The sequence below is a fragment of the Campylobacter concisus genome (assembly GCF_003048535.1).
Lineage (GTDB): Bacteria > Campylobacterota > Campylobacteria > Campylobacterales > Campylobacteraceae > Campylobacter_A > Campylobacter_A concisus_S.
In genome coordinates this window covers 1-56275 of the sequence record NZ_PIRQ01000009.1, presented here as the reverse complement: position 1 = coordinate 56275, position 56275 = coordinate 1, and the positions used below count along the sequence as shown (strand labels likewise).

The window sequence follows — 56275 nt, the reverse complement described above, 5'->3', positions numbered from 1 at the left end:
GCTAAATTTAGCCCATAAAATGCGAGTATGTAATAATGCATTACTGAAGTGATTTGCAAATTTCATTTTCATCGCTGCAACCAAAATCGCCAGTATTTTTGTCGTATTTGAAATTTGCTACTTTGCCATCTAACCTAAATGTATATTTGTCATCGCTTATTCTGTGCCAGCCATTTTTGCTGCCGCTATCTTTTATCGGTATATTTATAACATTTTTAAAGAGTCTGCTTGGATCGCCATCGTCTAGTTTTTGTGGAAATTCTGGCTTTGCTTGCAAGATATTGTCATTGTATTTTAGTGAAATTCCACTTCTTATAGCAGCAAGTTGAGTTTTGGCATTTGAGATGGTAGCATCACTTCTAGAAAAAAATAGCCTAGGTATAGCGACTGTGCTTAAAATACCTAGTATAACTACTATAAATATTAGCTCAAGTAAGGTGTAAGCTCGTCTTTTCATCTCTCTTCTCGCTTTAATATCTCATCAACGTTGCCAGTTAAATTTTTTACTGCCTTTATCACAGCATAATTTTCATAACATTTTTCTATAAAGGCATTTAAAAGCTCTTTTGGCTCGATAAATTGGCGCCCGCCCATTAAATTTTGCCAGTCATCTTCAAAGAATTTAGCAAAATCATCATCAAGCGTGATCGTGTAGTCGCGAGATGATATCGTGAGCGTAATTTTTTTCATATTTTAACCAAGCTTATCTGCCAAGGACAGCTTCGATTTTTCTCATTACATCGTCAGCTTCGGTATTTTTCTTGTCAAGATCCTCTTCTAAACGCATGATTTGATTGCTTTTTGCCTCATTTTGTGCTTTTAAAGTTACGATCTCATTACGCAACTCTTCGTTCGTTTTGCAAAGTTCGTCATATTTTGTGATCAGGTCATTTACTTTATCGCTTAGTGTGGTTAAGATCGCATTATCTTCAAACATAAAAGTTCCTTTAAAATAATAATTAGGCTCGTATTCTAACACGCAGAGGCTAAATTCTTATTAAAATTCTCATTTGACAAAGCACTATCTTTGCTATAAAATTCGCCCAAATTTAAAGGCAATCAATGAGTAAATTTGAAATTTCATCTAAATTTAGCCCAAGCAGTGACCAAGCAAGAGCGATAAAAGAGATAGTAAAAAGCATAAATTCAGGCAATAAATACCAAACTCTTCTAGGTGTTACAGGATCTGGCAAGACCTTTACCATGGCAAACGTTATACGTGAGCTAAACATGCCAACGCTTATAATGACGCATAACAAATCCTTAGCTGCGCAGCTTTACAGCGAATTTAAGGGCTTTTTCCCAAAAAACCATGTCGAGTACTTCATAAGCTACTACGACTACTACCAGCCAGAGGCCTACATCCCAAGAAGCGACCTATATATAGAAAAGGATAGCTCGGTAAATGAGGAGCTTGAGCGCCTGCGCCTCTCTGCGACGGCTAGTTTGCTAAGCTTTGACGACGTCATCTGTGTCGCCTCAGTCTCTGCAAACTACGGCCTTGGCAATCCAAGCGAGTATAAGGGGATGGTGGCATATCTTAGCGTGGGCGAGAAGATAAGCCAAAGAAAGCTTTTAGAGCAGCTCGTGGATATGGGCTACAAGCGTAATGACAACTACTTTGACAGGGGGGATTTTCGTGTAAATGGCGATGTGGTGGATATTTACCCAGCTTACTACAACGACGAAGCTCTAAGGGTCGAGTTTTTTGGCGATGAGATCGATGCGATGTATCATTTTGACGTGCTTGATAACAAAAGGCTAAAGGACATCTCTAAATTTACGCTTTATGCGACCAGCCAGTTCATCGTGGGTGCCGATAGGCTAAAGATCGCTATGAAAGAGATCGAAGAGGAGCTTGATGCGCGCTTAAAAGAGTTTAACGAGCAGGGCAAGCTAGTCGAGGCACAGAGGCTAAAGCAAAGGGTGGAGTTTGACCTTGAGATGATGGCAAGCACTGGTATGTGCAAGGGCATCGAAAACTACGCGCGCCACCTAACCGGACAAAAGCCCGGAGAGACGCCGTACTCGATGTTTGACTACTTTGAGATAAGCGGCAAAGACTATCTGGTCATCGTCGATGAGAGCCACGTGAGTTTGCCACAGTTTAGGGGTATGTATGCGGGTGACAGGAGCCGTAAAGAGGTGCTTGTAGAGTATGGATTTCGCTTGCCTTCAGCGCTTGATAACAGGCCGCTTAAATTTGATGAGTTCATAAGCAAAAAGGCGAAATTTCTCTTTGTCTCAGCCACACCAAACGAATATGAGCTTGGTATCAGCCAAGGACACGTCTATGAGCAGATTTTGCGACCTACTGGCTTGCTTGATCCTCTCATCGAGATAAAAGATAGTGACAACCAAGTTGAAGCGCTATTTGACGAGGCAAAGGCGGTGATCGCTAGAGGTGAGCGCGTGCTAGTTACGGTGCTAACTAAAAAGATGGCCGAGGAGCTGAGCCGCTACTACATCGAGCTTGGCATAAAGGTCAAGTATATGCACTCAGACATCGACGCGATCGAGCGAAATGAGATCATTAGAGGGCTTAGAAGCGGCGAATTTGACATGCTAATAGGTATAAATTTGCTTCGTGAGGGGCTGGACCTGCCTGAAGTGAGCCTGATAGCGATCATGGACGCTGATAAAGAGGGCTTTTTACGCTCTACCACGAGCCTTATACAGACGATGGGGCGTGCGGCTAGAAACATAAATGGCAAGGTGTTAATGTTTGCCAAAAAGATCACACACTCGATGAAAGAGGCGATCGATACAACGACAGCTAGGCGTAAATTTCAAGATGAATACAACAAAGCTCACGGCATAACGCCGCACTCTGCAAGCAGGAATATCGAAGAGAGCCTGCATGTCGAAGATGATGGTGAAATTTATAAGCGTGGTAAAAATTTAGAAAAGATGCCAGCTAGCGAGCGAGCCGCGATCGTAAAAGAGCTAAGAAAGCAGATGCTTGAAGCGGCGGCACAGCTGGAGTTTGAGAAGGCGGCGGCGTTACGTGACGAAATAGCAAAGATGAGAAAATTATAAAAAGACAAGTTCTTTTTGTTTTATACTGCGTTGGATATCGCTTCAAACTTCGGTTACGTATCATATATACGCTCCCTTGTTTTTGCTCATCCGCCTTGTCTAAAACAAAAAATTTCTTGTCTTTGGCGATTTGTCTTTTTCTGTTATACGTCGTTAAAATTTCACTCTACTTCAGTCACATACTATATATATGCTCCTTTGTATTGTAAAATTTTGCCTCGTCTAGCAAAAAAATACTGTATCTTAGGGTTTAAAAATCACTAATAAAACAAAAATTTCTTGTCTTGGTGGCTTAAATTTTACGAGCCGAACTTATATGTTCTATCTTTAGTCAAAAATTTCTTCATTTCTGCTTGCGGTTGCAAGCTCGCGAAGCAAAACATTTAAAATCATCACAATATACTTTGTCTTGATGATTCAGTAGTCAAAATTTAAATTTTTATGTGTCTAGTCTGTGCGAATTTTAACTGCGCAACATTTAAATCTATCGCAAAATACTACCACTTTTGAGCCCATTCGTATCGCGAAATTTTGCCTCATCTCCTCATAGCGAAGCTAAAGACAAAAAACCATCTTGTCTTTAGCTGTTTAAACTATAAATTTATCGCCAAATGCCGTTTTATGATCTATCCTGCTCTTTTGTGTCTTTTTTCACGCTATACCAAGCAATTAGTAAAAAGAAAAACTCTGCCATATTAAAAAGGTCTATGTTTTTGGTTAAAAGGCCTATAAAGTCTGGTTTATCTGGAAATAGTAGTGCTAAAAGTATGACCGAACTTACCACAAACAATATAAAATTTATCCAAAATAGCCTACTTTTAGTTGCACTTACTAATCTTGTTGTAAATAAAAATAAAAATACTGTAGCTAACAAATGAGCAAATACTCCAATGTATAAGATTGTATTGGCACTAGAAACTAAAGATTTAATTGAGGCATTGTGCGTACCAAAGATATTTAAAAAATTATAATCGTAAGCATATATATACATGTAGTCAGTTGTTGCTTTTGCTATTGTAAATATCACAAAAAGGATAGAGAAAAATAAGAAATTTGTATGTAGTCTTATCTCGTTTAACGTATGTGCTATCTGCTTAACGGCAGAGTAAATAGCCACTAATACTACCGCGTAAGCAAGAGGCTTTATAAATATTATTGGTCGAAGCGACATTCTTTCTTGATGTGCTAACAAATATTCAAAAAATATATAGTAAAAAAATGTTGCGACAAGGCCAAATAAACAAGCTGTCACAGCTAATTGGCTTGAAGATTTGATAGTAGCTACGTTTAAAATCCCATCTTCGCTAGTTGCTTGTATTTCGTCACTATTTGCTTGCGTCTTTAGTCGCCACCATGCAATTAAAGCAAGAAAGAAAACTCCAGTATCAATATAATTATAATAATCATAATAATCATAATAATCATAATTTTTGTGATTAATTTCAATAAAGTAGGTTGTTATATCAAGTGCACAAAATAATGCATAAGCCCAAAACATTTTTTCTTTTGTTATTTTTATTAATTTTGCGATAGATATAAATAAAAATAGCGATGCTGTTATGAGTAATACTCCCAATAAATAGTTGCGATAAATGAATAGTTGCTTAAGCAGGTCATTATTATACATGATCTCTTCGTTGCTATAAAAATAATTCAATATCGTAAAGATAAAATCATCATAGTTAAAATTTCTTTCTCCCAGATACATGACAATTTTAAAAGTCAAAAAATTTAAAATCGCATATATCAAAATGAAAATAGTAAAAATTTTAAAATATGTTCTTAGTTTTGAGGAATTATAAACAGAGCATATCAATGAAATGGCAAAAAATAAAAGTATCCAACTGATAGAGTCGCAGCATATTTTGAAGATAAAATTAAAACTAAGATCAAAGGTTTCATAAAGTCCTGAAATATAAACTAGATGCTTAAATATCATCACAATACAAGATACAATCCCCAACTCTCTGGCACTTTTTAACATATATTGTTTTTCTTGTTGTAACGGTTCCAAATTTACTCCTTAAATTAAATTAGTTATTTTATTGTAATTAATTTAAAAAATGTTTAAATATTTTTAAATCAGGTTAATTTATATTAATTTAGTATTTATTTATCTCGTGACTGGCTTTAAAAAGTAGCTAGAAACCGCGCATATAAGCGATACTGCTGCGACAAAGTAAAATGAGTGTATAAGGCTAAAGATGTCAGCGATCTTGCCGATGACCGTTGCGAATATGCCGCCGATTGTGATACTAAGCCCAAGCGTTACGCCTGAGGCTAGGCCGATTTGATTTGGTAAATAAAGCTGCGCAAGGGCGATTGAGGGGCTAAAAGATAGGCTGATGCAGGCACTCACACACGTGGAGGCCGCGAGAAATAGCGCGTAGCTGTCGATAAAGAGCATCAGCACGACTAGCGGCGCGGCGATGCTTAGACTTATTTTGATGAGTCTAACTAGGCCGTATCTATCAGCTAGCGCTCCGCCAAATAACGTAGAGATAGCACCTGCAGCAAAAAACATGCCTAAATTTACATTTGCAGCCTCTTTGCTAAGGCCAAAAATTTTGATGAGGTAGATGCTAAAAAATGCTGAAAAGCCAAATGTGACGATCGAGCGTGAAAATATACATAGACAAAGCCTCAAAAATGCGCCCAAATCGTCTTTTAGAACGCTTGTTTTTTGTGAAATTTGCTTTTTGTGATTGCCTTCTAGCGCTTTTATAAATTTGCCTTTTTGAGGTATAAAAGTGTTAAAAAATTTGAGGGATTATAAAGACTAGCGTCCCTTTTAGGCCAAAATTTCCCACAAAAACGGCGACTAAAATGGGCCCAACTGCAAAGCCCACGTTGCCTCCAAAAGAGAACATACTTATACTTTTGGCTCTATTTTTGGCGTTTGAGACGTAGTTTACGATCCTTGCGGCACTTGGGTGAAAGAGCGCGGCGCCGATACCGCTTATCATCACGCAAACTAGGATGATGTAGTAGTTTGTCACAAAGCCAGTGAGGCTCATGCCCCCCGCCAGCAAGCAGTAGCCCAAGCGGGATGACATATGGCAGCTCTTTTTTGTCGCTTAGGTGACCGATGAGCGGTTGGATGAGCGAGTTTGCTAAATTCGTGGCGGTCACGAGCGAGGCGGCTGTTGCGTAGTCGTAGTGGTAGCTCGCGATGAAAAGGGCAGCATCGCACCAAGCGCGCTTTGGTTTATGTCGCTACAAAAGTGCCCAAGCCCCATTAAATACTTTAAATTTTCCGCCTTTTTCATCTAAAATAGCCCCTTTAAAAGCCCTTTTAATTTTGCTTTTCGCTGCTTGCGTCATCATCTTTGCCGAGCTTCTTATCTAAAAATCTACCTATCTCTTTTTTGACCTTATTTTCGAGGTATTGCGATCTGACGTCGTATTTTAACTTGTCTGTAGTGCCTGAAATTTTCACGTTTAGATCGGTCTTTTCGAGCCTGCAAACAAGCGGTGCGTTAAGCATTTTTGTGGTGGTATTATAAGTGCCGCCTGCAGCCTTTATGTCGCTCTTTGGCGAGCTTAAATTTACGTTAAAAACGACGTTATCGCCCTTTATGTCGCCATAAATTTTGCCGTCTTTGTAAATCTCTTTTGTGATGTCCTTGCCGGTGAAGGTTTTTATATTGTTTGTGAGATTTGTGCTGGCTAGGTGACCCTCTTTTAGCAAGATGTCAAATTTGCCCGCCCTTTGCTTTGTCTCGTAGTCAAATTTAACATCGCCGTTGCCGTCATATAGATGATCCAGCCCCAAAGTCTGTGTTAGCCCTTTAACCTCAAAGTTTTTTAGCACCGCATCAAGCGTGCTGCCTTTGTAGGTTGCCTCTAGCTTGCCCCTAAATAGATCATCTGAAGTGGCTTTTACGCTTAGATCATCCACTTTGCCCTCTGCCGTTACGTGGGCTGCAAATTTACCGTGAAGCTCGCGACCAGCTAAAAATGCAAGCTTATTTAGCTCCGAAACTACCGCTTGAAGCTTTAAACTTAGCGTGCTTTTACCCACGTCAAAACTGCCATCTATGCCCTTTATATCAGCTAATGAGCTAAGAAAGTCACCACTAAATTTTGCCATGTCGCCTTTATAGTCTAGGCTCAAATTTGAGCTAAATTTCTCATTTTCTGGGAATTTTTTATCAAGCATTTTGCTAAGCGCTGTGGCGTTAAATTTGCCATCATTTAAAGCGATCGTTGCGGCAATGCTTGAGCTTTTACTAAAGATATTTTGCCCCTTTGCCTGCACATTTACCTTAGCGTTTGCCAGTCTGTCGTTGCCACTAAGCGCCAAGATCTCTCCTAGCTGCGCCTCTTTTAGGCTAAGATCAAGATTTTCATTTTTTATGGCGGCGTTTAGCTTGCCAGCAAAGGCGTCACCGCCTAAATTTAGCTCATCTATCTTTCTCTCTTTTACCTTCACATCGCCCGCAAGCGCCATCTTTGAGCCAACCTCAAAGCCACTAACCGCTTTAAATTTCTCAGGGTCGCTAATGAGCAGGGCAAATTTGCTAAAAATTTGGCTGTTTTTTAGGTCATAAACGCCCTTTATATCCTTTAGCTCGCCAAGGTCACTAAGCACGCTTGCGTCAAAATTTATAAGCTCACCTTTTGCGGTAGCACCGCCTTTTAGCTCAAATTTAGCTGCATTTTTAAGCTTTGCAAGACCATTATTTATAAGGCCGTTTTTTATCTCAAATTTAGCTTCGCCTGCAAGCTTTTTTAGCTCGTCAAAGCCGCTAAAATTTGCGTTTAAATTTATCTCTCCGTCTGCGTAGCTAGGCTGCAAGGCAAGCGCTAGAAGCTCTTTTAGCTTTATGCTGGTCGCATTTAGAGCTAAGTTTTTACTATCAAAATTTGCATTTATCTTGCCACCAAGGCCGTTTATCTCAGCCTTTAGGTTTTTAAGGGCGTTTTCTTGCATTGTAATTTCGCCGTTTGCGTTCACGGCGCCACTTAGCTGTTGATTTAAAAGCTTGCCAAAAAGAGCAAGATCGGGTACGTTTAGCAAAAAGTCGCTCTTTAAATTTTTGCTAGCTAGATCATAGGTCGTCTCATTTGCTTTTAAAGTAGCTTCAGGTGCGATGATAAGGGTTTTTGCGCTCACTTTTTCATTTGCAAATTTAGCATTTACGCCGCCTTTAAAACTTATATCTTTTGCTAAATTTAGCCCAAATTCATTTTTTAGAATTTCTTTGTTTATCGTTGCACCGCTTGCTAAAATTTGAGCGTTAATGATCGGCTCATTTTTCTCATCAACCCCTTGCATGTTGCTCGTTAGATCAAGCTTGCCGCTAGCTAAATTTGGCTTTTTAGCAAGAGCTGATATCTCAGAAAGCTCGATGTCTTTAGCATTAAGATTTAGAGCTTTTGGTAGGTAGTCTTTTAAATTTGCGTTTAAATTTATGTTTGAACCAAGCGCCGTGCCAGTTGCTGTTAGCTTGAAGTTGCTAAACTTACCGATCGCGTTTGCCTTAAGCGCGATATCTTTTTTTAGTCCAAGCTCGCTAGCCTTTGCCTTGTCGGCGTCTATATCTATGTTTAAGTTCATGCTTTGAGCAAATAATGAGAGATCGCCATTTGCCTTTAAATTTATGGCATTCATCACAATCGCTTCTAAATTTAGCGTGCTAAGACCAAGGTTAAAGTTTTTAAATTTGACATCGATACCGCGAGCAAGTGCCTCTTTTTCTATTTTGTTGGCTATAAATTTATTACCAAAAGAGCTAAAGGTGAAGCCAAAAATGCAAAGGATTATCAGCGCCAAAGCCACTACTAAATAGGCTATTTTTTTCATAAATTTCCTTTATATTAGTTTTACATATCATAAAACTTTAGTGCAAGTGACTAAAATTTTAATAAAATTTAACTATAAATTATTGACTTTTTTAGAAAAAAGTGCTAGGATCTCATCACTCAAAAATAAAGAGTGCTAAAAAAGACAATTAAACCAAAAGGATGAACAATGAACTTTCAACCATTAGGCAAGCGTGTTCTAGTCGAACGCGTAGAGGAGACAAAGACCACAGCTTCGGGCATTATTATACCTGATAACGCAAAAGAAAAACCTTTAAGCGGTGAGGTAAAAGCAGTCGGTGCTGAAGTAGAGGGCGTAAAAGTTGGTGATAAAGTTGTATTTGCAAAATACGGTGGCACTGAGATAAATTTAGATGATAAAACATATCTTGTTTTAAACATTGATGATGTTTTAGGCGTGATTAAATAATTAAAAAAGGAAAAACAATGGCAAAAGAAATTTTTTACTCTGATGATGCAAGAAATCGCCTATACGAGGGCGTAAAAAAACTAAATGACGCTGTAAAAGTGACAATGGGACCAAGAGGCAGAAATGTCCTTATCCAAAAGAGCTTTGGCGCTCCAAACATCACAAAAGACGGCGTTAGCGTGGCTAAAGAGGTTGAACTAAAAGATACTATCGAAAACATGGGTGCAAGCCTAGTTAGAGAAGTAGCAAGCAAGACAAACGACCAAGCAGGTGACGGCACTACAACAGCGACTGTGCTAGCTCACGCGATATTTAAAGAGGGTCTTAGAAACGTAACTGCTGGCGCAAATCCTATCGAAGTAAAACGCGGTATGGATAAAGAAGTAGCAGCTCTTATAGATGCACTAAAAAATATCTCTAAAAAAGTTTCTGGCTCAAAAGAGATCGCTCAGATCGCTACTATCTCTGCAAACTCAGACGAGAGCATCGGTAAGCTTATCGCTGATGCGATGGAGAAAGTCGGCAAAGATGGCGTCATAACAGTAGAAGAGGCAAAGTCTATCCAAGACGAGCTAAGCGTTGTTGAGGGTATGCAGTTTGACCGCGGATATCTAAGCCCATACTTCATCACAAACCCTGAAAAGATGCAAGTTGAGCTAAGCAATCCATTTATATTACTATTTGACAAGAAAATCACAAATTTAAAAGACCTGCTTCCAGTGCTTGAGCAAGTACAAAAGAGTGGCAAACCACTTCTAATAATCGCTGAAGATATCGAGGGCGAGGCACTTGCAACGCTTGTTGTAAACAAACTTCGCGGTGTGCTAAATATCTCGGCTGTTAAAGCTCCTGGCTTTGGCGATAGAAGAAAAGCAATGCTTGAAGATATCGCTATTTTAACAGGTGGCGAAGTTATCAGCGAAGAGCTAGGTAGAACACTTGAGAGCGCTACTATAAATGACCTTGGACAAGCTTCAAGCGTAGTTATTGACAAAGACAACACAACTATCGTAAATGGCGCAGGCGAGAAGTCAGCAATAGATGCTAGAATAACTCAGATAAAAGCGCAAATCGCCGAGACTACAAGCGACTATGACAAAGAAAAACTTCAAGAGCGCCTTGCAAAACTAAGCGGTGGCGTGGCAGTTATCAAAGTAGGTGCTGCGACTGAAACTGAGATGAAAGAGAAAAAAGACCGTGTAGATGACGCTCTAAGCGCTACTCGTGCAGCTGTTGAAGAGGGTATCGTAGTAGGTGGCGGTTCAGCTCTTATCCTTGCTTCAAAGAGTGTAACTCTAAATTTACAAGGTGATGAGGCAATCGGCGCTGAGATCGTTAGAAGAGCGCTTCGTGCTCCACTTCGCCAAATCGCTGAGAACGCTGGCTTTGACGCAGGCGTAGTAGCAAATGCAGTTGAGACAAGCAAAGATGCAAATTTTGGCTTTAATGCTGCAACTGGCGAATATGTAAATATGTTTGAAGCCGGTATCATCGATCCAGTTAAAGTTGAGAGAGTCGCGCTTCAAAACGCTGTTAGTGTGGCTAGCTTGCTACTAACAACTGAGGCAACTATCAGCGAGATAAAAGAAGAAAAAGCAATGCCTGCAATGCCTGACATGGGCGGAATGGGTGGCATGGGCGGCATGATGTAGCAGCCCTTTTCGAGCTAGAGCTTTCTAGCTCGAATTTATATTTAAACTTTAACCTCACTAAATTTATAAAATTATTTACTCCTTTTTAAATTTATTCTTGTATCATTTTGCTTTCTTTTAGGGAGAATTTACAATGAAATATGATGAAATTTTTAGAGAATACGACATCCGTGGCATCTTTGAAAAAGACTTGACAGAGGACAGCGTCAAGGCTATAGGGCTTGCTTTAGGTAAGAAATTTAATGAATTTGGCGTAAAAACTTTAAGCGTTGGTTTTGATGCAAGACTAAGTGCCAGCACGCTTTTTAAGTATCTGCTAAGCGGTTTAAATAAGGCTGGTGGCTTTAAAATTTACAACATCGGCTTGCTTCCAACTCCTGTTGGCTACTTTAGCGTTTATGCTGATTATTTCGACGCAAACATTATGATCACGGGCTCTCACAACCCAAAAGAGTATAATGGCTTTAAGATCACTATCAAAAAAGATAGTTTTTTTGGCAAAGATCTGCAAATTTTAAAAGATAAAGTTAATGAAATAATCGCCTCTGGTGAGCAGATCGTAGACGATGAAAGCTGTGAGAAATTTAACATCTTAGAAAAATATGTCGAGTTTTTTGTAAAAGAATTTAGTGATCTTAAAAATTTCAAAAAGCCTTTTGTCATCGACTGTGCAAATGGCGCTGTTGGCGTGAGTTTGGTGCCTATCGTCAAGGCACTTGGACTAAATGCAAAAATTTTATATGAAGATCCAGACGGAAATTTTCCAAATCACCATCCAGACCCAAGTGAAAAAGAGAATTTAAAAGAGCTATTTTCTCTTATCGAAAAGAAAGAATTTGACCTTGGATTTGGCTTTGACGGAGATGGCGACAGGATTGCAGTTATAACGCCAAAAAGAGATATAAAAGGCGATGAGCTAGCCTATCTTTATGCGCTAAATATGAAGCATCCAAAGGTACTTGGCGAGGTAAAATGCTCACAAAATATGTACGATGAGATCGCAAAGATCGGTGAAGTTTTTATGGGGAAAACTGGGCATAGCAACATCAAAAAAATGATGAAAGAGCTAAACGTAGATCTAGCGGCCGAAGTTAGCGGACATATCTTCTTTAAAGAGCGGTATTTTGGCTTTGATGATGCGCTTTATGCGATGATGAGGGTGCTTGAGCTAGTGCATAAAGGATTTGACCTTGACAGTGAGCTTGATAAGATGCCACTTGTCTTTAGTACCGATGAGATCAAGGTAAAAACGACTGACGAGGCTAAATTTAAGATAGTTGCCAAGCTAAAAGAGTGCGTGAAAAACGAGAGTTGCGACCTGCCAAAGATAAAAAATATTATTGACATTGATGGTATTAGAATTCAGTTTGAAAATGGCTGGGCGCTGGTGCGTGCATCAAATACAACGCCAGTTATCGTCACTAGATTTGAGGCAAAGAGTAAGGAATTTCTAGAAGAGATCGAGCAAAAAGTAACAAATCTACTAAAGAGCTTAATGTAGCTTGCAAAGGCATTTTGGGCTAAATTTACTCCAAAATGCCTTTTAGAATTTTATTTAAATATTTAAAAACTAAGTTGTATCTTTCTCGCCTAGCTTTCGTGGGTTTCTTTTTTTGTGGGCTCTATATAATACATATTATCTAGAATTTAAATTTATAAAATACATGCGCCTTAGCCTTTTTGAATGTTCATGCGGATAATGCAATTTAAATCCACAAGTAACCTATCTATTGTCGGCATTCTTTTTTAAAAATAGCTCATTATTGCAAGGAGCTCGCCTACTAGCTTACTGCTCAGTCAGATATGCAAGTTTATGTATTTTATGACAATATCACCTACTGAGAAGGCCTACGAACATATTAGTTAAATTTAAAAGATAGAGAGATGGCGTAAAAATTTACGCCATTAAATTTTAGAGTTTGCCGCCTTCAACGACTAGAGATTCTGGATTGACGCTGTCGCCATATATCGGTTTTAGTGTTGCGTCATAGTCTTTGTGGAAGAAATTTTCTTTACCTAACTCAATGATCTCATTGTTTAGCCAGTCAAGTAAAACTTTGTTACCTTTTTTAACAGCTGGTGCTATCACGTCCACGTCGCCAAGTGCTTCAACACCTACGACAAAGCCTGGAGTTTCTTTTGCCCAGGCAAAAAGTAGGGCGTTATCATGTGCTAGTGCGGCACCTCTTTTATCAACCAAAGCTGCAAATGTTTCAGTATTTTGGTCGTATTTTGCAAGCTTAATGTCAGGATAATTTTTTGTAAAAAACGCGTCTGCGGTTGTGCCCTTATTTACGATTAGGGTTTTGTCTTTTAGCTCATCGATGCTCTTTATTACCGCACCTTCAGGGCTTACGATGCCAAGCGAAACCTTCATGTATGGAAGCGCAAAATCAACAACTTGTGCACGCTCAGGTGTTTTTGTAAAATTTGCAAGCGTGATATCTACTTTATCAGCTACTAAAACTTCAACTCTACCAGCAGCCTCGACTAGCTCAAATTTTACCTTGCTCTCATCACCTAGTAGGTCTTTTGCGATACGTTTTGCAAAGTAAATATCATAGCCTTGGTTTTTGCCGTCTTTATCGACATAGCCAAATGGTGGTTTGTCGCTGAAAACGCCAATTCTTACATATCCGCGCTCTTTGATCTTTGCGATCGCATCAGCTTCGTTTGAAGCAGCTTTTGCCGTATCGGCACCTTTGTCATTACCACAACCCGTTAGAAAGACGGTAGCGATTAATGCTAATAAGAAAAATTTAAATTTTCTCACTCTTTCTCCTTGTAAAAAAGTTAAATAAATAAGAGCGTTAAATTTTCGCTCTAAACGCATTTTGAAAAAACGGCAAATTATCTCTTATTTTTTCTAAAACGAGAATAAATTTAGAAATTTCTTCGCGCGGTCGCTCTTTGGGTTGGTAAAAAATTCCTCTGGTTCGCTGATTTCCACGATCGCTCCAGCGTCCATAAATACGATCTTGTTTGCAACCGCCCTTGCAAAGCTCATCTCGTGGGTGACTATTAGCATTGTCATGCCATCTTTGGCTAAATTTAGTATCACGTCAAGCACTTCTCTAACGATCTCTGGATCAAGCGCAGCCGTAACCTCGTCAAATAGCATAATTTCAGGGTTTAAACAAAGGCTTCTTACTATAGCTATGCGTTGCTTTTGACCGCCGCTTAGCTCCTTTGGATAGGCAAATTTCTTACCAAGCAGCCCAACCTTGCTTAGCCACATATCAGCGGTCTTTTCGGCCTCGGCCCTATTTCTTTTTTGCACCTTTAAAGGCCCAAGAAGGACGTTGTCAATGACATTCATATGATCAAAGAGCTCGTAGCTTTGAAAGACCATGCCGACCTTTTGACGGATTCTTTGCCACTCTTTAAATTTAGCGTCTATTACTTCGCCGTCTATGATGATCTCGCCGCTTGCGATACTCTCAAGGCCATTTATACATCTAAGAGTTGTACTCTTGCCACAGCCCGATGGTCCAAGAAGCACGACCACTTCGCCGCTTTTAACCTCTAAATTTATATCCTTTAAGGCGTGAAGCTCTCCATAAAATTTGTTTATTTTTTTAAGTTCCAAGATGTTTTCGCACATTTTAGCTCCATTTTTCTTCTAGTTTTTTTGATAATTTTGAGACTGGATAGCAGATCGCAAAATATAAAAAGAATATGAGCGTGTATATCCAAAATGGCGCCATAGGATTTGTAAATACATTTCGCTCGATGATCTGCTGGCCGACTTTGACTACCTCTACAACGCCAATTAGCACGACGATAGAGGTCGTTTTTATCATACGGCTTAGTAAATTTACAGCTCCAGGCACTAGCCTTCTCGTGGCTAGTGGGATGATGACGTGAGAGTAAATTTGAAATTTACTAAGCCCAAGTGAGGCGGCTGATTCAAATTGATGTTTTGGTATTGATGTTATTGCACCACGCACGATGTCCATCATTTCAAAAATTCCCCACAAGCTAAAGACGATGAGTGAGGCTGTAAATGCTGAAATGTGGATATCAAACGCCTTACTGACACCAAAATAAAATAAAAATAACCAAACGATCTGAGGCATTATACGAACGATTTCTAGGCAAATTTTTAAAATAAAATAGATAAATTTATTTTTCATGCTCATAAGTACGCCAAGCACTAAGCCACCGATTATAGAGATAAATATAGAGATAAATGAAATTTCTGTGCTAACGACTAGACCTTCAAAGAGTCTTAGTAAATTTTGCGTGTCAAATAATATACTAACTCCTTGCATTTCTCACCCTTTTTTCGACGTAGCTAAGCGCCAGCGAGACTGGCAAGATGATTACAAGATAGCTAATAACCAGCATAAAAAGTGCCTCGTCTGTCTTGTAATAAAGCCCGATAAGATCCTTTGCGACGTAAACTAGATCGGCGAGTGCCACGATGCTAACGATGCTTGTTTCTTTTAGTAAAAAGATAATATTTGCACTAATGCTTGGCACTGCTACGCTAAATGCTTGAGGCAAGATAACATATCTTAAGAGCTGATTTTTACTAAGTGCGATGCTAAGTCCTGCTTCTATCTGCGACTTTCTAACCGCCTCAAAACCAAGTCTAAAGCTCTCACTCATATAGCTACCACCAAGAAAGCTAAGCCCAGCAACCGCACAGGCAAAGCCGCTCATCGACACTCCAAGCTTTGGCAAGCCATAATATAAAAAGAAAAGCTGTATAAGAAGTGGCGTATTTCTTGAGAGCTCAACGTAGCAGTCAATCACTTTTGATAGAAATTTTAGCTTGTAAAATTTCACGGCCATACAAAAAATACCGATCAAAATAGAAAAAACGATCCCTAAAAAGGCGATCTCACAGGTAAGCACTCCGGCCTTAACATAAAGCGGATAAAATTTCTCAATAAACTCAAAATCCATAAAACTTTAATCCAATCTGAAAAATGGAGTTATTTTATCTTATAATCATAAATTTAAAACTAATTAGATATGATCTTGTTTTAAATTTAAGCTTACAAAAAGGATAAAATTTGATCGATCTTTTTCAGATCATCGGCTTTTTGGGGATGATTTGCATCGTGATGGGCTACTTTTTACTTCAGATCGGCCGCCTAAATAGCCGCGATCTAGCCTATCAGATAATAAATTTAGCAGGTGCGGTGCTACTCATCATCTCGCTTTTTGTGCACTTTAACCTCGGTTCATTTTTGATAGAGGTCTTTTGGATAATCATTACGATTTATGGAATTTATAAAATTTACAAGGAGAGAGCGTGAGAGCGTACGCAGAGTGGGAAGAGCAGGGGCTTTTGTTTTTATCGCTGCCACATAGCAATAGCGACTGGGAGCCTTATTTAGAGGAGATTTTGGCGAGCTATGAGGAGCTTGTGGCTGCTGTTACGCCCTATCAGAAGGTGGTGCTCATCTGCCCCGATGAGGCAAATTTTGCTAGGTTTAAGAAATTTAAAAATGTTGAGTTTGTTAAGCTTGAGACTGACGATACTTGGATCAGAGACTACGGTATGATCGACGTTTGTGCTGAAGACGGCGTAAAGAGCTACGACTTTAAATTTAACGCTTGGGGCGGTAAATTTAAGAGCTCAAAAGATGATGCGATAAATTTAGAGCTAGCTAAAATTTACAAAACCAAGCTTGAGTCAGTTGATATGATACTAGAGGGCGGAAGCATCGAGTTTAACGGAGATGGCGTGCTTTTAACCACCTCAAAATGCCTGCTAAATGAAAATAGAAATTCCTCTCTTAGCAAAGAGCAGATCGAGGAGAAGCTTAAAAATTTATTTGGCCTAAAGCGTATCATCTGGCTTGAAAATGGCTTTATAAAAGGCGATGACACAGATAGTCACATCGACACTTTAGCACGCTTTATCACGCCTGATACGATAGCTTACGCAGCTTGCGAAGATGGGAGCGATGAGCACTTTGATGAGCTAAAAAGGATGGAAGATGAGCTTAAAAAAACTGGCTTTAAGCTACTTGCTCTGCCGCTACCAAAACCTAAATTTTATGATGGCAAAAGGCTTGGCTGCACCTATGCAAACTTCATCTTTGTAAATGGCGCACTGATCGTGCCAACATATAACGACGAAAACGACGAAAAGGTACTAAATTTACTAGCCAAGGCACTTCCAGATAGAAAGATCATCGGTGTAAATTCGCTAGTTTTTGTCCGTCAAAATGGCTCGCTTCACTGCTCAAGCCAAAATAGATACAAAAGGTCTTAGCCTTGTCAAGTCCGTTTGATTATGAGTTTAACCGCATAAATAAGCAGGAGTGCACGCAGGGCGAAAATAAGGCAGTTATCGCAGCCGGAGCTTGCGCCTTTTTGCTCGCACTTGTGAAATTTGCAGCGGGACTTCTTAGCGGTTCGGTCGCTGTGCTTGGCTCGGCGATTGATTCAATGCTTGATTTTATCGTTTCGCTTTTAAATTTATTTGCGCTTAGAAAGTCAAGAAAGCAAGCTGATGAGAGATTTAACTTTGGCTACACAAAGCTAGAGGCGTTAGCAGCGCTATTTGAGTGCGTTATCATCGTTGTGGCTGCTGGATATATATTTTATGAGAGCGTTAAGAAATTTAGCGAGCCAAATTTAGAGATAGACCTTGGCTTAAGCCTTGGTGTGATGGTATTTTCGGTCATAGTGACGTTATGTTTGGTGCTATTTTTAAACCAAATTTCTAAAAAAAGTGGCAACCTTATCATAAAAGCAGACGCACTGCACTATAAGATCGACCTTTTTAGCAACCTAGCAGTCATCATCTCGCTACTTATCATTAAATTTAGCGGATTTGTGATGATAGATGCGATCTTTGGTATCGTGATAAGTGGCTACATCGCTCAAAGCGCGATAAGCCTTGGCAAAGACGCACTTGGTGTCTTGCTAGATCACGCAGCAAGCCCTGAAGTCACAAAGGGGATCATCAATATGATAAAGGCAAAGAAGAGGATTTCAGACTTTCACTACCTAAACACAAGACAGAGCGCAAATACCATATTTTTAACGTTGCATTTAGTTTTTGACAAAGATATCTCGCTTTACGACGCGCACGAGGTGGCCGACTCGCTTGAAGCTGAGATAAGAGAGAAATTTAGGGATTATTCGTGGCAGATAACCACGCATTTAGACCCATACAACGACAAAGAAGGAAAAAGAGATGAAAGTAGCACTACTTCAACAAGAATTTAAAGGGACAAAAGAGGCGACCATCGCAAAGACGCTTGAGCTAATCGCGGAGGCAAAAAATGGAGGTGCTGATCTCGTGGTCTGTCAAGAGCTGCACCAGACGCAGTACTTTTGCCAAAGTGAGGATACAAATTTCTTTAATCATGCAAACGATTGGCAAGAGGACGTCGCTTTTTGGGGCAGGGTGGCTAAGGATAACGGCGTAGTTTTAGTCACTTCGCTATTTGAAAAGAGGGCTGACGGACTTTATCACAACACCGCCTTTGTCTTTGAGCGTGACGGAAGTGTCGCTGGCAAATACCGAAAAATGCACATCCCTGATGACCCTGGATTTTACGAGAAATTTTACTTCACGCCTGGTGATATCGGCTTTGAGCCAATTGAAACAAGCCTTGGCAAGCTTGGCGTTTTGGTTTGCTGGGATCAGTGGTATCCAGAAGCAGCAAGGCTAATGGCGCTAAAAGGGGCGAAAATTCTCATCTATCCAACGGCTATTGGCTGGTTTGAGGGCGATAGTGACGATGAAAAATCAAGACAGCTTGAAGCGTGGGTGGCGGTGCAAAGAGGCCATAGTGTGGCAAATGGTCTGCCAGTGGTCGCAGTAAATCGCGTGGGTTTTGAAAAAGATGATAGTGGTGTGATGGATGGGATAAAATTTTGGGGAAATAGCTTTGTTTTTGGGCCACAAGGCGAGCAGCTTTTCCGCGCAAATAGCACAGATGAGCTATGCAAGATCGTTGAAATAGACATGAAAAGAAGTGAAGAAGTGCGCAGAATTTGGCCATTTTTAAGAGACCGCAGGATCGATGCCTATGCAAATATCACAAAGAGGTTTATCGACTAAATTTAGAGCTAGAAATTCTAGCTCTTTTAAAATGTAAATTTCTTATCTACGATGCGAACTATTCTGCCGCCAAGCCTTTTTGCCTGCTCTTCATTGTGCGTGGTGATGATGATAGTGTATCTTTGCGACAAGCTTTTTAAAAGCTCCTCTACAATCAAGACATTTTTCATATCAAGCGACGAACAAGGCTCATCAAGCATGAGCACTTCAGGCTTTGTAGTTAGCATCCTTGCGATGCAAAGTCTTTGCTTTTGACCTCCTGAAAGTTTGCTAGCTGGCATATCAAGGTCATTTATCTCATCTAGCAAATTTACGCTTTTAAGCAGCTCTTCTACTCTTTTTTGCTTATCTTTTATGCTGCCTTCGTAAAATTCCATCGCATAGGTCAAATTTCTCTCGACGCTAAAAGGAAAGAGCGTGGTGTCTTGAAAGAGTATGGCTAGCTTTCGTCTTAGCCAAATTTCGTCCTTATCTTTGATATTTTTACCTTTAAATAAAATTTCTCCGCTATATCTGCCGCCTTTTTGCTCCAAAAAGCCATTTAGTGCTGAAAGAAATGTTGATTTGCCACATCCTGAGCTGCCCATTAGACAGATGATCTCATTTTGGGCGATGTTTAAATTTAGATCTTTTAAAATTTCATTCTCTTGGTAAAAGATACTAAGATCTTTTATGTTTAAAATATCTGGCAATTTTCTCTCCTATATCAAATAAAACTACGGCTGAAAGCAGGTGCAAAATGATAAGTATAAAGATGAGCACAAGCGCCGTGGCGTAGGCATTTTGCGTTGCGATTGATTGGCTTAGGAGCATGTGCAGATGAAAAGGCAGTGCCATGACTGGCGAGAGAAGGCCCTCAGCCTTTGCCATGAAGACGACCCCTGTTAAAAGTAGCGGCGCAGTTGCCCCTATGGCGTAGCTGCCAGCAAGTATTAAGATGGATATGATATTTTTTCTAATAGTTGGCAAAACTAGCTTTCTGGCCATAAAATTTTTATCAACGCCAAGTGCGAAGCTATCTCTTAACATCTTTTCATCGGTCTGCGAGATCGCCTTTTCTGTGCTAACTTCAACAAACGGAAAGACCATCAAGGCAAGTGTAATGCTAGCTGTTAGCAGGCTTTTTGGGATATCAAGGCTAACGATAAAAAGCCCATAAACAAACATACCAAGCAGGATAGATGGTATCGAGGCCATCGTTTGGATGATAAATTTAAGCCCAAGTTTTATGATGCGAGATGTGCAGTAAATTTGCCTGTAAATGGCGCAGCTAACGCCAAGAAGTGCTGAAAATATCATAGATAGGATCATCAGCAAAAATGAGCCTATGATGGCGTCTTTTATGCCACCGCTCTCACCTAAATTTAAACCTTGCGGGTTTTTAGTTAGAAAGTCTAAATTTATCTGAGAGATGCCATTTGCAAAGATGAAATAAAATATCCAAAATATCACCGCAACCACTATAAATACGCAAAGATAAGCGTAAAATTTGACTATAAAATCTTTAAAGGTGTTCATTGTTTTTCTCAAATTTAAAGATAAAAATATTTAGCATAAATATAAAAACAAGCAGGACAAATCCGCTTGCAATAAGAGCGTGATAGTGCAGGCTGCCAGCCTCGCTCATGCCCATTTCAAGGGCTATTAGAGATGGTATGGTCTGAGCTTTTGAGAGTAGGTGCGGAAAAAGCGGGGTGTTGCCTATGACCATCATCACAGCCATTGTCTCGCCAGCTGCCCTTGAAAATGCGAGTATAAAGCCTGAAATGCTAGCTTTTATGGATTTTCTAAAAATGACTTTTCTTATAAAATATCCAGTGCTTACGCCAAGTGCGTCTGAGTTTGTTTTGAAATTTTGCTTTAGCAGACCCACGCTTTGGAGCAAGTGCGAGGTAAAAAAGGGCAGTATCATGACGCTAAGTATGAGACTAGCTGCTAAGACAGACTCGCCAGCGGACATTTTTAGCCCTGACTCTAAAATTTTTACAACCGTGTAAAGCGCGAAAAATCCATATATGATAGATGGTATGCCAGCTAGTATTCGTATCATCCAGTCTAGCACGTGCCTAAGCCAGGCGCTCGCAAAAAAGCATATAAATATAGTGATACCAAGCGAGATAAAAAATGAAAATATACAAGCTAAAAACGCAACTGCGAAATTTGCGATTAGGATATTAAAGAGCCCAAAGCTAAAAGGCTCTGTGCTAACGTCCCAGTCGCCATTTAGCAAGAAGTCATAAAGGCTTACTTCTGTAAAGAAACTCGTGGAATTTAGCAGTAAAAACCCCACGAGTAAAAGCAAAAGCATGGCGGATAAAAGTGTGAAAAGATATATCGCGCCTTTAAAAATTTGCCCTGTCATTGGCTATTTTACTGGTATAAATCCCATTTTTTCGATAGTCTTTTGACCTTCGGCTGAATTTAACACGCCAACAAAAATTTGCTCACTCTTGCTTAGGTCGCCACTTTTTACGATGATGAGCGGACGAGAGATGTAGTATTTGCCATCAACTATGTTTTTAACAGTTGGCTCGACGCCGTCAACGTTTAGCGGTATTAGCTTGCCTTTGTTTTGATTTGTGATACCAAAAGAAGCGTAGCCAATAGCGTTTTTATTTTCGATGATTTTTGAGACAAGTGCGCCCATGGAAGGTGATTGGATGACGTTTTTACTAACTTTGACATCTTTCATGATCTTTTTTTGAAATACCTCGTGAGCACCGCCACCAAGATCTCTTGTAACTACGACTATTTCGTCATTTGGTAGGGATTTGTCAAGGTCACTCCACTTTTTGTACTCGCCTGAGAAAATTTTGACGATCTCATCTTTGCTTAAATTTCCACCCTTTAGCTTTATCACCTCATTTTCTGGGTTTACAGCCACACAAAGTGCGTCTATGCCAAGCGTATAGGCTTTCATATCTTTGATCTTTGCTTTTTCGCTATCTTTTACGTCGCGAGCTAGCATGCCAAAGTCAGCGACATGATCAAGCACGGCTTTCACGCCAGCACCAGAGCCACCAGCTGAGACAAAAATGGTGATATTTTTGTTTGGCAAAGAGCTATCAACTTTGTCCCAAGTTTCGTACTTTTCGATAAAGTCGGTTGAAATTTTAGCAATAACTGGAGCTAGAGTAGATGAGCCACTAAAGCTAACTTGCGTTTTTTCATCCGCACCAAAAGCGAAATTTAAAGATAAAAGCAGCATAGAAGCAGCCAACATAAGTGATTTTTTCATAAAAACCTCCAAAATTTGATTGTTATTAATATTTGTAAAAGCTATTGATTAGTTGTAAATTTGCAACAGTTTTTCTAAAACTTAGAACTGCGGTGGATTATACAATAAAAAATGATATTTAAATAGCCGGTTTATAAAATTTATTTTGACTGATAAAGAAATATAAATTTAATCTTAAGAAAATATTTTTTTAAGTCTTGATTGTGTAGAATGGTTGCAACTTTACTAAAACGGCATGAAAATATCATATTATATAAGGTAAAAAGCTAAATTTATAGAATAAAATAGCCTTAAATTTCTTGAAAGGATCTTAGATGAAAACTACTTCTTTGGCACTTACTGGCTTGCTTTTAGCAACAACTCTTTCAGCAAAAGAATTTATCAGTATCGGTACTGGCGGCATGACAGGTACTTATTATCCGATAGGTGGAGCGATTTGTCGTTTAGCAAACAAAAATACTAATGTAAAATGCTCGGTCCAATCAACTGGCGGCTCAGTCTATAACGTAAATAACGTTTTGAAAAAAGAGCTTACATTTGGCTTTGTTCAAAGCGACGTCGTCTATGATAAATTTAACGGTACTGGCAAATTTGATGGAGCAAAAGATGAAAATTTACGCTCAGTAGTTGCTATCTATCCAGAGCTTCTTGCATTTGTAGTGGCAAAAGATAGTGGTCTAACAAGCGATATCCAGTCTTTTGCAGGCAAAAAATACAACGTTGGAAACCCAGGCAGTGGCAACGAAGTGAGCACACTTGAAGTCTTCAAAGCAAAGGGCTTTGACGTTTCAAAACTAGGATATCGCGGTGTTTTAACAGTTGGTGAATGCCCACACGCACTAAAAGATAAAAAGATAGACGGATATAGCTTTGTTGTCGGCCACCCAACCGCAAACATCACTGACGCTGCGACATCTTTGCCTATTGATATCTTAAATATCGAAGGTAGCGAGATCGACAAGCTTCTTGCGGACAAGCCATACTTTGCAAAAGGCGTGATCCCAAAAGGCTCATATGATGGCGTAGATCACGATGTAAATACTATCGGTGTAAAAGCTGTTTTAGTAACTAATAAAGATACAAAGGACGAGGCTGTAAAAGCTGTGATAAAAGCTATTTTAGATAACTTTGATGAGTATAAAACTCTTCACCCAGCGCTAAAATCAGTAAACAAAGAAGATCTTGTTCAAGGTCTTTCAGCTCCGCTTCACCCAGCTGCAGAGGCTGCATTTAAAGAGGCTGGCATCTTAAAATAGTCTAAATTTCCAGGGGCTTTTGCCTCTGGATAAAATTTAAATATGCAAATTTTTTAATTTTTATATTTAAATTTTAAAGGAGAGAGATGAACGAAGTCAAAGACAACGAAGAACAATTTGTCGAAGTAAAAACAAGGGAGATAAATAGCAATTTTTACAACTATTTCATTGCGATCGTATGCTTTTCCTGGTCAGTTTTTCAGCTTTATATAGCTTATTTTCCGCTAAATACCAACATTTCACGCTCAATACACTTAGCCTTTGCGGTTGGTCTTGTATTTTTGCTTTATCCAGTCACTTTTCATAAAAAGGCACATTCTAGTTTGCCATTTTACGATCTAGTCTTTTGTGTGGTAGGCGTTGTTGCTGTGCTTTATCCAGCGGTTTATTTTTATGAGCTAGCTGATAGGACAGGGGACTACATCACGCAAGATATCGTAATATCGTTTTTGGCGATCATTGTCTTGCTCGAGGCTGGCAGGCGTGTCATGGGACCAGCACTTCCAATTATTTGTATATTATTTTTGATATATGATCACTTTGGCCCTTATATGCCAGACATCATCGCTCATCAGGGTGCCAGCTTTGAAAAGATCGCAGGCCATATGTTTTTGACAACTGAGGGTGTCTTTGGTGTGCCTATCGGAGTTAGCGTTAGTTTTATCTATCTTTTTGTTCTTTTTGGCTCATTGCTTGAGAGGGCAGGAGCTGGGCAATATTTCATAAATTTAGCTTTCTCTCTTCTTGGCAAATATAGAGGCGGTCCGGCTAAGGCCTCGGTCATCGCAAGTGGCCTAACTGGCATGGTTTCAGGAAGTTCAACCGCAAATGTTGTAACCGTTGGCACATTTACCATACCGCTTATGAAAAAAGCCGGTCTTTCACGCACAAAAGCTGGAGCCATCGAGGTTGCAGCTGGTGTAAATGGTCAGCTTATGCCCCCGATCATGGGCGCAGCTGCCTTTATCATCGCTGAGTTTTTAGGCATGACATATACAAATGTCATGATGGCAGCGATTATCCCAGCGTTTGCTTGTTATTTGTCGCTATTTTTTATCGTGCATTTAGAGAGTGTGAAGCTTGGCTTAAAAGGTATAAATCAAAGCGAATTTCACTCAAGATTTAAAATTTTTGTAAGCGGACTTCACTATATAACTCCGATTTTAATTTTGCTTTATACGCTATTAATCGCAAAAGAATCAGCCATCGCTGCGGCATTTAATGCGATTGGATTTTTATTTTTAATAATGATCTTTCAAGAGCCGGTTAAAAAACTAGCAAGTGGCGAAAAAGTTGGAATAAATGATGTGTTAATAGGCTTTGAAGATATATTTTGGGCGATGGTTGCAGCTGCAAAAAGCATGACAACGATCGCTATAGCAACCGCACTTGCAGGTATTATCGTGGGCTCTATCTCTCTAACTGGCCTTGGTCAGGTGCTTTCAGATCTAGTTGAGTTACTTGCTGGTGATAATATAGTTATGATATTGCTTCTTACTGCGATGATGTCGCTAATACTAGGAATGGGTCTTCCAACGACGGCAAACTACATTGTAGTTTCAAGTCTTGTGGCACCTGTTATTTTATTTTTAGCGCACAAAAATGGCTTTTTAATCCCAGCCATTGCTGTGCATCTTTTTGTCTTTTACTTTGGAATTTTAGCTGATGACACGCCACCAGTTGGTATCGCAGCTTATGCAGCAGCTGGTATTGCTAAAGCAAATCCTATAACTGTTGGTGTTCAAGGATTCTTTTATGATCTAAGAACGGCGATCTTGCCATTTGCCTTTTTCTTTAACAACAAACTTATGCTGATAGAAAGCGTAAATGAGGGAGATCCGCTTGACTCTAAAGGGATCGTTTGGATGAGCAATCCGCTTGAAATTTTACTTGTCTTTGGTATGGCGATCGTAGGAATGTTTGCTTTTTCAAGCTTACTTCAAGGCTTCTATGTCACAAAGCTTAGAATTTGGGAGCGTATTCTTTTGATCCCTGTTGTGCCACTAGCTCTTGTACCAAATATATGTGCGAAATTTAATCTTATACCAAACGAATACACTGCTTATATCGTAGCTGCTGTACTTTATGGATTTGTTTTTATGACTCAATGGGGCATTAAAGACAAACCACTTGATCAAATAAAAATAATCTAATCTTAGGCAAGAGCACTCTTGCCTAAATTTCTAATATAAATTTTTAGAGCCACCTTTATACTTTGAGTAATTTCTATTTAAAATAAGTGTTTTTTGGATTTTTTTGTTTTAAGAAATTTTTAGGCTCGTAAGCCTAAAAATTATAGTTGTTTTGAGCGTCTTAGATCGCCTGCAAATTCGCAAGACATCTTATCACCTAATTCGCAGCCTTTTACTAAAAATTCATAAGCTTTTTTAAATTCTTTAGCTTCTATCAAGATAGAACCTACCATCTCACAAGAATATCCATCATTCTTATCACAAGCTTTGTTAAAAAGTTCTCTTGCTTTTTGCGGCTCAGTGTTTAGATAAAGCCCACCAGCTGCCGAGCAACCTTCAACCTCACCAACTTCGCAAGCTTTATTATAGTACTCTAAGGCCTTGCTTGGATTAGGTAGAGCTGTTTTGCCTAGCTGATAAATGGCGCCAGTTTTTACACATGATTTTGCATCATTTTCTGCACATCCTGCTTTAAATTTTGCTAAAGCTTCTTTGAAATTCGAGCTCCCATATGCCTTTAGGCCATCTTCAAAGTTACCTGCAAAAGCACAAGCAGCTAATATTGAGATAAAAATCATTTTTTTCATTGAAATTCCCTTTTTTGTGAATTAACATGCAATTTTAGCATATTAATTTTTACACTTACTTGATGAAAAATAATTACGCTTTTAAAATTTGCTCTTGTTTTTTATAATCAGGCATGATTTTTTCTATAAAATCGTAAAAACTTTTTTGATGATGTGGATAGAGCATGTGTGTTAGTTCGTGAAGAACGACGTAGCGCACGGCTGAGAGTGGCTTTTCTATGAGTCTTAGGCTTAGGTTTATATAGCCTTTTTTATGATTGCAGCTGCCCCAGCGAGTTTTGCTATTTCGTATGACGATGCGCTTGATTGGCTTATTTATAAAAGGCTGAAAATGGCTTACAAGCTCTAAAAATAGCTCTTTTGCTCTTACTTTTTTAAAACACTCAAGGCTTTTTAAATTTGGCGTAAAGACAAACTCGCCATCAAAAAATGGCTCTTTAAAATTTTCATCAAATTTTATCTTATAAACTTGCCCAAGAAATTTCATCTCATCATCTTTTGGTAAATTTGCAAGAGCTTTTTTGTAAGTATTTTCAAGCCAAATTTTATGCATCTCAAGAAAGCTAAGAGCCATCTTTTGTGTACTGTAAAATGGCATAGATAGCGTGATCTTAGCGTCCTTACCAACTCTTAAACGCATGGATTTTACATTTGTTTTAAAATTTATTAAAACGCTTAGCCCATAAAAGTCTAAATTTATACTCTTTTGCTTTAAACTAGGCGTTTTTCTTGCCATTTTTTGCTTCTCCAACGCCATGTATTTGCAAGGCCTCTTAGCCATTCATCAGCACAAAACCCTATCCAAACGCCGATAATTCCCCAGCCAAGATAGATGCCTAAAAAATATCCAAGTGGCAGTGAAAGCCCCCACATGAAGATAAGACCAGTTATGAGTGGAAATTTTGCATCTCCACTTGCACGAAGGGCATTTACGATGACTATGTTAAAGGTTCTGCCCGCTTCAAGAAATATCGAAAGTGTAAAAAGCGGTAACATGATCGCACGTAAATTTTCGTTTAAATTTAGTGCGTCCATGATCTGATACTTTAGCGCATAAGCTATAAGCACGACTACAAGCGTTATAAAAACTCCAAGTCTTAACGCCCTAAATGTCCTTGTATAGGCCTCGTTAAACTCGCTTGCTCCAACTAGATGTCCTACAATGACCTCGTTTGCCACGCTAATGCTCGCTCCACAAAGCAAGATAAGAAGCGTGATCTGAAAGTAAATGGTCTGCACGCTAAGGCTAGCCTCGCCCATGCTCGCTACAAAGCCAAAAGCGACCATGTATTGCGCCATCCAAAGTAAATTTTCGCCTGCGCTTGGAAGGCCGATTGAGAGGATTTTCTTTAAAATTTCAAATGGTACGACAAGTAGCTTTTTAAAGTAAATTTTAACTTTTGCCTTTTGACTTAGCATATAGGCTAGCACGAAAATGCCTACTAGTCTACCAACAAGTGTCGAGATAGCGACTCCTTGTAGGCCTAAATTTGGTAGATTAAACCAGCCAAAAAGAGCGATGGCATTGCCTAAAATCGTAATTACGTTCATTAAAACTGAAGTTAGCATAACAGCAGTTGCTAGGTTATAAACACGAAGCACCGCAGCTAGCACCATTCCGATGCCATCAAAAAGTAGGGCAAAGCCAAGGATGTGAAGATATGAGAAGCTATCATTTATAAGCTCTTTTGGCACGTTTAGTAAGTTTAAGATGTTATAGCCAAAGACATAGATAACGATAGCTGAGAAGATACCAAAGAGCGTATTTGACGTGATACTTGCGTGTATGACGTTTGATGCAAGATCGTTCTTTTTAGCTCCCAGTGCTTGGGCGACGACGACTGAACAGCCAATGCTTAGGAAGTTAAAAATGGTCATAAAAAGATCCATTACTTGATTGCCCGCACCCATGGCACCAACTAGATGCACACTCACTTTTGTAACCATGTAGGTGTTGATGATGAGCGTAATGAAGTGTAAAAACATATCTAAAAATATCGGAACTACGAGTTTTCTCATAGATAAGTTCATTAAATTTTCCTTAATTATTTTAAAATTTTGGCGATTATAGCCAAAATTAGGTTTTAGCTCCCTTTTTGATATAATCGCGAGAAATTAAAAAAATGAGAGAAAAATGGCATTAATCGACCTGATAGACGTAAGTAAAAAATTTGGTGCAAATGAGATTTTAAACGCTGTAAATTTTAGTGTAAATGAAAATGAAAAAATAGCGATCATCGGTAAAAATGGCAGCGGTAAAAGCACGCTTATGAAGATCATCTCTGGCGAAGTGGCAGCTGATAGTGGCAGACGCATAGTGCAAAGCCTAATAAGCGTCGAGATGCTAGCTCAAACTCCAAATTTTAACGCAACTTTTACCGTAAGGCAGGCACTAAATAACGAGCTAAAAGAGATATTTGATGCGATAAGCGAGTATGAAAAAAGTGGCGTCTTGCTAGCAAATGATCCTGAAAACAAAGAAATTTTAAAAGAGCAAGAGAGGCTTTTAAAATTTATAGAGGCAAAGGATGGCTGGAATATCGAGTACAAGATCGAGCGAATTTTGCAAGAATTTAAGCTAAAAGAGTATGAAAATAGACCCATTTGCTCGCTAAGTGGCGGCGAGATCAGACGCGTAGCACTGGGTGCTCTCATCCTTAAAAAGCCAGATGTCTTGCTGCTTGACGAGCCGACAAACCACCTTGATGTCTATATGGTCAAATTTCTTGAAGATATGCTTAAAAGCTCAAATCAAAGCATAGTTTTTATTAGCCACGATAGGTATTTTATCGATACGCTCGCTACTAGGTGCGTTGAGGTCGAGGATGCAAGCTTAAAAAATTTCGAGGGCGGATATGCAAACTATCTAACCAAAAAAGAGGAAATTTTAGCAAGTCTTGCAAAGTCGCATGAGACACTGCTAAAACAGCTAAAGGCCGAAGAAGAGTGGCTAAGGCGCGGCGTAAAAGCTAGGTTAAAGCGAAACGAGGGCAGAAAAGAGCGGGTGCTCGCCATGCGCGAGGAGGCTAAGAAAAACCCAGGTGTGATAAGACGCGTGAGGCTAGAGCTTGAGCGTGCGAGTAAAAATTTCAATCAAACGCAGAGTCAAAACCGCAAAAAAATGCTATTTGAGTTTAAAAATTTAAGCAAAAGCATAGATGGCAAGGTGCTTTTTGAAAAATTTGATGCAAGGGTCTTGCAGGGCGAGAGGATCGCCATAGTCGGACGAAACGGCAGTGGAAAGAGCACGCTACTTAAAATTTTACTAGGACTTGAAAAGCCAAGTAGCGGCGAGATAAAAAGAGGCGAGGTGAGTATCGGCTACTTTGATCAAGCTAGAAATGTCCTTGACGATGAAAAGAGCCTTATAGAGACCTTTTGCCCAAATGGCGGCGATCACGTGCTTGTTCGTGGGCGAAATATGCACGTTTATGGCTATCTTAAAAATTTCCTCTTTCCAAAGGAATTTCTGGATAAAAAGATAGGCGTTTTAAGTGGCGGCGAGAAAAACCGTGTCGCACTTGCGATGCTTTTTACCAAAACTTACGATGTGCTGGTGCTTGACGAGCCGACAAATGACCTTGATATCGCAACTATTAATATTTTAGAGGACTACTTACAAAGCTTTGAGGGGGCGATCTTGCTTGTTAGCCACGATAGATATTTTGTCGATAAGATGGCGAGCAAACTCTGGGCGTTTGAGGGCACGAAGATAAATGTCTTGCACGAAGAGTATAGCGTCTATTTGGAGCTTGAAGATGAGATGAAAGAGCTTGATAAATTTGAAAAAGAGCTCTCAAATAGCCAAAATGAAACCAAACAAAAGAGTAAATCTGGCGTAAAACTAAGTTATAAACAAACGCAAATTTTAAACACATATCCAGATAAAATTTCAGCCCTTGAAATAAGAATAACCGAGCTAAACGAGGCTCTAAGCGACCCTAAAATTTATCAAGAACTAGGTCTTACCACGCTTTATAACGAGCTAGAAGCGGCAAAAGCCGAGCTTGAAGAGCTTGAAAATGACTATTTTGAAGTGCTAGAGATTGCCGAGGGGCTGGAGTAGGGAAGATAAAGTATCGCAAGATGAAGTCATTTGCAGGTTTAAAATGATAAAAAAATATCCAATAATCGTCATAATCTTATTTTTTGCTCTTATTTTGTTTTGTCTTTATGCGTTTATGTTTATTTCTACTGGCTATATAGATGAAGATAGGAATAAATTTAAAGAGATAAGAGGTAGTGTATTTTATACCACCGAAGATGATAAAGTCTATGCCATGGTTCCAAGTGGCGGTAGATTTGAGCTAATAGGCGTGAGGGCCAGTAAATTTAAATATCTAGACACTGGCAAATACGATAATAGAAACGTCGGCATGAGCGATGAGGCGGTGTATTGTGGCAACCTCGTTATGAGCGGACTTGGTCCTAAAAGCGTAAGAGCTCTTGGGAATGGATACTTTAGCGACGGTAAGATGACTTATTTTTGCAATAGCGCAAGTGTACCAAATCTTGAGATAAGGGGAGTTATAGAAGCGTGGCAGATGATCTCGCACGCACTTTTAAACACACCAAAAGCACAAAGCCATATCTATAAATTTAGACAAGTTGATAGTCTAAATTTATCTCCAATCTTAGGCTTTGGCTATGCAAGCGACGGCGTGAGGGTCTATCATGAGGGCAAAGAGCTAGAGGGCGCAAATGCCAGCAAAATGCGTTACATCGAGCAGGCATCTGGCAGAAAGAGCGTGCATTTTACAACTGACGGAGAAAATGTCTATTATGACAGCACAAAACTAGGGATCAAATTTAGCCCGCAAATGCGTGATATCGGCGAGATATGGCGCATTCACTATCTTTATGAGCCAAATTCTGGCATGGTCTATGCAAATGATCACGAATTTGACCCACAATTTGCCCCGTACGAGCCGCTTTTTAACCTAGAAGACGAGCACGCCTATCACGCTCTTTTTCGTGGCAAAGGCGGTATCTATCACTGGGAGCGAAAGTGGCAGTGGTATAACAGCATAGATGAGGGCGAGTTTGTAAGAGACGGAGATGATCCATTTAAAGGCGAGATAACGCCGCTATATGGTGACGTGGTGATAAGTGATGGCAAGACATATTTTCTAAAAACCTATGAAATTTGGCACAACACGAAAAATGATCACAGCCTAAGCTCACGCCACACTTGCATCGTAAGGCTTGATACAAAAGAGCAGTGGCGAAAGATAGGCCTTGTAAGAAACGATGGCTACGGAGCGGTTTATGCAAACGGAGATAAGACATATTATTTTGATAACGTCGGCTACGGCTGGCATTTTAACAGCAGCGTTTATGATATAAACGACCTTGGCGTGGTTGAAATTCTCACTCGTCCTTATGGCCCAAATGTTAAGAATTTAAAACTTGATGAGATAGTAAAAATGGTAGATCAAGGCGCTATGGTGCCAGCTGAGGGCGAGGTGGTGATCGATGCGATAAGCGACTTTGATGATTACTCGCAAAAATATGGCTACTGGATATTTTTAGCCATCGCATTTATAGTCTCGGTGGTTGGCTCTATTTTTAAAAATAAAAAGCAAGCAAAAAAGCTTAAAAAAAAGGTAGATGATTATAGATTATGAGAAAAATTGCGACTAAGATCCTTTATCTTTTTGTCATTTTGACACTATTTTTTGTTTTGGCTATGCTTTATCTGTGGCGTGAGGGAGAGCATCAAAGAGGCTTTGCAAACATTGATAATAGCGAGTTTTACCGCTCGCCTGAGGGTAAAATTTACATTCAAATTTCAGGCAGCGGCAAGTATGAGCTAAAAGGCATTGATGAGGCTAGTTTTAGGGTCTTAAAGCTAGAACACGCATATGACTACTCAAACGTGGCGGCTGATAAAAACAGTGTCTATTGCGCTAGAGAAATTTTGCCTGGCCTTGATCCAAAGAGCGCCAAAGTGCTTGGCAATGGCTATATAAGTGACGGCAAGATAAGCTATTATTGCAGCTCTAGAAGCGAGAAAAAGGCGGGATTTAATGAATTTATCGCCGTTATGAAAAGCGTCGCTCACGTCTTTATAAAAAGCTACGATGATAGCTCATATTTTTATAGGACAAAGCTAGTTGAAAGTGCAAATTTAGAGCCTATATTTGACGCTGGCTTTGCAAGAGATGGTGGCACGCTTTACTACAAGGGCGAAAAGCTTGACGCACAACCTAGCGAGCTAAGATATATCACGGCAGAAAACGGCGCTGCTAGCGGATACTACACAGATGGCAAAAGCTTATTTTTAGGCTTTTATAAGCTTGATACGAGCTACACAGATGAGGTGCGCCAGATATGCTACGACTCAAAGCACTATATAGAATATCTTTTTGAGCCAAAAAGTGGGGCGGCGTTTGCAAATGAGCGTAAATTTAGCGCTCAAAATATGCCTTATAGCGCCATTTACAGCGTGGATAACGTGCACTCGTTTTGGCCTCTTTTTGCCAGCAAAGATGGAATTTACTTTTGGGATAGCACGAAAAACAAACAAGCTAAAATTTCAGACTACCAGCTAAAAGGCGAGCTAAAAAGGCTCTATGCTGACGTTTTTGTAGATGAAAATTCAGCGTATTTTTTGCAGCAAGGCGAAGAGTGGCAGCGCTCAAAGCATGGCAGTCACTTAGAGGCACAAACTGTATCTTTATATAAATTTGCCCCAAGCAGCTCTTGGCGCGAAGTAGGGCTGGTAAAAGATGGCGAATATGGCGCAGTTTATGCAAATGGCGATAAGTTCTATTTTTTTAGCAAGATAAAGCCATTTTACTGCATAAAGCACAGCGTTTATGAGGTGGCAGAGCTTAGTGTCATAGAAATTTTAACAAGAGCGTCTAAAGAGCTCAGCGCAAAAGATATCAGCGAGATGATAAAACGCGGTGAGCTAGTGGAGGTAAGCGGCGAAGAGGTCGCAAGATCGAGGATAGAGTATGACTCGCCAAAGATCATTTTGTATATCACATTTGGCATCGCTTTTGTCGTCATAGCGCTAACAACTCTTGCAAAACCAAAGAGAGATAAAAGCGACTTGAGATAAATTTAAAAGTAGCTATTTTTGGTGGCTAAAGCTTAAAATTTCATAAAAATTTAAAGAGAAAATTTGGCCTATTTACTCTTTTTTGTTATTTTAAGGCAAAACTGAAATTTATAAAAAGGAGAAAAATGTTTAAATTTCAAAGGTCAAAATTTAATAATTCAGTATTTATCCCATCGCTTGTTATCATATTTTTAATAGCGGCATTTGCAGCGATATTTCCAAATTTCTCAAATGAGTTTTTTAAGGGTATGCAAAACTACATCGCGGCCAAATTTGGCTGGTTTTACATCCTAGTCGTTGCCGTCATACTGCTAAGCGTCATCATCCTTGGCTTTAGTAAGCTCGGTGAGATCAAGCTTGGAGCTGACCATGTAAAGCCAGAGCACAAAAATATCTCGTGGTTTTCTATGCTTTTTGCCGCTGGCATGGGCATAGGACTTGTGTTTTTTGGTGTGGCCGAGCCGCTCATGCACTATCTAAACCCACCAGTTGGCGACGCACAAACTATCGCAGCGCAAAAGCTTGCGTTGAATATCACATTTTTTCACTGGGGCATGGGCGCATGGTCGGTCTATGCTATCGTAGCGCTAATTCTAGCCTTTTTCTCGTATAGGCACGGCTTGCCACTCACGCTTAGATCGGCATTTTATCCGATCATCGGCGATAAAATTTATGGCAAGATAGGTAGCGCCATCGATACATTTGCCGTCGTAGCTACCCTTTTTGGCGTGGCGACATCGCTAGGATACGGCGTACTTCAGGTAAATGCTGGCCTTACGCACGTTTTTGGGCTGCCGACTATGCACATCACGCTTCTAATAGTGCTTTGTTTTGCAGCGACCATATCAGCGGCTAGCGGCGTTGATAAGGGCATTAAAATTTTATCAAACTCAAATATCGCGCTAGCTATATGTTTTATGTTTTTGATACTATTTTTGGGCGATACGACGCAGCTTCTAAAGTCGTTTGTGCAAAACAGCGGCGACTACGTCTCTACGCTCATCTCAAACACTTTTAACCTCTACGCCTACGAGAGGCAAAACGAGAGCTGGCTTGGCGGTTGGACGCTGCTATACTGGGCTTGGTGGCTATCTTGGTCGCCGTTTGTGGGGCTTTTTATCGCTAAAATTTCAAAAGGCAGGACGATCAGAGAATTTGTCATCGGCGTGCTTCTCGTGCCAACTGGCTTTACCTTTGCTTGGATGAGCTTTTTTGGCAACTCGGCGATCGCGCTTGTGCAAAGTGGCTTTAGCGAGCTTGCGACGACCGTAAATTCCGACTCGGCTTCGGCGCTTTTTATGTTTTTGGAGAAATTTAGCTTTTCAGGCGTGCTAAGCACGATCGCAGTCTTTATGATCGTCATATTTTTCGTCACTTCGGCCGACTCAGCGGCGATCGTGATGAACATGCTTTGCTCAAACGGCAAGGACGATACGCCGGTTTGGCAAAAGGTCTTTTGGGGCGTTACGGTGGGCGTCGTGGCAGCATTTTTGATGCTTGCCGGCGGTCTTGGCTCGCTTCAAGCACTTACGATAACTACGGCGTTGCCGTTTGCTATCGTGCTACTTGGCGCCATTTACGGGCTATTTAAGGCACTGCGCGTGGATATAACCAAAAAAGAGACAAATAACTTTAACAACATGCCTCTTAGCGATCTTTCAAAGCCTTGGCAAGAGCGACTAAGCGCGATCATCACGCTACCTAGCAAAAAAGACGGCAGTAAATTTCTAAACGAAGTCGTGCTAAAGGCTTTTAACGAGCTAAAAGATGAATTTGCCAAAAACGGCCTTGAGGCAAATGTCGTAAAGGGTGAAAATTTCGTAAATTTAAACGTCGGACTTGGCGATGAGATGGATTTTAGATACGGCGTATATCTCACCAAAAGCCATAGCCCGGACTACACCAGAGAGCTTGATGGCGACGATCTTTATTACAGAGCCGAGGTATATCTAAAAGAGGGCGGTCAAGACTACGACGTGCTTGGTTGGAGCGAGGCCACGCTGATAAACGACGTAATCGAGCAATACCGCAAACATATGCAGTTTTTGCATGTCGTTAGAAGGTAGGCTTGACTTAAATTTGCCTGGAATTTGAAAATTTCTAGGCAAATTATAAATCTTACTCACTCGTTATCATTTGTTGCTGAATTTAAAAGCGTGATTTGCTTGTTTGTAAATTTAAAAATTTGATTGAGTTTTATGTGCGTGGTGTAAAGCGAAATATAAGTGTTATTATTTTTTAGAGAAAACAAATTAGAAAATTTAACTTTATTAGTTTGTATTTTTGCTTGTAGCTATGAGATAAATTTGAAATAAAAAATGTTAATTTTTTGTTGCGTATCGTTCAAATTCCAGAGCCAAAATGCATTTTCTGTAAATTTTTAACTTTGATAGATGTTTTGCTATATCGGTCATTGTAAAAATTTATAAAATCTCAAGTCTGGTGCTGATATCAGCAACGCCTTTTGAATACATAGCTGACGTTACTATCGCATCGGCTTTTGCGTATTCTTTTACATTTGATAAATTTATACCACCAGCTGCTAGGATAATGGTATTTGGCGAAATCTCATCTCTTAAAGAGAGTACATTTTCGATGAGCTCTGGACTAAATTTATCGCACTGCACGACGTCGCAGTTTACTTTTAAAAGCTTATTTGCTTCGTCTAAATTTTCAGCTTCAATGCATACTTTTCGCTCAGCCATTTTTGCTTTAAACTCTGGCAAATGCGATAAAAATTTATCAAAGCTACCGTAGGCTTTCATGTGGTTTTTAAAAAATAAAATACTATCGCTAAGCCCAAGCCTATGGATGCCACCACCGCCTTCAAGTACGGCTTTTACGCAAAATTTCTTAGCAAACGGAAAACTCTTTCTAGTTGCCAACACTTCACATTTTTCATTGACGTACTTTGTGGCATTTACCATTTTATTTGTATAAGTTGCGATGGCACTGGCATATTCTAGTGCGACTTGAGCTAACTTCCAAGCCTTATGCACGTTTTCATAGTTTCCATAAATTTTTATGATCACATCGCCAGCCTTGCAAATTTGAGAATTTTGCACAAAAATTTGACTTTCGCATGAAAGTAACCTCGCGATGCTAGCGGCTACATCAACGCAGCTAACACAAATTTCATCGCGTGAATAAATTTCAAGTAAGGCATTTTTATCGATATTTTGAAGCGACGTAGTAAGATCAAAGTAAGGTATATCTTCGTTTATATAGCTTAGAATTTCTGCGTCGCTAAGTGTCATTTTATGCCTTTTTTACCTCATTTTTTGCTTTTATTATCATTTTTTTGAAGATTCCATTATCATAAAGCCCAGCATGATAAAGAGCAAAGCAGGTAAATGCAATGCCTGAAGCAACATGAAATTTCTTAATGCTTTTATTTCTTTTCATAAAAAGGGCACTTAAGCAAACTGAGGCTAAAGTGATGCCCATACCGACTTTTGATACTTGTCTATGAGTGTTTATATCAAGTAGTTTACCACTTATTTTTGTTTCGTTTTTCAAATTCTTCTCCATTTAGTTTTTATTCCAGCAACTTGTATTTTTGATACCAAGACTTTCTGGGTCAAATTCTGGATTTTGCCCAGCTTTTCTTTGAGCTTCGTAGTCTTTGACTGCTATTATCACTACTTTTGAAAGTAAGAATATAGCGATGATGTTGATAGTTGCCATTGCAGCCATTGTGATATCAGCGATATTCCAAGCGAGTTTTAAATTCATCTGAGCACCAATAAATATCATAACGACAGCTGTTATCTTAAATAGCAATGTAAGCTTGTGGTTTTTGGTTAAAAATTTCATATTTGCCTGAGCGTAGTAGTAGTTGCCAATAAGCGAAGTGATGGCAAAAAGTACGACTGCAAGAGTGGTAAAATGAACTCCAAATTCACCAAAATACTCTTTCATTGCGGCTTGAACGAGAGGAAGTGCTGTTAGCACCTCGCCACTTGAGCCAGTTTGTTTCGTAAGATAGGCCTGTGAAAATAGCACGATCATACCAGAGGCGATACATATCGTCATGTCTATAAAGACTGCCATTGCTTGAACCAGGCCTTGTTTTACTGGGTGGCTAGTATGTGCTGCAGCTGCTGCGTTTGGAGCTGAACCCATGCCAGCTTCGTTTGAGAAAAGGCCTCTTTTGATGCCTATTACGATCACGCTGCCGGCAAATCCGCCAAATATCGCTTTAAAATCAAAGGCATTTTCTAAAATCATCTTAACAACATCAGGAATTTCTTTGAAATTTAAAACGATAGCAATAAGTGCTAGCGAGATGTAGGCAAGTGCCATGAACGGCACGATGTATGAGCTTACTTTACCTATGATGTGGCTTTTGCTAAAAAACATAACTGCCGCAAATGCAGTAAGAATAAGGCCGATACCAATAGGTAGTCCGCTTTGCGCAAAGCTAACGTTGCTACCAGCTTTGTCGTAGTAAATTTCAAAAGCTGATGTCATTGTATAGCTTTGAAGTCCGTTAAAGCCGTATGCGTAGGTGATGATGAGAATTACCGCAAAAAGCGAAGCCAGCCATTTTATACCAAGACCATTTTTGATGTAATAAGCTGGACCGCCTTTAAACCCAAAAACGTCTTTTGTCTTATAAATTTGCGCTAACGTACTCTCTATAAAAGCTGAAGCTGATCCTAAAAATGCCATCAAGCACATCCAAAAAAGAGCACCCGGACCGCCCGAGACGATAGCAGCTGAAATTCCAGCGATATTACCTATGCCAACACGCGAAGCAGTCGAGATCATAAGTGCTTGAAATGGCGTTAAATGGTGCTTATTATACTTGTCCTTTTTTTCTACTAAGACTCTGCAAGCCTCAAAAAACATCCTAAACTGCACAAAACGAGTCAAATAACTAAAATAAATTCCCGTAGCCACAAGAATAATGACTAAAAAATATCCATATAAAAAGTCGTTGGCTACGTCCATTTTGCCGTTTAAAAAATTTAAAAAACTATCAAGCACCATCTACCCTTTCAAATTTATTTTGATTTGAATTTTACGCCCTTCATTGAATTTAATAAAAGCCAAATCGTTGTGCCATTATGAAGCATGGCAGTTGCTATTGGATTTAACATGCCAAGTGTCGCAGCACTTAGTATAGCTGTGTTTACGCCAACGGTTGAGCGGAAATTTGAGCTAATTAAATCCATTGTTTTATTTGCAAGCTCTTTTACGAGAGCTACGCTCATGATATCATCTTTTAAAAGACTTATATCAGCCGTTGCTTTAGCTATATCAGCACCTTTGTGCATGCTTATACCCACATTTGCTTTAGTTAGGCTTGGGGCATCATTTATGCCATCTCCCACAAAGGCTACTTTTTTGCCCTCACTCTTTAGCTCTTCGATGATAGCTGCTTTATCTGTTGGTAAGCACTCCGCATAGACCCTATCAAGTCCAAGCTCACGTGCTACCTCTTCAGCCTTGCTTTTGATATCACCACTTAGCATGACGACCTCTTTTACGCCAAGGCTTCTTAGCTTTTTAACCATATCTTTTGCGTTTTCTCTCATATCATCTTTCATAGCGATGACGCCGACTAGCTCTTTATCATATCCTACATAGAGTAAGGTTAGTCCGCTATTTAATGCTTTGCTTATTAAAGCTTCATGAGCTTTAAAACTTATCATCTCATCATCTTCTAAAAAGTGCCTGCTGCCGATAACTACCTCTTTGCCGTGCATCGCAGTTTTTACGCCGTGAGCTACGATAAATTCAACTTCATCGTGATGAATATGGTGGAAACCACGCTTATTTGCAGCTTCAACTATTGCTTCGGCTACTGGATGAAAGTAGTGCTCCTCGGCACTTGCAGTTAAATTTAATATATCATTTTGAGAAAAGCCTTCTTTAAATGAGTAAATTTCAACTACGCTTAGGCGTCCATGTGTCAGAGTGCCGGTCTTGTCAAATACAAAAGTATCAACTGAGCTTAAAGCTTCGATCGCCTTTGCGCCTTTTACAAGAATGCCATTTCTGCCAGCTTTTGAGATACTTGATTTAAAAGCAACTGGTGTAGCAAGCTTTAATGCGCAAGAGTAGTCCGCTTGAAGTACGCTAGCAACACTATTCATATTTTTATTTATAATGTATGAAAGTCCAGCAAGCGAGAGCGTAACAGGCACAAGTTTATCAGCTAGTTTTAATGCTTTTACACCAATGGCTGATTTTTCATTGAGTGAAGTTTGTATGTACTCTTTGATCCTAGCTGTTGCTGTATCACTACCTACATTTTCAGCCCAAATTTTTATCCTACCTTCATCAACCACGGTGCCACTTATAACACGGTCGCCTCTAGCTTTTGGTATAGGCTCAGCCTCTCCTGTCATTGAGACTTGATTTACATCGGCGTTACCTTCAACGATATAACCATCAACGCCTATCGTCTCACCAGCTCCTACTACTACGATATCACCTTTTTTTAAATTTTCGGTTTTTACTTTTTCAAGCGTCTTTTCACCATTTAAATTTCTCTCGACCCAGACTTCTTCGATATTTGGTTTTGCTAGCTCTTTGATGAGATCATCACTTCTGTGGCTAGCACTTTCTTCCATATATTCGCCGATATTTATCATCAAATTTGTGCTATTTGCTGCCAAATGATCACCCATTGCTAGGCTAGTACCAATGGCAGTTGCCTCAAGTACTTTTGAAGTAACGCCCTCATGCCTTAGCTCTTTTGCACCTTCTATTAAATTTGGAGCTGTGGCGTAAAGAGTCACGGCTGATTTTAGAGTTTTATTGCTCATAAATGGCGTTATACCAAGTGCAGTAGCAGCCTTATAGATATTTGCCTTGCTTGGCAAATTTGGATCTTTTGCCTTTGTTGGAAATTCATAGCTTTCAATAAAGTTTAAAATTTTCTCATAGCTTTTATCAAACTCGACAATGATGCTTTTTGCATATTTATTTACACGAACACTTAGTGCATCAGTTCGCTCTGAGATCGCAGCCTCGATAGCGCTAACATCGCTTCTAGCGTTTAGGCTCTCGCAAATAAACCTTGCTCTATTTTTACTCTTGTGAGCTAGAGTGATCTTATTTTTGTGAGTCAAGTTCTGCTTTGACATCTTCAAAACGCTCTTTTAGTTCTTCTATGCCAGCATTTATAAGCTCGCCACCTTTGATAATCGCTTTAAATACGCACTCTTGCGCTTTTGGATTAGTCAGTACATAAGCTGCGATACCACCTAAAACTAGACCTTTTACAAAGCCAGCAGCATTAAAATTTTCAGGTACAAATGGCAAATTTTGAGCTGCATTGTTTATTGCATTATCGATTGCGCTTGGCTGAGTAGCTGCTGCATTGTTAGCCGCAGTTTCACTTGCTACGTTTTCTTCGTTGATGTAAGGGTTGTTCATTATTTACTCTCCAATTTTATTAGTTTTTCTGCTATCAAAAGACCGCCGATACCAGCTGCTGTAAAAGCTGCTGCATTTAGATATTTTTTTTGTGCTATTAAATTTGAAGCATGAATGCCAACAGCACCTACGAAACCACCAGTTACAGCGTATTTTGCTATCTTTTTAGCAACATCTTTTTTAGTTGCTCTATTATTTAGATAGTCGCTAAAGCCAAGTGCAGCTGCACCCATGCCAGCGATTAAAGCACCGCTGATGAAGTGATCAAATGGAAGTCTTGTGCTTGAAAGTGTAAAAAGACTATTTTCTTGCATTCTCTATCCTTAAGCTATATCGTTTGGCGTGATAGCTTTTGGAGCAGCTGGCTTTTTAGCGCGTGGTTTTCTTGTTTTCTTTACCACTTTTTCAGCCTCTTTTTCTACTTTTTTAGCACCACGTTTTGCTTTTTTCTCTTCTTTTACTATAAAGTCTTTTGCATCTTTTGCAACACTTTTACCTTTTTTGTAAAGATCTTTTGCAGCCTCTTTGCCCTTATCAAAGCCATCTTGAGCGTACTCTTTGATCTTATCTCTTTTATTCCAAGCAGCTATTGCTAAACCGCCTACTGCTAAACCTGCTAAAAATGGTAATGCCATTTTAAATCCTTTCTTTGTTTGATTTTGTAAATTATTCATTTTCTTCATCCTTATTAAAATTTTTGCTAACTACTGAAATGCCTAATGCCCCAAGCGCAAGTCCGCTAAAAAACGAGAAATTTGGATTATTAGTTATCTTTGCTAACTCGCTTTTATCAGCCTTGCCACTTGCGATATTTTGCAAGCTTTTAGTTATCTCATTAAAGTCATTTTGATAGTTTTCTAAAATATTTGTTATGCCATTTTGCTCAAAATTTTGTGAAATTTCATTTAAATTTAGCTCATTTTTTATTTCACAGCCACTATAAATTTCTTTTAAACGTTGTTTTAAAGAGGCGACGTATTCGTTGCTTGAAGTAGCCCAAAGTCTAAAAAATAGATCTTTTAGCTCCTCGTCATCTAAGCTTTCACAAAATTTTTCATACATTTTATTTAGCTCTAACTCATAGTTTAAAGCTTGTATCAGTGCATCTTCTTTATTTTTTGCTGGCAAAAATATAGCTTCATTTTCGCAAGCAAGCTCATAATCATGTGTACTTGCAAATTTTTCTATCAAGATGATCGCATTTTTTCTGATATTTGCGATCTCGTTAAAAACATCACCAAATAAAGCTAAATTTTCATATAAACTAAGTGCGTTTTTTTCGCTGGTGTATGATGCATTTAAAAGTTCATTAAGCATATTTCACTTCTTTTGCAACTTCATTTACTCTAGTTGAAATCTCTTCTAAATTTTGCCCTTTTAAAAGATCCTCCCAAAGGTTTTTTGGAAAAATTTCATGATCGTATTCGATCGTTACAGAGCCGATTAGCTTGTTAAATTTTACATTTTTTATACCATTTATCTGAGCTATCACATCATCTAAGCTAGCTAAATTTACACTACTGCTTAGCTCTTTTATCTTTGGACTAACTCTTACTCTTAGTCTGCCGTTTGTGTGAGCTATCATTGAAAAATAGCTTGCAACTTGTGCTAAAGTTTGTGTTTTTATATCCATTTTCATCCTTTTTTAATTGCGTATTATCTATTTCACAGCTTAAATAAATCTGAAATTTTTTTGTTTTTCATTATCAAAAAGTAAAATGAAATGATAAAATTTAATTTTCATTTTTCTCTTGGCAATCACTGCAAATACCATAAAGTATCATTGTATGCGACTGCTCGCTAAAATTTTTTTCTTTGCAAATTTGCTCTTGCCTTTGCTCTATTATCTCATCTTCAAAATCAACTATCTTTTCACAAATTTCACATATCAAATGATCGTGCGATGATTTTAAATTTAGTTCAAATTTCTTTACTCCATTTTCTTCAAAGCAGTTTGCAAGATGATGCATTTCTAGAAAATTTAAAAACGAGTAAATTGATGTCATTGAAATTTCATTCTTGTGTATTTTGTAAATTTCTGAAGAAATTTCTTGAGCACTTAGATGAGAGTTGCTAATGAAAAGTACATGCAAAATTTGTTCTTTTAACTCTGAGCTTTTTTGCCCAAAGGCTTCCAAAAACTCTTTAAAATGCTTATAAAATAGTTCAAAATTATCCACAAAAACCTAACTAAAATGATAATGAATATAAGGATTTTACAACTTTACTTATAAAAAAAGCATAAAATTTCTTACGAATTTCAAGTAAAGTATTTTATAAGATTGTTTTGGTATAGTGTCGCATTTTTTAAATCAAAATTAAGGAATAAAATGACTTACGACGAGCTTGAATTAGACGCCGTTTTGTTAGAGGTTTTAGAAAATAGAGGCAGTTTTGATTCTATGGACGATGAGGAGCTTTATGAGCTTATCGAGCAAGTTGCACAATATACAGATGGCGATTACGAAGAAGCGTTTGAGTATATGACTCAATTTTCTCCAATCCCTAAAAAACGCTTTGTTTCACTATTTATGGTTTAGCAAAAAGCTAAGCCATAACTTCTATAAAATTAATCAAAAAGTAAAAATAAAAAGAGCTCTTGACTCACTTAATGAGCCAAGAAATTTGAGTTATAAGAAGTATTTTGAGATTATTTCTTTAAATTTTAGTGTGTATTTACTAGCTTTTGGGCTATTGTTGTAGATATTTTCAAAATCATACATTCGCTCATAGTAATCATTTGTATCTTGTATATTTATTTTAAGCCTTGCCACATCTAAGCTGACGCCTACAAAAGCACCACTTGTCTTGCCGCGCTCCTCAGCAAATGCTGAAATTTCAGGCAAATCACTTGTGATCGCTACTTCATTACCAACGCCACCAGTTGCTTCTGCTTTTAGGCTGATCGTATCTTTTGCATTAAATAAATTTGCATAAGCTTCTGAATTTTTAAATAATATGATCATATCAGCTGAGCTGTAACCAAGTTGTAAGCCTATGCTACCAGATGTGTAATTTACAAAAAATGGGCTTGACCATTCACCATCATCGTTTTTAGCGATAAATACGCCTTTACCTTTTGAGCCAGTAACGATAGCGCCTGCTTTTGTTACATCAGGGATTATAACGATCGCTTTTATGCCTTCAAATTTAGTGTTTGGCTTTAAATTTCTTGCACCAAAAGCGTTTAAAATATTTATTGCATTTTTTAGCTTTTGATTTTGGATCACATCAGCGTTTAAGTGTGATGTGAAAAATAAACCAGCAAGAAATATGATTAATAGTCTTTTCATTAAAATTCCTTCCTTAAATTTTTCGTTATTATAGCCTAAAATAAACTAATGGTAAAAATATTATTAATGATTTTTTATGAGAGTTCATTATAAAATGCGACCTTTTAAGGGAAAAATATGAGTTTAATACTTTTTGTCGAATACGTCGGTATCGCATCAGCTGCACTTAGCGGTTTTTTATTTGCAGTAAAAAAGGAGTGCGACTGGCTTGGAGTCTTTTTGTCTGCATTTTTGACCGCACTTGGTGGCGGTATCATGCGTGATATGCTCGTTGGTAGGGCAGTTTATTCATTCACTCACTATATGCCAGTAAGCGTTGTTATTTTTATGTTGATTGTTTCAAGAGTGGCAAATTTACATATAAAAAGAGAAGGTTTGGAGCGAAAATTTGTATTCATCTTCGCCGATGCGATCGATGTTATCTGTTTTTCGATCGTTGGAGCAATGGTTGCTATTGAGTACAACTACAACATCTTTGGTGTGATGATGATCGCCTTTTTTAACGGCGTTGGTGGCGGTATCTTAAGAGATATTTTGCTAAATGAAATTCCATGGTTTTTACGCACTGGACTTTACGGCACGATAAGCCTTGGTGTGGGGCTTGCTTACTTTGTGCTATATCATCTAGGCCTAACCAATATATTTTTTACTATGCTCTTGCTTGCTGCTGGCATTACAGTTAGGATGTTTGCATTTTACAGAGGTTGGAAGCTACCTGATCTATGAAATTTAGCGAGTTTTTTAATATCTGGGTCAATGAAAACTACTATAAATTTGGCGTGAATATCGGCAAAAAGGGCGATTTTTACACAAATGTAAGCGTTGGCTACCTCTTTGGCGCCTGCCTTGCAAACTACTTTTTAAAGCTACTTAAAAATGGCGAAATTTCTAGCTCTTACAAGGTTGTGGAGATTGGCGCAAACTCAGGTGAAATGCTAGCTGATTTTATTCAAGGAATTTTTACACTCGAGCCAGAGATCTTAAAAAATTTAGAGTTTATTATCATCGAGCCTCACGAAAATTTAAGAAAAAAGCAGCTTGAAACTTTTACAAAGCGCTTTGGCAATGATGTCAAAATAAGGCACTATAAAAATTTAAATGAGTGTTCATTTGAAGAAATTTTTGTCATCTCAAATGAGCTACTTGACGCATTTAGCTGTGAAGTAATAGACGGACAAAATATGCTTTTTGTGGATAGTGATCTAAAATTTCACTGGCAAAAAGCAGATCAAAACTTGCTAGCTCTTGCAAAGAAATTTGGCATAAAAAAGGGCGAGATATCAACTAGCTACGCTAAATTTGCAACCCAACTTGCAAGTGTGGCAAAAAAGGTGAGATTTTTAAGCTTTGACTACGGCGAATTTGAGCCAAAAAATGAGTTTAGCCTAAGGATTTTTAAAGACCATCAAGTATTTTCTTTATTTGAAATTTCAGATCTTGAGCCATATTTTAAAAGCTCGGATCTAACATATAGTCTTTGCTTTAAGCAAGTAAAAGAGGCTTTTTTTGAGGCTGGCTTTAAGATGCTTAAATTTAAAAAACAAAACGAGGCTTTAGTTTGCGATCTTGGTGTGGATGAAATTTTATCTTTGGTGCTTGAAAAGGGTAGCAAGCAAGCCTATGAAAATGCAGCCAAACAGGCGAAATTTCTACTCTCGCCCGAGTTTTTAGGCGAGAAGTTTAAATTTATAGAGTTTTTAAAGAGCTAGCCTAGCGATATTGGCAAAACTTGCCTCGCAAGCCTTTAAAAGATCATTTGGAGCTATTTTTATTTGTTTGCCTCTTACTCCAGCGCTTACTAACACGTATTCTTGTTCTTTTGCGCGTTCATCGATAAATGTTGCAAAGTGTTTTTTCATAGCAAGCGGTGAGCAGCCACCCCTGATGTAGCCAGTGATCTTTTCTAGATCTTTTAAATTTATAAGTTCACAGCGTTTTGCGCCACACGCGTGAGCAAGTGCTTTTAGATCAAGCTCCAAATCGCCCTGTAAGCAAGCAACAACGAAATTTTTAGGCTCACACTCACAAACGATAGTCTTATAAATTTGCTTTATATTTTGCTTAGTGCTAGCTGCTACGTGGAGGGCTGAAAGATCGTTTAAATCAACTTCATATTCTAAAATTTCATAATTAATTTTTAGCTTATCTAAAGCTCTAGCAGCATTTGTCTTATGTATCATTTTTTCTCATTTTTGCGAATTTTTTGTATAATTATAGCCAAAACTTAAAGGAGGAAAGATGGCTGAAGAAGTTGAAGAGAAAAAAGCAAAAAAAGGTGGCAATGGTGCATTAATGATAATTATCATTGCGATATTTGTTTTGCTACTAGTTATTGGAGGGCTAGTCGCGTTTTTGATGCTTAGTTCTGACGAGCCAAAAGAGGCAAATATGGCGCAAACACCAGCTCAGACTCAAACTCAGTCCATGCCAGCTCAAAATAAGGCAAAGCATGGTAGCAACGACTATTCAAATATGGGGCCGATATATCCGCTTGATCAGTTTATTGTAAATTTGCTTAGCGAAAATGGCTCAAGATTTCTTAAAACTAAGATCGATATGGAGCAAAGCGATGAGTTGCTAACTCCTGAGCTTGATAAGAAAAAGGCACTTTTAAGAGATATTATCATCAGGACACTTTCATCAAAAACTTACGAAGAAGTAAGTACCGCAAAGGGCAAAGATAGGCTAAAAGACGAGATCGTGGGTAAGTTAAATGAAGTGCTAAATGATGGCTACATCAAAAACATATTTTTTACTGATTTTGTGGTGCAATGATAGGCATCGATATCGTTAAGATAGATAGGATTTCAAGACTAAAGGCTCGTTATGGCGAGCTTTTTTTTAAAAAATTTCTTAGTAATGATGAGATCGCGCTAGCAAAAAATGATGCGACTTTGGCTGGATTTTGGGCGGCCAAAGAAGCAGCTAGCAAAGCCCTTGGTGTGGGCATCAGCAAAGAGTGTGGCTTTTTAGACATTATGCTCAGTAAAGACGCAAGAAACGCACCAAAGATAAAATTTAGCCCGAGAATTTATACAAATTTTAATATCAAAGAAGCAAGCCTTAGCATAACTCACGACGGCGGATTTGCCGTAGCTGCAGTGATTATTGTCTGAAATTTATGCATTTTTACAAAGCTTTTTAATATCTTTTAACTACTTCTGATAAATTTAAAAAACGTATTTTTATAAAATTTTTTAAAGAAAAGACGATATCTTTAATTAAGATTTAATGGAGCTAAAGAAACTAAGGATAGTAAAATGCAAATTTCTAATAACCTCTCAACTACTAGCTATCTCTCAAGAGAAAACATAGCAAGAGAGATGGGCTTTAAATTTAATGATATAAACGAGATACTTAGTAACGATATGGGATATGGTATGAGCTTTCCTAAATACGCAAGGCTTGATAGAAAAGCTCAAGCTGCGTCTTATGATAGACATATATATCCACTATCTGGCTTTACAAAGGGTGATGAAGCAAAAGTCACTATCATAGGAAAGCTTAGAGGTTATGATCCTAACTTTACAAGCGAGCAGTTATCAGATCTTAAAAATTTCATAAATGAAAGCAAGGGTTTATTTGTTGAATACATACAAGGTCAGCAAGCAAAACCAGACAATGATAAGCCAAAAATTTTAAGAGATACCCCATACACTGTAAATGAATTTTTAAATGAATATCGTGGCGATAGCGATTTGCTATTTATGCAAAACTCAAGGACTATTGATCTGCTTGATAGCGATATGAGCGTTGATGAGTTTAAAGAGGAGTGGGCTAAATATGCACTAAAAGAGCGGTTTAATATAACTTTATCTGGTGAAGATGCTAAAAATGCTGTTAATATATTAAAAGAGCTAAACGAAAAAGGTGTTCAGAATATAGATAATCTTGAAAAAGAAGACAACGCCAAAGAGAAGAAATTTACACCTATACAAGTTACTAAAAAATCTCACACCTATAAGCTTGAAGCTGATGAGAGATTTAAAGAGCTTTATAAATTTATAAAGAGCGAATTTGATAGTGGCAAGAGCATGTTTGAAATTTTAGAAAAAGTGGCAAAGCTTAAAGTGGATAAGAAGGCATAGGTATTTTATAAGCAAAGAATGGAATTTTTATAATTTAAATTTCAAAGAAAAAAGCATAGATATCCTAGGACTTATGCAAAAGATAAAAAATATGGCTTAGCCAGCAAAGTATTGATATTAAGTTGCTGGCAAGATAAATTTACATCCACTCAAGCACTTGTGTGATATCTTTGGCATAAAAGCACTTTAGACCTTGCGTGTCAAGCGGCTTGTTTGGGATGATAGCATTTTTAAATTTCTGCGTTTTTGCCTCTTTTAGGCGCTGATCTAGGTTGAAAATTTCTCTTATCTCGCCGTTTAGACTTAGCTCACCGATGAAGACGCTGTCCTTGCTAATAGGGCGATTTTTGAAGCTGCTGATTATCGCTGCGATGACGGCTAGATCGGCTGCAGTCTCGCTTATCTTAACGCCACCTGAAACGTTTATGAAGACGTCGTAGTGTCCAAGTGGAATTTCAAGCTTTCGCTCAAGTAGGGCTAGCAGCATATCCAGGCGGTTTCTTTCAAAGCCAGTCGAGCTTCGTTTTGGATAGGCGCTTTCGCAAACAAGTGCTTGAATTTCGATGCTAAGCGCTCTTGAGCCTTCCATTATGATGGTGATCGCACTGCCGCTCATCGCTCCTCCACGTGTGAAAAATTTACTCGAGACCTCATTTGCACTCACCAGTCCGTGCTGGCTCATCTCAAATATACCAACCTCACTCGTCGAGCCAAAGCGGTTTTTAAACCCACGTAAAATTCTTAGCTCTCTGCTCGCGTCGCCCTCGAAATAAAGCACCACATCGACCATATGTTCAAGCACTCTGGGCCCTGCGATCGAACCCTCTTTGGTTATGTGTCCGATGATGAAAACGCAGATATTTTGGCTCTTAGCAAGCCTCATTAGCTCAAATGTGATCTCGCGAACCTGCGTGATCGAGCCAGGAGCGGAGCTTATATTTTGGCTATAAAGTGTTTGTATGGAGTCGATCACTAGCACTTTATAATCGCTCTTTTGCACTTCAAGCAAGATATCCTCTAGGCAAATTTCAGTTAGCAGATATAAATTTTTATCCACCGCATTTAGCCTGTCAGCTCTCATTTTTATTTGGCTTTGGCTCTCTTCGCCGCTTACATAGAGCGTTTTTTTACCGTCTTTTGCTAAATTTGAGCCAATTTTTAGAAGCAATGTTGATTTACCGATGCCCGGGCTGCCGCCTATAAGCACAAGTGAGCCTTCGACAACGCCACCACCAAGAACGAGGTCTAGCTCGCTATCTTTGGTGCTAAATCTCGTGAAATTTTGAATTTCAACTTCGTCTATACTTATGGCTTTGCTGGCTACTCCGGTGCTTTTTGCTATCTCTTTGCTTATCTTTATCTCTGTTTGACTAAGCTCGACAAAGCTATCCCAAGCCCCACATTGTGGGCATTTACCTAGCCATTTACTCTGCTGGTTTCCGCAGGCTTGACACTCAAAAACTGGCTTTGCTTTTGCCATAAATTATCCTTTTTAAAATTTCAACTACTATCACTCCAAAAGCCGCTCCGATCATGTCAGCCACGATGTCAAGCAGGCTAAAGCTCCTGTTTGGTAAAAATGCCTGAACGAGCTCTATTTGCACGCCAAAGGCTAAAAGTAGGGCTAAATTTTTTAAAATTTTAAAATGATAGCCAAGATAGAGCAGTGTATAAAGGATGAAAAAAGCTAAAAAATGGTTTGCTTTATCCCACGAATTTTCGATGATAGTAGGAGATTTTGGAGTAAACGCAAGAAAATCAATCGCCAAAAGAGCGATAAAAAAGCAAATTTTACTAAGAAATTTTACTCTACTCAAAAATAGCGTCCATCAGCTCGTCTAAAAACTCATCTGGGTTAAATTTGATGATATCATCCATTCTTTCGCCAACGCCTATATAAAATATAGGTAGTTCAAGCTCTCTTGCCACACCAAATAGTGCTCCGCCCTTTGCAGTACCGTCAAGTTTTGTGATGATGACGCCATCAAGCGAGACGATGTCGTTAAATGCTTTTGCTTGTGCAACTCCGGCGTTACCTTGCGTGCCATCAAGAATCAAAATTTTGCGGTGGGGCGCTTTTTCATAGGCTTTTTTGCTAATTCGAACGATCTTTTCTAGCTCGTTTGCTAAATTTGTCTGGTTTTGAAGTCTGCCGGCTGTGTCAAGGATGACTCGGTCGATACCTTTTGCAAGAGCTGAGCTGATCGTATCGTAGGCAACAGCCGAAGGATCATGCCCTTGCTGTGTGGCGACTATTGGCACATTTAGCCTAAGCGACCACTGGCGCAGCTGCTCGATAGCCCCAGCTCTAAATGTATCACAAGCGCCCAAAATGACGCTTTTGCCATTATTTTTATATAAATTTGCAAGCTTTGCGATCGTAGTCGTCTTGCCAGCACCATTTACGCCAAGGATGAGATCGACAAATGGCTTATCTGGCTCTATCACGCGCTCTTTTTCGTAGATAAAATAGCTACTCATAACGCGCCTAAGATCAGCTCTACTTACTTCATCTTGTGGTGGCAAGTAGTATAAAACCTCCTCCACGATCTCGTAAGCCACGTCAGCTTCTAGTAAAATTTCTTCCAAGCTCTCTTTGTCGATCTTTTTTGACTTTTTAGCCGAGCTTATCGCTCCAAAAGTCTTCTCAAGGCCTTTTTTTAGAAAATCAAGCATTATTTTGTTGCCCTATTTATGTCATTTTCAAGCATCTCTTCAGGCACAAGACCGATGTAACCTTGAACGTAGTCGCCATTTGCTTTAAAAAGTGCTGACGCAGGCAAGCCTTTTATGCCACCCATCGCTTTTTCAAATAAAAAATTCCCCTCGCCAACCGCTACTTCGTATTTTATTTTATATTTTTGAGCAAAATCTTTTACTTCATCTTCACTTTTGTCTTCAAGTAGCACACCAACGATATCTAGTTCGTTTTTAAATTTCTCGCTTAGGTTGTTTAAGTGTGGGATCTCAGCCTTGCACGGAGGGCACCAAGTGGCGAAAAATACGTAAAGAGTTGCTTTTTTGCCATCTTTTACATCAAAGCCATTGCTTCTTTTTGTAATCTGCATAGTTGCTCCACTTAGCAGCTTTAGATTTACCTCTTTTATCTCGTTTTCTTGGGCATTTTCACTTATTTTTGGAGTGAGTGAGTCTTTGCTTAAATTTTCATCTTTGCTGGCATTTTTATCTAAAATTTTGCCTTGCGTTTGTTCGCTTGTATTTTGCTCTTTTTTTTGCTTGTTCTCGTCGCCGCATCCAAAAAATGCAAAAATGCAAAGTGATGTTATAATTGCTCGTTTTAATGTCATAAATTTCCTTTTGAATAAGATTTCAGGATTATACAAGAAAGAGCATAAAATGAGCGTTAATTTAGAAAAAAATGAATTTAGAAAAAATGCAAGAGCAAATTTGATGAAACTTACTAAATTTAAGGCCAAATGCTCGCACTATAAAGCTACGAAAACTCTTTTAAATTTGATAAATTTTACAAATTCTAAGAAAGTACTGTTTTATTTGCCACTTAACTACGAAGTCGATGTACTTAAAATAAGGCGAAATTTATCACATAAATGTGAAATTTTTGCCCCTTTTATGGTAGGTCTTAGCTTAAAGATGGTAAGATTGCGACTGCCATTTATAACTTATAAATTTAACGTCAGACAGCCATCTGGCAAAAAAATGGATAATGTTAGACTTGATATGGCAGTAGTTCCAGCGATTGGGGTTGATGGAGCTATGGCTAGGATAGGGCATGGAAAAGGATTTTATGATAGATTTTTTGACTCTTTGCCTATTAAGCCAAAACGGATAGTTTTTCTTGAGATAAAAGACTTTTACACCAAAAATGTGCTTTCAAATGCACAAGACGCGGTAGCAGACTTTTATATAACCCCAAATAAAAATTATATAAAAAGAGGAATAAATGATAGAGGTTTTAATAGGCTTAGGAGCCGGTGTGGCGGGCGTTGGAGCAGGGTATCTATACGCTAAAAAGATAAATGATGCAAACTACAACATCTTCTTAGAACAAGCAAAAGCAAAGGCAAAAGCAATAGAATACGAAGCTGAGCTAACGCTTAAAAATTCTAAAATTTCAGTACAAGAGGCTGAATTTGAGGCTAAAAAAAGATACGATGACAAGACGACAAAGCTTCAAAAAGAGTATGCAAGTAAATTTGATGAACTAACCAAAAAAGAGAAAATTTTGCTAAATGAGCAAGAGCTTTTAAACGAAAGTAAAGAGCTTTTTGAAAAAGATAAGCAAGATACAAAGATAACTTACGAAGAGGGCTTAAATTTAAAAGCGACTTATCAAAACAAAGTAGAAGAGGCGATAAGGGTACTTGAGCACGCTGCTGGCTTAACAGAAGAAGAGGCAAAGGAGGTCGTGCTTAAAAAGGTTGAGGAGAAGTCTCGTGCGGATATCGCTCATATCGTTAGAAAATACGAAGAAGAAGCTAAAAGAGAGGCTAAAAAGAGAGTTAATTACATCTTGGCGCAGGCTACGTCAAGATTTGCTGGAGAATTTGCGGCTGAGCGTCTAATAAATGTCGTAAATATCAAAAACGATGAGCTAAAAGGTAGGATCATTGGCAAAGAGGGACGTAACATCAAGACCCTTGAAATGGTGCTTGGCGTTGATATTATTATTGATGACACGCCTCATGCGATCATACTAAGCAGCTTTAACCTTTACAGACGTGCGATCGCAACAAGAGTGATCGAGCTTTTGGTAGAGGATGGAAGAATTCAGCCAGCAAGGATAGAAGACCTTCACAAAAAAGTGACTGAAGAATTTGAGCAAAGTATACAAGAAGAGGGCGAAAATATCGTCATGGATCTTGGTCTAAATAAAATTCATCCAGAGATCGTAAAACTAATAGGCAAGCTTAAATTTAGAGCAAGCTATGGTCAAAATGCCTTGGCTCATAGCCTTGAAGTAGCTCACCTTGCTGGCATCATTGCAGCTGAGTGTGGCGGAGATGAGAAACTTGCAAAAAGAGCTGGCATACTTCACGATATCGGTAAGGCGCTAACTCACGAGTACGAGGGCAGTCACGTTGATCTTGGAGCAGAAATTTGTAAGCGCTACAAAGAGCATTCAGTAGTTATCAACGCTATCTATGCTCACCACGGTCACGAAGAGGCAACAAGTATAGAAAGTGCGGCTGTTTGCGCAGCTGACGCACTAAGTGCAGCTCGTCCAGGTGCAAGGCGTGAGGTGCTTGAGAGCTTCTTAAAGCGTGTCGAAGAGATCGAAAACATCGCAAAAAGTAAAGATGGTATCAAGCAAGCTTATGCGATAAATGCTGGCCGTGAAATTCGTGTCATCGCAAATGCTAAGCTCATAAACGACGACGAGGCAGTGCTTGTAGCAAAAGAGATAGCTCAAGAGATCGAGAGCAAGGTGCAGTATCCTGGTGAGATAAAAGTAAGTGTCATCAGAGAGACTCGTGCTGTTGATTTTGCAAAATAACGGCAAAATATGAAATTTCTTTTTTCAATTTTATTATTTTTCTCACTTGGCTTTGCCAGCGAGGAGCTCGTGCTAGATTCGGCAAACTCGTTTATAACAACTATGAGAGGCGCTAGAAACACTCCTATAAAAGAGCTAATCGAGCAGTCAAAAGCGACGATCATCTTTCCAAGTGTTAAAAAGGTCGGTTTTGTCGTTGGTGGCATGGGCGGAGATGGCATCATGGTTGTTGGCAACATTAACTCGCCAAGTGAAATTTTACCAGTTAGCATAAGTGGCGGCAGCATCGGTATACAGCTTGGTTATGAAGATAGTTCGCTTGTGCTTTTTATATTTAAAGATAGTATTATCCATGATATTAAGGATGCCAAGATCACGCTTGATACAAAGCTATCAGTAGCTTTTGGTGACATTGGACGCAATTACAGTAAAGTAAGCGATTTTAAATTTTCAAGTGACATCTACGCATATGCCGCAAATGATGGGTTTTTTGCGGGAGTTAGCTTTGGTGGAGCAGTCATCAGTGCAAGAGAAGAAATTTTAAAGCAAAGTGGCTATGCCTATGAACAGCTAATAGCCTCAGCATCTAAACTTTTAGGAGATTAATGCAAGATATTATAAACTCAGTTTCAACATACGGCTATATTATATTGTTTTTTTACAGCCTTGGTGGCGGTATGGTTGCATTAATCGCCGCTGGAATTTTAAGTTTTGCTGGCAAGATGGACATCACTCTTAGTATAATCGTCGCTGCCGTGGCAAATACAATCGGCGACACACTAATTTTTTATGTCGCAAGATTTAATAAAAACTCACTTATGCCTTATATCAGAAATCATAAAAGAAAGCTTGCTTATGCAGGAATTTTGGCCAAAAAACACGGCGATAAGATAATATTTATCAAAAAATTTATCTACGGCGTCAAAACTTTGGTTCCTATCGCGCTTGGACTTACGAAGTATTCATTTTATAAATTTAGCATTATCAATTTGATCTCGTCAGTGCTTTGGGCGGTCATTATCGGATTTGCCAGCTTTAAAGCGGGTGATTATTTTGTAGGTGCAAGCGACTATCTTGGCGAGCATGGATATATTATGCCTATTGCCATGGTTTGTTTGTTGCTTGGAATTTGGTTTTTTTTACAACATATTACAAAAAGGAGAAAAGCATGAAAAAAGTGATATCTGCTTTAATCGTAGTTATCGTGGTGGCCATTGGAGCGGTTTATTTTGCTTCAAATGAGGTAGAGAAAAACTATCAAAGGATAGTGAATGATCTAAACAATATTAAGGGCTTTAAAATTTCTAATAACAATTACAAAAAAGGTTTTTTTGGCTCAAAAGGATCATTTGATTTTAGTGTTTCAAAAGATCTTTTGGAAAATATATTTGGTAAAAATGTAAATGAGGATTTGGTTTTTAAAGTAGAAAATGAAATTTCTCATACAGTGCTTGCTTTTATAGATGGCTTTGAAATAGACTCAAAAATTTCTATTCAAAACGATATGATTAAAAACATTATCGCAACATTCATGGGTTCAAATGTCATTGCAACAATTAAAACAAAAGTTAGTTTAACTGGCGATAAAGATGTGGATATTAAATTTAGCAATATTGAATTTAATGATAAGCAAAAAACTGCATTTAATACAAAAGATATAAAGATTGGTATGACGCTTGATTCAAAAGATAGTATAAACAGCTTAAAGGTTGAAGCAGATAAGATTGCTTTGAAAGATTTTAGCGAGTACAACAAAGTTGATCTAAATATCGAAGGATTTTATATTGACTCAAGTTATAAAGAGCCGGTTAAGTTTTCAAAAATTTTAGAGAGTCAGCTTGTACCTTATTTGGCAAAAGTTAAATTTAAAAGGGTGTCTTTCGCATCTAATGATATAAGTAATATCTTGATAGATGACTTTAAGTATGACTCAAAATTTGAAATCTCAAATGATCTTGGAAGATCAGACGATGTTATAAAAATAGGTATAGTAGCAGTTGATAAAGTAAAATATACAGATTTTGTCTTTGATAGCAAAATCGCAAATATCAATGTGCCTGCATTAAATAATGTATTAGACAAGCTTAATAATTTAAATAATGAAGAAAATTATAATGTTTTAGCTGGATTAAATTTTGATGAGATAATAGATCAAATCTTAGAAAAGAATCCAAGTATAAAAATAGATACATTAAGCTTTAAGAAAGGAGATAAGACTTTAAAGCTAAATTTGGATGCAGCAGTAAATGGCTTTAAAAAGGGAACAAATCAGTCAGAAATTTTTGATAAATTATCTCTTAGTGGAAAAATAAGTGTCGATGAAAGTCTGACGAATTTTTTTGATACATTAGTACCAGAAGTAGCTTTTGTTGAGCCTACTTTGGTATCTGCTGGATATTTTAAAGAAGAGGACAAAAAAGTAATAAGTGAATTTAAATATGATCCAAACAAAAAAGATATTATATTTAATGGAAAAGTTGGACTTCAAAATTTCTTTATGGGTTTTTAAAAAATTAGCCTGATTTTTATCTGCATTTAAGCATCACTTCTATATACTTCACTTTCTGTTTTGCAAAACGCAGAGCAGAAAGTTCTTTTAACTTACAATTGTTAAACTATTAGTCAATCTTTGAAATCTAAACAAGTGATCGATTGAGCCAGTCTATTATTTTATAATTTATAATAGATTAGACAAACTAATAAATAAAACTAAAAGT

The 56275-nt window shown here is 38.6% G+C and carries 61 protein-coding genes (1 of these 61 cut by a window edge); 25 read left to right on the top strand and 36 right to left on the bottom strand.

The genetic code is table 11. From position 1 onward, the window contains the following. The 4 genes in view from CVS93_RS08680 to CVS93_RS08665 are tightly spaced (at most 13 nt apart) and all read right to left on the bottom strand, a layout consistent with a single transcriptional unit that may run on beyond the window. Positions 1-41, bottom strand: the 5' portion of a protein-coding gene (locus CVS93_RS08680) for a primosomal protein N' (RefSeq protein ID WP_107687333.1). The gene continues 1813 nt to the left of window position 1, outside the view; 41 of the gene's 1854 nt are visible here — the first part of the coding sequence; its start codon is at positions 39-41; the stop codon falls past the left edge of the window. Continuing rightward, a complete protein-coding gene (locus CVS93_RS08675; protein WP_107687332.1) occupies positions 41-457 on the bottom strand; it encodes a type II secretion system protein in 417 nt (138 codons plus the stop codon). The genes CVS93_RS08680 and CVS93_RS08675 overlap by 1 nt, the downstream gene beginning before the upstream one ends. After that, positions 454-690: a hypothetical protein gene (locus CVS93_RS08670; RefSeq protein WP_054196819.1), complete on the bottom strand. Its 237-nt coding sequence runs from the start codon at positions 688-690 to the stop codon at positions 454-456. The genes CVS93_RS08675 and CVS93_RS08670 overlap by 4 nt, the downstream gene beginning before the upstream one ends. 13 nt (positions 691-703) lie before the next feature. Further along, a complete protein-coding gene (locus CVS93_RS08665; protein WP_021091279.1) occupies positions 704-937 on the bottom strand; it encodes a cell division protein ZapB in 234 nt (77 codons plus the stop codon). Positions 938-1062: 125 nt separating this feature from the next. Between CVS93_RS08665 and uvrB the strand changes: the two genes are divergently transcribed. Beyond that, the gene (gene uvrB / locus CVS93_RS08660; RefSeq protein WP_107687331.1) at positions 1063-3039 is read left to right on the top strand and encodes an excinuclease ABC subunit UvrB; all 1977 of its coding nucleotides are present in this window, start codon (positions 1063-1065) and stop codon (positions 3037-3039) included. A 619-nt stretch (positions 3040-3658) separates the two neighbouring features. Here uvrB and CVS93_RS08655 read toward each other — a convergent pair. From CVS93_RS08655 to CVS93_RS08645, 5 genes are all read right to left on the bottom strand, one after another. Further along, positions 3659-5053, bottom strand: a complete 1395-nt coding sequence (locus CVS93_RS08655) for a hypothetical protein (RefSeq protein ID WP_107687330.1) — start codon at positions 5051-5053, stop codon at positions 3659-3661. A 99-nt stretch (positions 5054-5152) separates the two neighbouring features. Further along, entirely contained in the window at positions 5153-5686 is a 534-nt protein-coding gene (locus CVS93_RS09870) for an MFS transporter (RefSeq protein WP_199907252.1), read from the bottom strand. 106 nt (positions 5687-5792) lie between these two features. After that, the gene (locus CVS93_RS09865; RefSeq protein ID WP_199907251.1) at positions 5793-6095 is read right to left on the bottom strand and encodes an MFS transporter; all 303 of its coding nucleotides are present in this window, start codon (positions 6093-6095) and stop codon (positions 5793-5795) included. A 72-nt stretch (positions 6096-6167) separates the two neighbouring features. Beyond that, the gene (locus tag CVS93_RS09860) at positions 6168-6308 is read right to left on the bottom strand and encodes a hypothetical protein (protein ID WP_196380732.1); all 141 of its coding nucleotides are present in this window, start codon (positions 6306-6308) and stop codon (positions 6168-6170) included. 26 nt (positions 6309-6334) lie between these two features. Continuing rightward, positions 6335-8848, bottom strand: a complete 2514-nt coding sequence (locus CVS93_RS08645) for a tryptophanyl-tRNA synthetase (RefSeq protein WP_107687329.1) — start codon at positions 8846-8848, stop codon at positions 6335-6337. A 168-nt stretch (positions 8849-9016) separates the two neighbouring features. Here CVS93_RS08645 and groES point away from each other — a divergent pair, with 168 nt between their 5' ends. The 3 genes from groES (at position 9017) to CVS93_RS08630 (ending at position 12430) form a co-directional block, all read left to right on the top strand. Further along, a complete protein-coding gene (groES, locus tag CVS93_RS08640; protein ID WP_021091238.1) occupies positions 9017-9277 on the top strand; it encodes a co-chaperone GroES in 261 nt (86 codons plus the stop codon). Positions 9278-9294: 17 nt separating this feature from the next. After that, the gene (groL, locus tag CVS93_RS08635; protein WP_107687328.1) at positions 9295-10929 is read left to right on the top strand and encodes a chaperonin GroEL; all 1635 of its coding nucleotides are present in this window, start codon (positions 9295-9297) and stop codon (positions 10927-10929) included. Between the two features lie 133 nt (positions 10930-11062). Beyond that, positions 11063-12430 carry a phosphomannomutase/phosphoglucomutase gene (locus tag CVS93_RS08630; protein ID WP_107687327.1) on the top strand — a complete coding sequence of 456 codons (1368 nt, stop codon included), beginning with the start codon at positions 11063-11065 and terminating at the stop codon, positions 12428-12430. Between the two features lie 411 nt (positions 12431-12841). Here the strand turns inward: CVS93_RS08630 and CVS93_RS08625 are convergent, their stop codons facing one another. From CVS93_RS08625 to CVS93_RS08610, 4 genes are all read right to left on the bottom strand, one after another. After that, positions 12842-13702 carry a cysteine ABC transporter substrate-binding protein gene (locus CVS93_RS08625; RefSeq protein ID WP_021091264.1) on the bottom strand — a complete coding sequence of 287 codons (861 nt, stop codon included), beginning with the start codon at positions 13700-13702 and terminating at the stop codon, positions 12842-12844. 93 nt (positions 13703-13795) lie between these two features. Then, the gene (locus CVS93_RS08620; protein ID WP_107687326.1) at positions 13796-14533 is read right to left on the bottom strand and encodes an amino acid ABC transporter ATP-binding protein; all 738 of its coding nucleotides are present in this window, start codon (positions 14531-14533) and stop codon (positions 13796-13798) included. 1 nt (position 14534) lies between these two features. After that, complete coding sequence (locus CVS93_RS08615) at positions 14535-15203, bottom strand: amino acid ABC transporter permease (protein WP_103559226.1); 669 nt, start codon at positions 15201-15203, stop codon at positions 14535-14537. Continuing rightward, a complete protein-coding gene (locus CVS93_RS08610; RefSeq protein ID WP_107687325.1) occupies positions 15190-15843 on the bottom strand; it encodes an amino acid ABC transporter permease in 654 nt (217 codons plus the stop codon). The genes CVS93_RS08615 and CVS93_RS08610 overlap by 14 nt, the downstream gene beginning before the upstream one ends. A 110-nt stretch (positions 15844-15953) precedes the next feature. Between CVS93_RS08610 and CVS93_RS08605 the strand changes: the two genes are divergently transcribed. Genes CVS93_RS08605 through CVS93_RS08590 form a run of 4 tightly spaced genes read left to right on the top strand, consistent with a single transcriptional unit; the run spans position 15954 to position 18967 of the window. After that, on the top strand, positions 15954-16199 hold the full coding sequence (locus CVS93_RS08605; protein WP_021089339.1) for a CBU_0592 family membrane protein: 246 nt from the start codon (positions 15954-15956) through the stop codon (positions 16197-16199). After that, on the top strand, positions 16196-17164 hold the full coding sequence (locus CVS93_RS08600; protein ID WP_107687324.1) for an agmatine deiminase family protein: 969 nt from the start codon (positions 16196-16198) through the stop codon (positions 17162-17164). Before CVS93_RS08605 ends, CVS93_RS08600 begins: the two co-directional genes overlap by 4 nt. Before the next feature lie 2 nt (positions 17165-17166). Next, on the top strand, positions 17167-18126 hold the full coding sequence (locus tag CVS93_RS08595; protein WP_107687323.1) for a cation diffusion facilitator family transporter: 960 nt from the start codon (positions 17167-17169) through the stop codon (positions 18124-18126). Continuing rightward, a complete protein-coding gene (locus CVS93_RS08590) occupies positions 18095-18967 on the top strand; it encodes a carbon-nitrogen hydrolase (protein ID WP_107687322.1) in 873 nt (290 codons plus the stop codon). Before CVS93_RS08595 ends, CVS93_RS08590 begins: the two co-directional genes overlap by 32 nt. 26 nt (positions 18968-18993) lie before the next feature. Here CVS93_RS08590 and CVS93_RS08585 read toward each other — a convergent pair whose 3' ends face one another. Genes CVS93_RS08585 through CVS93_RS08570 form a run of 4 tightly spaced genes read right to left on the bottom strand, consistent with a single transcriptional unit; the run spans position 18994 to position 22205 of the window. Beyond that, positions 18994-19659, bottom strand: a complete 666-nt coding sequence (locus CVS93_RS08585; protein WP_107687321.1) for a phosphate ABC transporter ATP-binding protein — start codon at positions 19657-19659, stop codon at positions 18994-18996. Beyond that, a complete protein-coding gene (locus CVS93_RS08580) occupies positions 19628-20485 on the bottom strand; it encodes a PstA family ABC transporter permease (RefSeq protein WP_107687320.1) in 858 nt (285 codons plus the stop codon). The genes CVS93_RS08585 and CVS93_RS08580 overlap by 32 nt, the downstream gene beginning before the upstream one ends. After that, the gene (gene pstC / locus CVS93_RS08575) at positions 20472-21329 is read right to left on the bottom strand and encodes a phosphate ABC transporter permease subunit PstC (RefSeq protein WP_107687319.1); all 858 of its coding nucleotides are present in this window, start codon (positions 21327-21329) and stop codon (positions 20472-20474) included. The genes CVS93_RS08580 and pstC overlap by 14 nt, the downstream gene beginning before the upstream one ends. Before the next feature lie 3 nt (positions 21330-21332). Beyond that, entirely contained in the window at positions 21333-22205 is an 873-nt protein-coding gene (locus tag CVS93_RS08570) for a phosphate ABC transporter substrate-binding protein (RefSeq protein WP_107687318.1), read from the bottom strand. A 314-nt stretch (positions 22206-22519) separates the two neighbouring features. Here CVS93_RS08570 and CVS93_RS08565 point away from each other — a divergent pair, with 314 nt between their 5' ends. Together CVS93_RS08565 and CVS93_RS08560 are read left to right on the top strand one after the other, a co-directional pair. Continuing rightward, positions 22520-23461 carry a TAXI family TRAP transporter solute-binding subunit gene (locus CVS93_RS08565; protein ID WP_107687317.1) on the top strand — a complete coding sequence of 314 codons (942 nt, stop codon included), beginning with the start codon at positions 22520-22522 and terminating at the stop codon, positions 23459-23461. Between the two features lie 86 nt (positions 23462-23547). Next, a complete protein-coding gene (locus CVS93_RS08560) occupies positions 23548-25614 on the top strand; it encodes a TRAP transporter permease (protein WP_107687316.1) in 2067 nt (688 codons plus the stop codon). 140 nt (positions 25615-25754) lie between these two features. On the opposite strand, the gene CVS93_RS08555 is transcribed toward CVS93_RS08560, so the two are convergent. From CVS93_RS08555 to CVS93_RS08545, 3 genes are all read right to left on the bottom strand, one after another. Continuing rightward, positions 25755-26240, bottom strand: coding sequence for a tetratricopeptide repeat protein (locus CVS93_RS08555; protein WP_103628408.1), 486 nt, complete (start codon positions 26238-26240; stop codon positions 25755-25757). 73 nt (positions 26241-26313) lie between these two features. Then, positions 26314-26997, bottom strand: coding sequence for a SprT family zinc-dependent metalloprotease (locus CVS93_RS08550; protein WP_107687315.1), 684 nt, complete (start codon positions 26995-26997; stop codon positions 26314-26316). Continuing rightward, on the bottom strand, positions 26952-28271 hold the full coding sequence (locus tag CVS93_RS08545) for an MATE family efflux transporter (protein ID WP_107687314.1): 1320 nt from the start codon (positions 28269-28271) through the stop codon (positions 26952-26954). The genes CVS93_RS08550 and CVS93_RS08545 overlap by 46 nt, the downstream gene beginning before the upstream one ends. Before the next feature lie 103 nt (positions 28272-28374). Here CVS93_RS08545 and abc-f point away from each other — a divergent pair, with 103 nt between their 5' ends. The 4 genes from abc-f to CVS93_RS08525 all read left to right on the top strand — a co-directional run bounded on the left by abc-f (position 28375) and on the right by CVS93_RS08525 (position 35375). Further along, positions 28375-30306 carry a ribosomal protection-like ABC-F family protein gene (abc-f, locus tag CVS93_RS08540; protein ID WP_107687313.1) on the top strand — a complete coding sequence of 644 codons (1932 nt, stop codon included), beginning with the start codon at positions 28375-28377 and terminating at the stop codon, positions 30304-30306. A 43-nt stretch (positions 30307-30349) separates the two neighbouring features. Continuing rightward, positions 30350-31867 carry a DKNYY domain-containing protein gene (locus tag CVS93_RS08535; RefSeq protein ID WP_103628412.1) on the top strand — a complete coding sequence of 506 codons (1518 nt, stop codon included), beginning with the start codon at positions 30350-30352 and terminating at the stop codon, positions 31865-31867. Continuing rightward, positions 31864-33309 (top strand): DKNYY domain-containing protein, encoded by a 1446-nt coding sequence (locus tag CVS93_RS08530; RefSeq protein WP_107687312.1) that lies wholly within the window; start codon positions 31864-31866, stop codon positions 33307-33309. Before CVS93_RS08535 ends, CVS93_RS08530 begins: the two co-directional genes overlap by 4 nt. Positions 33310-33434: 125 nt before the next feature. Then, complete coding sequence (locus tag CVS93_RS08525; protein WP_103628414.1) at positions 33435-35375, top strand: BCCT family transporter; 1941 nt, start codon at positions 33435-33437, stop codon at positions 35373-35375. Positions 35376-35732: 357 nt separating this feature from the next. Here CVS93_RS08525 and modD read toward each other — a convergent pair whose 3' ends face one another. The 10 genes from modD to CVS93_RS08475 all read right to left on the bottom strand — a co-directional run bounded on the left by modD (position 35733) and on the right by CVS93_RS08475 (position 42881). Further along, positions 35733-36566, bottom strand: a complete 834-nt coding sequence (modD, locus tag CVS93_RS08520) for a ModD protein (protein ID WP_103628415.1) — start codon at positions 36564-36566, stop codon at positions 35733-35735. Position 36567: 1 nt separating this feature from the next. Continuing rightward, positions 36568-36828 carry a helicase gene (locus CVS93_RS08515; protein WP_087585279.1) on the bottom strand — a complete coding sequence of 87 codons (261 nt, stop codon included), beginning with the start codon at positions 36826-36828 and terminating at the stop codon, positions 36568-36570. Between the two features lie 12 nt (positions 36829-36840). Further along, positions 36841-38304: an alanine/glycine:cation symporter family protein gene (locus CVS93_RS08510; RefSeq protein ID WP_234400125.1), complete on the bottom strand. Its 1464-nt coding sequence runs from the start codon at positions 38302-38304 to the stop codon at positions 36841-36843. 14 nt (positions 38305-38318) lie between these two features. Further along, a complete protein-coding gene (locus tag CVS93_RS08505) occupies positions 38319-40394 on the bottom strand; it encodes a heavy metal translocating P-type ATPase (RefSeq protein ID WP_107687310.1) in 2076 nt (691 codons plus the stop codon). Then, positions 40378-40701, bottom strand: a complete 324-nt coding sequence (locus CVS93_RS08500; protein ID WP_087577962.1) for an oxidoreductase — start codon at positions 40699-40701, stop codon at positions 40378-40380. The genes CVS93_RS08505 and CVS93_RS08500 overlap by 17 nt, the downstream gene beginning before the upstream one ends. Further along, positions 40701-41015 carry a hypothetical protein gene (locus CVS93_RS08495; protein WP_021091246.1) on the bottom strand — a complete coding sequence of 105 codons (315 nt, stop codon included), beginning with the start codon at positions 41013-41015 and terminating at the stop codon, positions 40701-40703. Before CVS93_RS08495 ends, CVS93_RS08500 begins: the two co-directional genes overlap by 1 nt. A 9-nt stretch (positions 41016-41024) precedes the next feature. Next, entirely contained in the window at positions 41025-41375 is a 351-nt protein-coding gene (locus tag CVS93_RS08490) for a hypothetical protein (RefSeq protein ID WP_021091243.1), read from the bottom strand. Continuing rightward, positions 41368-42018: a ferritin-like domain-containing protein gene (locus CVS93_RS08485; protein ID WP_107687309.1), complete on the bottom strand. Its 651-nt coding sequence runs from the start codon at positions 42016-42018 to the stop codon at positions 41368-41370. Before CVS93_RS08485 ends, CVS93_RS08490 begins: the two co-directional genes overlap by 8 nt. After that, positions 42011-42334, bottom strand: coding sequence for an HMA2 domain-containing protein (locus CVS93_RS08480; protein ID WP_021091233.1), 324 nt, complete (start codon positions 42332-42334; stop codon positions 42011-42013). The genes CVS93_RS08485 and CVS93_RS08480 overlap by 8 nt, the downstream gene beginning before the upstream one ends. A gap of 100 nt (positions 42335-42434) precedes the next feature. Continuing rightward, on the bottom strand, positions 42435-42881 hold the full coding sequence (locus CVS93_RS08475; protein ID WP_021091224.1) for a Fur family transcriptional regulator: 447 nt from the start codon (positions 42879-42881) through the stop codon (positions 42435-42437). Between the two features lie 150 nt (positions 42882-43031). Here CVS93_RS08475 and CVS93_RS08470 point away from each other — a divergent pair, with 150 nt between their 5' ends. Further along, positions 43032-43241 (top strand): hypothetical protein, encoded by a 210-nt coding sequence (locus tag CVS93_RS08470; RefSeq protein WP_002942234.1) that lies wholly within the window; start codon positions 43032-43034, stop codon positions 43239-43241. A 90-nt stretch (positions 43242-43331) separates the two neighbouring features. Here CVS93_RS08470 and CVS93_RS08465 read toward each other — a convergent pair whose 3' ends face one another. Next, positions 43332-43994, bottom strand: coding sequence for a lipid-binding SYLF domain-containing protein (locus CVS93_RS08465; RefSeq protein WP_107687308.1), 663 nt, complete (start codon positions 43992-43994; stop codon positions 43332-43334). Between the two features lie 117 nt (positions 43995-44111). On the opposite strand from CVS93_RS08465, the gene CVS93_RS08460 reads away from it, so the two are divergent. After that, a complete protein-coding gene (locus CVS93_RS08460) occupies positions 44112-44720 on the top strand; it encodes a trimeric intracellular cation channel family protein (protein WP_054196787.1) in 609 nt (202 codons plus the stop codon). Further along, on the top strand, positions 44717-45703 hold the full coding sequence (locus CVS93_RS08455) for an SAM-dependent methyltransferase (protein ID WP_107687307.1): 987 nt from the start codon (positions 44717-44719) through the stop codon (positions 45701-45703). The genes CVS93_RS08460 and CVS93_RS08455 overlap by 4 nt, the downstream gene beginning before the upstream one ends. Here the strand turns inward: CVS93_RS08455 and ybaK are convergent. After that, positions 45692-46174: a Cys-tRNA(Pro) deacylase gene (gene ybaK, locus CVS93_RS08450; RefSeq protein ID WP_107687306.1), complete on the bottom strand. Its 483-nt coding sequence runs from the start codon at positions 46172-46174 to the stop codon at positions 45692-45694. The genes CVS93_RS08455 and ybaK overlap by 12 nt on opposite strands. A gap of 58 nt (positions 46175-46232) precedes the next feature. Here ybaK and fliL point away from each other — a divergent pair, with 58 nt between their 5' ends. The 3 genes from fliL to CVS93_RS09980 all read left to right on the top strand — a co-directional run bounded on the left by fliL (position 46233) and on the right by CVS93_RS09980 (position 48082). Further along, positions 46233-46769, top strand: coding sequence for a flagellar basal body-associated protein FliL (gene fliL, locus CVS93_RS08445; RefSeq protein WP_021091240.1), 537 nt, complete (start codon positions 46233-46235; stop codon positions 46767-46769). Next, positions 46766-47110 (top strand): holo-ACP synthase, encoded by a 345-nt coding sequence (gene acpS / locus CVS93_RS08440; RefSeq protein ID WP_107687305.1) that lies wholly within the window; start codon positions 46766-46768, stop codon positions 47108-47110. Before fliL ends, acpS begins: the two co-directional genes overlap by 4 nt. Positions 47111-47254: 144 nt before the next feature. Beyond that, a complete protein-coding gene (locus tag CVS93_RS09980; RefSeq protein ID WP_107687304.1) occupies positions 47255-48082 on the top strand; it encodes a polyribonucleotide nucleotidyltransferase in 828 nt (275 codons plus the stop codon). Positions 48083-48221: 139 nt separating this feature from the next. Here CVS93_RS09980 and radA read toward each other — a convergent pair whose 3' ends face one another. From radA to CVS93_RS08415, 4 genes are read right to left on the bottom strand one after another with little or no spacing between them, the layout of a single operon-like run. Further along, on the bottom strand, positions 48222-49562 hold the full coding sequence (gene radA / locus CVS93_RS08430; protein WP_107687303.1) for a DNA repair protein RadA: 1341 nt from the start codon (positions 49560-49562) through the stop codon (positions 48222-48224). Then, a complete protein-coding gene (locus CVS93_RS08425) occupies positions 49537-49899 on the bottom strand; it encodes a VanZ family protein (protein ID WP_107687302.1) in 363 nt (120 codons plus the stop codon). Before CVS93_RS08425 ends, radA begins: the two co-directional genes overlap by 26 nt. Continuing rightward, complete coding sequence (gene ftsY, locus CVS93_RS08420; protein ID WP_107687301.1) at positions 49892-50758, bottom strand: signal recognition particle-docking protein FtsY; 867 nt, start codon at positions 50756-50758, stop codon at positions 49892-49894. Before ftsY ends, CVS93_RS08425 begins: the two co-directional genes overlap by 8 nt. Next, positions 50758-51390, bottom strand: a complete 633-nt coding sequence (locus CVS93_RS08415) for a TlpA family protein disulfide reductase (protein WP_087580699.1) — start codon at positions 51388-51390, stop codon at positions 50758-50760. The genes ftsY and CVS93_RS08415 overlap by 1 nt, the downstream gene beginning before the upstream one ends. Before the next feature lie 49 nt (positions 51391-51439). On the opposite strand from CVS93_RS08415, the gene CVS93_RS08410 reads away from it, so the two are divergent. The 5 genes from CVS93_RS08410 to CVS93_RS08390 are packed head-to-tail and all read left to right on the top strand — an operon-like array spanning position 51440 to position 56067. After that, positions 51440-52072, top strand: coding sequence for a 5-formyltetrahydrofolate cyclo-ligase (locus tag CVS93_RS08410; protein WP_107687300.1), 633 nt, complete (start codon positions 51440-51442; stop codon positions 52070-52072). After that, positions 52005-53558, top strand: a complete 1554-nt coding sequence (gene rny, locus CVS93_RS08405; protein WP_107687299.1) for a ribonuclease Y — start codon at positions 52005-52007, stop codon at positions 53556-53558. Before CVS93_RS08410 ends, rny begins: the two co-directional genes overlap by 68 nt. A 9-nt stretch (positions 53559-53567) precedes the next feature. Next, the gene (locus tag CVS93_RS08400) at positions 53568-54164 is read left to right on the top strand and encodes a lipid-binding SYLF domain-containing protein (protein ID WP_107687298.1); all 597 of its coding nucleotides are present in this window, start codon (positions 53568-53570) and stop codon (positions 54162-54164) included. Further along, positions 54164-54730 carry a DedA family protein gene (locus tag CVS93_RS08395; RefSeq protein WP_107687297.1) on the top strand — a complete coding sequence of 189 codons (567 nt, stop codon included), beginning with the start codon at positions 54164-54166 and terminating at the stop codon, positions 54728-54730. Before CVS93_RS08400 ends, CVS93_RS08395 begins: the two co-directional genes overlap by 1 nt. Beyond that, complete coding sequence (locus CVS93_RS08390) at positions 54727-56067, top strand: DUF945 family protein (RefSeq protein WP_107687296.1); 1341 nt, start codon at positions 54727-54729, stop codon at positions 56065-56067. Before CVS93_RS08395 ends, CVS93_RS08390 begins: the two co-directional genes overlap by 4 nt. Positions 56068-56275 lie beyond the last annotated feature (208 nt).

Bases quoted from the DNA above. Each gene is read 5' to 3' on its own strand.
- CVS93_RS08675 (WP_107687332.1), bottom strand. From the start codon at position 457: ATGAAAAGACGAGCTTACACCTTACTTGAGCTAATATTTATAGTAGTT.
- CVS93_RS08670 (WP_054196819.1), bottom strand. From the start codon at position 690: ATGAAAAAAATTACGCTCACGATATCATCTCGCGACTACACGATCACG.
- CVS93_RS08665 (WP_021091279.1), bottom strand. From the start codon at position 937: ATGTTTGAAGATAATGCGATCTTAACCACACTAAGCGATAAAGTAAAT.
- uvrB (WP_107687331.1), top strand. From the start codon at position 1,063: ATGAGTAAATTTGAAATTTCATCTAAATTTAGCCCAAGCAGTGACCAA.
- CVS93_RS09865 (WP_199907251.1), bottom strand. From the start codon at position 6,095: ATGTCATCCCGCTTGGGCTACTGCTTGCTGGCGGGGGGCATGAGCCTC.
- CVS93_RS09860 (WP_196380732.1), bottom strand. From the start codon at position 6,308: ATGAAAAAGGCGGAAAATTTAAAGTATTTAATGGGGCTTGGGCACTTT.
- CVS93_RS08645 (WP_107687329.1), bottom strand. From the start codon at position 8,848: ATGAAAAAAATAGCCTATTTAGTAGTGGCTTTGGCGCTGATAATCCTT.
- groES (WP_021091238.1), top strand. From the start codon at position 9,017: ATGAACTTTCAACCATTAGGCAAGCGTGTTCTAGTCGAACGCGTAGAG.
- groL (WP_107687328.1), top strand. From the start codon at position 9,295: ATGGCAAAAGAAATTTTTTACTCTGATGATGCAAGAAATCGCCTATAC.
- CVS93_RS08630 (WP_107687327.1), top strand. From the start codon at position 11,063: ATGAAATATGATGAAATTTTTAGAGAATACGACATCCGTGGCATCTTT.
- CVS93_RS08620 (WP_107687326.1), bottom strand. From the start codon at position 14,533: ATGTGCGAAAACATCTTGGAACTTAAAAAAATAAACAAATTTTATGGA.
- CVS93_RS08615 (WP_103559226.1), bottom strand. From the start codon at position 15,203: ATGCAAGGAGTTAGTATATTATTTGACACGCAAAATTTACTAAGACTC.
- CVS93_RS08610 (WP_107687325.1), bottom strand. From the start codon at position 15,843: ATGGATTTTGAGTTTATTGAGAAATTTTATCCGCTTTATGTTAAGGCC.
- CVS93_RS08590 (WP_107687322.1), top strand. From the start codon at position 18,095: ATGAAAGTAGCACTACTTCAACAAGAATTTAAAGGGACAAAAGAGGCG.
- CVS93_RS08580 (WP_107687320.1), bottom strand. From the start codon at position 20,485: ATGAACACCTTTAAAGATTTTATAGTCAAATTTTACGCTTATCTTTGC.
- pstC (WP_107687319.1), bottom strand. From the start codon at position 21,329: ATGACAGGGCAAATTTTTAAAGGCGCGATATATCTTTTCACACTTTTA.
- CVS93_RS08570 (WP_107687318.1), bottom strand. From the start codon at position 22,205: ATGAAAAAATCACTTATGTTGGCTGCTTCTATGCTGCTTTTATCTTTA.
- CVS93_RS08565 (WP_107687317.1), top strand. From the start codon at position 22,520: ATGAAAACTACTTCTTTGGCACTTACTGGCTTGCTTTTAGCAACAACT.
- CVS93_RS08560 (WP_107687316.1), top strand. From the start codon at position 23,548: ATGAACGAAGTCAAAGACAACGAAGAACAATTTGTCGAAGTAAAAACA.
- CVS93_RS08555 (WP_103628408.1), bottom strand. From the start codon at position 26,240: ATGAAAAAAATGATTTTTATCTCAATATTAGCTGCTTGTGCTTTTGCA.
- CVS93_RS08550 (WP_107687315.1), bottom strand. From the start codon at position 26,997: ATGGCGTTGGAGAAGCAAAAAATGGCAAGAAAAACGCCTAGTTTAAAG.
- CVS93_RS08545 (WP_107687314.1), bottom strand. From the start codon at position 28,271: ATGAACTTATCTATGAGAAAACTCGTAGTTCCGATATTTTTAGATATG.
- abc-f (WP_107687313.1), top strand. From the start codon at position 28,375: ATGGCATTAATCGACCTGATAGACGTAAGTAAAAAATTTGGTGCAAAT.
- CVS93_RS08535 (WP_103628412.1), top strand. From the start codon at position 30,350: ATGATAAAAAAATATCCAATAATCGTCATAATCTTATTTTTTGCTCTT.
- CVS93_RS08530 (WP_107687312.1), top strand. From the start codon at position 31,864: ATGAGAAAAATTGCGACTAAGATCCTTTATCTTTTTGTCATTTTGACA.
- CVS93_RS08525 (WP_103628414.1), top strand. From the start codon at position 33,435: ATGTTTAAATTTCAAAGGTCAAAATTTAATAATTCAGTATTTATCCCA.
- modD (WP_103628415.1), bottom strand. From the start codon at position 36,566: ATGACACTTAGCGACGCAGAAATTCTAAGCTATATAAACGAAGATATA.
- CVS93_RS08510 (WP_234400125.1), bottom strand. From the start codon at position 38,304: ATGGTGCTTGATAGTTTTTTAAATTTTTTAAACGGCAAAATGGACGTA.
- CVS93_RS08500 (WP_087577962.1), bottom strand. From the start codon at position 40,701: ATGAACAACCCTTACATCAACGAAGAAAACGTAGCAAGTGAAACTGCG.
- CVS93_RS08495 (WP_021091246.1), bottom strand. From the start codon at position 41,015: ATGCAAGAAAATAGTCTTTTTACACTTTCAAGCACAAGACTTCCATTT.
- CVS93_RS08490 (WP_021091243.1), bottom strand. From the start codon at position 41,375: ATGAATAATTTACAAAATCAAACAAAGAAAGGATTTAAAATGGCATTA.
- CVS93_RS08485 (WP_107687309.1), bottom strand. From the start codon at position 42,018: ATGCTTAATGAACTTTTAAATGCATCATACACCAGCGAAAAAAACGCA.
- CVS93_RS08480 (WP_021091233.1), bottom strand. From the start codon at position 42,334: ATGGATATAAAAACACAAACTTTAGCACAAGTTGCAAGCTATTTTTCA.
- CVS93_RS08470 (WP_002942234.1), top strand. From the start codon at position 43,032: ATGACTTACGACGAGCTTGAATTAGACGCCGTTTTGTTAGAGGTTTTA.
- CVS93_RS08465 (WP_107687308.1), bottom strand. From the start codon at position 43,994: ATGAAAAGACTATTAATCATATTTCTTGCTGGTTTATTTTTCACATCA.
- CVS93_RS08460 (WP_054196787.1), top strand. From the start codon at position 44,112: ATGAGTTTAATACTTTTTGTCGAATACGTCGGTATCGCATCAGCTGCA.
- CVS93_RS08455 (WP_107687307.1), top strand. From the start codon at position 44,717: ATGAAATTTAGCGAGTTTTTTAATATCTGGGTCAATGAAAACTACTAT.
- ybaK (WP_107687306.1), bottom strand. From the start codon at position 46,174: ATGATACATAAGACAAATGCTGCTAGAGCTTTAGATAAGCTAAAAATT.
- fliL (WP_021091240.1), top strand. From the start codon at position 46,233: ATGGCTGAAGAAGTTGAAGAGAAAAAAGCAAAAAAAGGTGGCAATGGT.
- acpS (WP_107687305.1), top strand. From the start codon at position 46,766: ATGATAGGCATCGATATCGTTAAGATAGATAGGATTTCAAGACTAAAG.
- CVS93_RS09980 (WP_107687304.1), top strand. From the start codon at position 47,255: ATGCAAATTTCTAATAACCTCTCAACTACTAGCTATCTCTCAAGAGAA.
- radA (WP_107687303.1), bottom strand. From the start codon at position 49,562: ATGGCAAAAGCAAAGCCAGTTTTTGAGTGTCAAGCCTGCGGAAACCAG.
- ftsY (WP_107687301.1), bottom strand. From the start codon at position 50,758: ATGCTTGATTTTCTAAAAAAAGGCCTTGAGAAGACTTTTGGAGCGATA.
- CVS93_RS08415 (WP_087580699.1), bottom strand. From the start codon at position 51,390: ATGACATTAAAACGAGCAATTATAACATCACTTTGCATTTTTGCATTT.
- CVS93_RS08410 (WP_107687300.1), top strand. From the start codon at position 51,440: ATGAGCGTTAATTTAGAAAAAAATGAATTTAGAAAAAATGCAAGAGCA.
- rny (WP_107687299.1), top strand. From the start codon at position 52,005: ATGATAGAGGTTTTAATAGGCTTAGGAGCCGGTGTGGCGGGCGTTGGA.
- CVS93_RS08400 (WP_107687298.1), top strand. From the start codon at position 53,568: ATGAAATTTCTTTTTTCAATTTTATTATTTTTCTCACTTGGCTTTGCC.
- CVS93_RS08395 (WP_107687297.1), top strand. From the start codon at position 54,164: ATGCAAGATATTATAAACTCAGTTTCAACATACGGCTATATTATATTG.
- CVS93_RS08390 (WP_107687296.1), top strand. From the start codon at position 54,727: ATGAAAAAAGTGATATCTGCTTTAATCGTAGTTATCGTGGTGGCCATT.